Below are 44,459 nucleotides of genomic sequence, written 5' to 3'. Positions count from 1 at the left end.
GGGTTGTCAGGAAGTTGGCCATGAGAAAGGCCTGAACTGGCATATTCTGACATCAGAGCCCGTCCGGACGAAAGAAGATGCTGCACGCATATTGGATCACTACGAAAAGCGCTGGTTGATTGAGGAGTTTCACAAAGCATGGAAGAGCGGCGGAACTCAAGTCGAAGGCCTGCGGATGCAAAGTAAAGAAAACTTAGAGCGAATGGTCGTGATACTGGCTTTCATCGCGGTGCGGTTGCACCAACTGCGTTACCTCGGACTCAATAAAGAAGAGGCCGAAAGACAGAGTTGTGAAACGATATTAAGCCCGCTGGCTTGGAAGCTTCTGTGGTCTAAACAGGAAAAGAGTAAGCCGCCAAAGCATGCTCCCAGTCTGTATTGGGCGTACATTAAYCTCGGGAAGTTAGCCGGTTGGCATGACTCAAAACGTAATGGCCGAGTTGGCTGGGAAAGGTTATGGGAAGGATGGTTTATGTTACAAACCATCCTTGAAGGTTACCTACTAGCCCAGTCTCTTGACCTCTGAGATGTGATCAAGAGACAGNAGTAAGCCGCCAAAGCATGCTCCCAGTCTGTATTGGGCGTACATTAATCTCGGGAAGTTAGCCGGTTGGCATGACTCAAAACGTAATGGCCGAGTTGGCTGGGAAAGGTTATGGGAAGGATGGTTTATGTTACAAACCATCCTTGAAGGTTACCTACTAGCCCAGTCTCTTGACCTCTGAGATGTGATCAAGAGACAGGCATGCAGCGCCCTTTTTATTTGTTACCATGACACTTCTGTGCTGAATGAGTAGCAAACCATGAATGAACCTGGCTTTGATTTTCACGCCCTCACCCCTGAGCATCAACTGGATGCCATTGAGTCGGTAGGGATTTACCCACAATCGGGTTTACTTGCACTGAACAGCTACGAGAATCGGGTTTACCAATTTGTTGCCGATGATAGCAAGCGCTACGTGGTGAAGTTTTATCGCCCTGCCCGCTGGACAGACGAGCAAATTCTTGAAGAACATGCGTTTTGCCAAGAGTTAGTCGACGCGGAGGTTCCCGTCGTTGCCCCGCTTGTTCGCGACGGGACCTGCTTGTTTCATTTCAACGGCTACCGTTTTGCATTGTTTCCCAGCGTGGGTGGGCGCAACTTTGAAGTCGATAACTGGGACCAGCTCGAAGCGGTTGGCCGCTATCTTGGCCGTATTCACCAAGTCGGTGCCGCTCGACCTTTTCAGGCACGTGCGCGATTTGATCTCGACACCCACCTCTACCAACCTCGCCAAGCATTGACTCATGCGAGCCTGATCCCCGATGGAATTAAATCGACCTTTTTCTCCGATCTTGACCGATTGATCGATGCCATTAGCGAAAGATGGCACACCAACTGGCCGATTATCCGTTTGCACGGCGACTGCCATCCGAGCAATATTCTATGGCGCGATGGCCCGTTATTTGTCGACTTTGACGACACCCGCAATGGCCCCGCAATTCAAGATCTGTGGCTGTTTTTAAACGGCAGCCGTGCTGATCAGCTGGCCCAACTTGATACCCTTGCCGAAGGCTATCGTGAGTTTAGTGAATTTCCTGCTGACCAATTGCAACTGATCGAGCCCTTACGTGGTCTGAGAATGGTGCACTATATGGCGTGGTTAGCAAAACGCTGGCAAGACCCGGCATTTCCACGTGCATTCCCTTGGTTTGCTGAGGCAAAATACTGGGAAAGTCAGGTGCTTGCTTTTAAAGAGCAGCTTGCCGCCTTACAAGCGCCATCGCTTACCTTGTACCCGTAAGCGTTCAACCGATAACGGAGAGTCATTCAATGATGCTGAAAAAACTGCTTCCTATCTTGCTCGTACTCGGCCTTGCGGCCTGCTCTGAGCCTGAAACCGTCGAGTCGACAAGCCAACAGGCCACGACGCAAACCCAAACCCAAACTGAGCCAGCAGAAGCAATCGACGTCCCCGCCGCCAAACCCGGCCGCTTCAAGGCGGGCGAGGATTATCAAATCCTAGACACCGCAGCGACCGATACCCCAACGGTGACCGAGTTCTTCTCGTTTTACTGTCCGCACTGCTTCCAATTTGAGCCACTGGTGCAGCAGTTGAAGCAGCAAGTGACAGATAATGCCAAAGTAGTGAAAAATCACGTTTCTTTTATGGGCGGCAACATGGGTGAAGTGGTCACACGCGCCTATGCAACCGCCGTGGTCTTAAACGTTGAAGACACCATGATCCCGGTGATTTTTGACCGTATTCATGTGGCCCAAAATGCGCCCAAGTCGCTAGATGACGTTCGCCAGATGTTTGTCGACAACGGTGTCGACGGCAAAGAGTTCGATTCGGCTTACAACAGTTTTGCCGCCAACTCGATGGCCCAACGATTTGATCAATCTTTTGAAAAAGCCGGCCTACGCGGCGTGCCTGCGGTGATCGTGAACGGTAAATATCACGTGACACCGAAAACCGTCGAAACCCCTGAAGAGTACTTCCAACTGATTAACTTCCTGTTAAGCCAGAAGTAATCAACTGACTTGGGCGTTGAGATGGCGAAGTAAGCCATCCATCGCCCGATACCCTAAGGCCTCAGCAAGGTGAGGGCGGCTTATCACCTCCGCTTCGGCCAGATCGGCAATCGTCCTCGCCACTTTAATGATCCTATGGTATGCCCGCACAGACAGTCCTAATCGATGCAATGCCTGTTCGAGAAATGCGGCATCCGCCTGCGCAAGCTGACAATATTCCTCCATTTCGCGATTGCTGAGTAACGCATTCACTTTCCCTTGCCTCGCCAACATACGCGCACGGGCACACGCGACTCTTTCCCGTACCTTTGCGGTTGATTCACCGCGGTCGCCGCCGCTCGATAACATCCCGCGCGGCAATGCCGGGATCTCAATCGACATATCAAACCTATCCAGCAAAGGGCCAGATAAACGCGCCAAATAGCGCAACACTTGCTGTGGATTAGAGCGCGCCAACTCGCCTTCATGATGGCCTGTCGGGCTCGGGTTTAATGCGCCAATCAACTGAAAGCGGGCGGGAAAACGGGTTTTACCGTTAGCACGCGAGATAATAATTTCACCCGACTCCAGCGGTTCGCGAAGCGCATCGAGCACACGACGCTCAAATTCTGGCATTTCATCCAAAAACAGCACCCCTTGGTGCGCCAATGATATCTCCCCGGGACGCGGGACCGTTCCGCCCCCGACCAGCGCCGCCATAGAGCTGGAGTGATGAGGACTGCGAAACGGTCGCTGACGCCAGTTTCCCTCATGCAAAGGTTGCTGGGTTAATGACGTGACCGCGGCGGAGGCTAACGCTTCTTCGTCGTTCATGGGAGGAAGCAAATCGCACAAGCGCGACGCTAACATGGTTTTTCCTGTTCCCGGCGGTCCAACAAACAACAAGTTATGTGAACCACTGGCGGCGATTTCTAACGCGCGTTTGCCTTGCTGTTGGCCGATGATGTCACGTAAGCAGCGGGTTGGCGCCGGCGTCGTATCACTATGTGGTGTCGCGTTAAGCTGCAAACTCTGTTGACCAGCTAGGTGCTGACACACTGCGATTAAATCAGGCGCTGACACGTGGCGCTCGCTGTCCACCAACGCCACTTGGCTAGCGTTATCATCAGGAACCACGAGCGCACGCTGCGCTTTTTGGCTGGCAAGTGCAGCTGGTAATGCCCCTTTGACGGGGCGCAACTGCCCGGATAACGCCAGCTCACCGAGAAACTCAAATTCATGCAGCCGTTTCGCTGGAATTTGCCCAGAGGCGACCAAAATGCCAAGCGCGATAGGCAAATCAAAACGCCCACCTTCTTTCGGTAAATCCGCCGGTGCTAAATTGACAGTAATACGCCGTGATGGGAATTCAAAATTGGAGGTCACAATGGCACTTCTGACCCGATCGCGCGCTTCTTTGACCGTGGTTTCCGGTAACCCCACCAGGGCAAACCCTGGCAATCCATTGGAAATATGGACTTCAACCGTCACATTGGGAGCCTCTACCCCGACACACGCTCGGCTATGCACAATCGCTAGCGCCATGACTCTATCCTGCCATTACTATGAAACCTTGCGCTTATGGTGACGAGAGAATTTGTGATTCAGAGTAATTTTTTCTTGTCATGCGAGTGAGGTCTGTGATACCACTACAAATGCACAACAATTAAACATGAGACTCGGCGCTAGATCGAGTTCATGACTGACCTGTAACAAGCAGGCGCAAACAAAAACATAATTAACAAAACGCCCAAAAATGGGCGACTAACGACAAGAAAAGACAGACAAATGCCAAACTTCGCTACCGTCCTCATTATTCGCCTTATCGTGGTCATTCTACCGCGAGGGGTGTAGGTACGCGAAACACAGCAGCAAACATCGCAACCAAGCCCCCGCACCCAACTAGGTCCGGGGGCTTTTTTCATTCATGTGGCCAAGCCACACAAAAACGGAAGCAGCAAAAATGGAGAGCGCAGACACTGACTATTCGCACACCTGCCCTCCCCGTTCATTCGGGGAGGGGCGACGATGACAGGTGCACAATGGGTTGTGGAAGCCTTACGTAAGCAAGGCGTTGAAACGGTATTTGGTTATCCCGGTGGCGCCATCATGCCAGTCTATGATGCGCTATACGACGGCGGCGTCGAACACATTTTATGTCGCCATGAACAAGGCGCTGCCATGGCCGCCATCGGTTATGCCCGTGCTAGCGGGCGTCCCGGCGTCTGCCTAGCTACCTCTGGCCCCGGCGCGACGAATCTGATCACCGGATTGGCCGATGCCATGATGGACTCCGTCCCAGTGGTCGCCATCACAGGCCAAGTGGCCAGCCCATTAATCGGCACGGATGCTTTCCAAGAAATTGATGTCTTAGGTTTGTCTTTGGCCTGTACCAAACATAGCTTTTTGGTCACAGACCCCGCAGACCTCACCGCCACGCTCGAAAAGGCGTTCGTCGTGGCACAATCAGGCCGCCCGGGGCCTGTGTTAGTTGATATTGCTAAAGACGTACAGCAAGCGCTGATCCCTGCGCCTCGTGAGGCCTCAGTGCCTGCGCCCACCGGCGTCCCTCTGGATGCTGTCGCGCTCGAACATGCCAATGCGCTTATCCAAAAAAGCGAGCGCCCTATGCTGTATGTCGGTGGTGGGGTGGTGTTAGGCAAAGCAACGGCGGCGCTTCGTGACTATCTTACTCGCAGTCAAATGCCCGTTGTCAGCACCCTTAAAGGGCTAGGCACCGTCAACAAAGACTACCCGCACTATTTAGGCATGTTGGGTATGCACGGCACCAAAGCCGCCAACCTTGCGGTACAGCAATGTGATTTGTTGATTGCTGTCGGGGCCCGTTTTGATGATCGCGTCACCGGGAAGCTCGATACCTTTGCTCCTCACGCAAAGGTAGTGCATGTGGATATTGATGCCGCAGAATTAAACAAGCTGCGCCGCGCACAAGCGCCGGTTTGCGCAGAGCTGAATGCCGTCTTACCCAAGCTCGCCACGCCCCACACCTCACCGGCATGGCGAGAGCAAGTACACCACTGGCAACAGCAGCATGCATGGCGTTACGACCATCCCGGCGATGCCATTTATGCGCCCGCGCTACTGAAAACCTTATCAGACAGCATGCCGGAACAAACCGTGATCGCCACCGATGTCGGTCAGCATCAAATGTGGGTCGCCCAGCATGTGACGCCTAGCGAGCCCGAAAACCTCTTGACCTCGGCAGGGCTTGGCACCATGGGATTTGGTTTACCCGCCGCGATGGGTGCGAAGATCGCACGCCCCCACGATGAAGTGGTGCTGGTGACCGGTGATGGCTCATTTATGATGAATATCCAAGAGCTTGGCACCTTAAAACGCCGCGGCATCGGCGTGAAAATCATCCTGCTCGACAATCAACGCTTAGGCATGGTGCGCCAGTGGCAACAGCTCTTTTTTGATCAGCGCTACAGCGAGACCAATTTATCTGACAACCCTGATTTTCTCACCTTAGCGCGCGCCTTTGACATACCGGGACACCGTATCCGCTGCAAAGAAGAAATACATGCTGGGCTGACCATGATGATGGGCCATCCCGGTCCTTACTTGCTACACGTCGCTATCGATGAAATGGAAAATGTTTGGCCGCTGGTGCCACCCGGTGCGGCCAACCAACAAATGATGGAGCAAAGCTGATGACACAACACCAATTTTCGATTCACGCTACCCACAGTCCAGAATTATTGGAGCGCATCTTGCGCGTGATCCGTCACCGTGGTTTTACCGTGCGTCAGCTCAATGTCTCCATGCCCACAGCGGCGGGCGAGGTAATCTTTGACGTGACCGTCGAAAGCCAACGCGCGATCGAGACCTTGCGACCACAACTGACTAAGCTATGGGACGTGGTTGAGGTACTCACTCCCTCAACCCAATCACATTCCCTACGCGCATAAAAAAGGAAAATAACATGTCGACAAATACCGCTGATTACATTTGGTCTAACGGTGAAATGATCGCTTGGCAGGATGCCACTGTGCACGTACTGACTCACGCGATGCATTATGGTACTTCCGTCTTTGAGGGGATCCGTTGTTACGACACCCCAAACGGCCCGGTGGTCTTTCGCCATCGTGAGCATATGCAGCGCTTAAAAGACTCTGCCAAAATCTACCGCTTCCCGATCCCCTTTAGTGTCGATGCCCTAATGGAAGGGTGCCGTGAAACCCTGCGCGTTAACCAACTACGCTCAGCATATATCCGTCCATTAGGCTTTGTCGGTAACGTGGGTTTAGGCGTTTGTCCGCCTGTCGATACAGAAATGGATGTCATCATTGCCGCGTTCAGTTGGGGCAGCTACCTCGGTGAAGATGCGCTGGCCCAAGGCGTGGATGCGATGATCTCAAGCTGGAACCGCGCCGCCCCGAACACCATCCCTACCGCCGCTAAAGCTGGCGGAAACTATTTATCCTCCCTACTGGTAGGAGGTGAAGCTCGCCGCCATGGTTACGCCGAAGGGATTGCTCTGGACGTACGCGGCTTTTTATCCGAAGGCGCAGGAGAAAACCTCTTTGTGATCAAAAATGGCGTGATCAGTACCCCCCCCGCCACCAGCGCGATTTTGCCAGGGATTACCCGTGACTCGATCATCACCCTTGCAAAAGAGCAGGGCTACACCGTGCGCGAAGAGCCGATTGCACGCGAAGCGCTTTATCTGGCCGATGAGGTGTTTATGACTGGCACCGCAGCCGAGATTGTGCCCGTACGTAGCGTCGACCAGATCACGGTCGGCGAAGGCCAACGAGGCCCGATCACCGCCGCGTTACAACAAGCCTTTTTCGGCTTGTTTGATGGTACCACCGACGACAAATGGGGCTGGCTTGACCCCGTTAACCCTCAGCACAGCGAATAAAGGCAAAGGAGCCGTAATTATGCCAACCTATCGTTCCGCTACTACCACCCACGGTCGCAACATGGCAGGGGCGCGCGCGTTATGGCGCGCCACTGGCGTCAAAGATGACGACTTTGGCAAACCCATTATTGCCGTGGTGAACTCCTTTACCCAGTTTGTTCCCGGTCATGTCCATCTCAAAGACATGGGCCAGCTGGTGGCGAAAGAAATCGAGCAAGCCGGCGGTATCGCCAAAGAGTTCAATACCATCGCGGTCGATGACGGTATCGCTATGGGTCACGGCGGCATGCTCTACTCGTTGCCTTCGCGCGAGATCATTGCCGATTCCGTGGAGTACATGGTCAATGCGCACTGTGCCGACGCCATGGTGTGTATTTCCAACTGCGACAAGATCACTCCGGGCATGCTGATGGCGGCTATGCGCCTGAATATCCCGGTGATCTTTGTGTCGGGCGGCCCCATGGAAGCGGGCAAAACCAAACTGTCCGATCAAATCCTCAAGCTCGATTTGGTCGATGCCATGATGCAAGGCGCCAATCCGGACGTCTCCGATGAGCAAAGCGAGCAAATCGAACGCTCCGCCTGCCCAACCTGTGGCTCGTGCTCTGGCATGTTTACCGCCAACTCGATGAACTGTTTGACCGAAGCGCTGGGGCTGAGCCAGCCGGGTAATGGTTCCATGCTCGCCACCCATGCCGACCGTGAGCAATTGTTCATCAACGCCGGTAAACGCATTGTGGGCCTGACCAAGCGCTACTACGAACAGGACGATGACAGCATCCTACCGCGCAATATCGCCAATCGCGCCTCGTTTGAAAATGCCATGGCGCTGGATATTGCCATGGGTGGGTCCACCAATACGGTGTTGCACCTGCTGGCCGCTGCGCAAGAAGGCGATATTGATTTTGATATGGATGACATCGATCGCATGTCTCGCCAAGTACCTCACCTTTGCAAAGTCGCGCCGTCAACCCAGCAATATCATATGGAAGATGTACACCGCGCTGGGGGAGTGATGGGCATTCTTGGGGAGCTGCAGCGCGCGAACCTGCTCAATGTCAAACAACAAACCGTGCTGGGGATGAGCCTCGAGGAACAGCTCGCCCAGTATGACATCATGCAAACCGATGATGAGGACGTGAAGTCTTTTTATCGCGCCGGTCCCGCAGGCATCCGCACCACCCAAGCGTTCTCGCAACGTTGCCGTTGGGATACCCTGGATGATGATCGCCAATCCGGATGTATTCGTGCCCATGAATACGCTTTTAGTCAAGACGGCGGCCTTGCCGTGCTACAAGGCAACATCGCCTTGAACGGCTGCATCGTCAAAACCGCAGGGGTGGATGAAAGCATACTGACCTTTGAAGGTCCCGCGGTCGTGTTTGAAAGCCAAGACAGCGCGGTAGATGCCATTTTAGGTGGCAAAGTGAAAGCGGGTGATGTGGTGGTGATCCGCTATGAAGGCCCGAAAGGTGGCCCAGGTATGCAAGAAATGCTGTATCCGACCACCTACTTAAAATCGATGGGATTGGGTAAATCCTGTGCCCTGCTCACCGATGGCCGTTTCTCTGGGGGGACATCTGGGCTGTCCATCGGCCATGTTTCGCCCGAAGCAGCCAATGGCGGCACCATCGCCTTAGTCGAAGATGGCGATCGGATTCGTATCGATATTCCTACCCGCGAAATCAGCCTGCTGGTGGATGAAGCCACCCTCGCCACCCGCCGTGCTGAGGTGAACGCTCGCGGTTGGAAGCCTAAAGACCGCCAACGCCAAGTCTCCTATGCGCTAAAAGCGTATGCCAGTCTCGCCACCAGTGCCGATAAGGGTGCAGTGCGCGATCGCAGTAAGTTGGAGGAATAACCATGCAACAGGCGCAAACGTCACCCGAACAACCCATGGATGGCCCGGATTACTTAAGGAATATTTTACGTGCGCCTGTCTATGAAGTGGCGACTGTCTCGCCACTTCAGGCCATGAAGCGACTCTCTGAACGCTTAGGTAACCAGGTTCAGCTCAAACGTGAAGACCGTCAGCCCGTGCACTCATTTAAGCTACGCGGCGCGCATAACATGATGGCGCAGCTGACAGAGGCGCAGAAAAAAGCGGGCGTGATCGCTGCATCAGCGGGTAACCACGCCCAAGGTGTCGCCCTGTCCGGCAGTAAACKGGGTATCAAAGCCACCATTGTCATGCCCCGCACCACCCCCGCCATAAAAGTTGAGGCCGTTAAAGGCTTTGGGGGAAATGTAGTCCTACACGGCAATAACTTTGATGAAGCGAAAAGCAAAGCACAAGCGCTGGCCGACCAACACGGCTATACCTTTGTGCCCCCTTTTGATCATCCGCAGGTCATTGCCGGACAGGGCACGATCGGGCTGGAGCTGGTGCAACAAAACAGCCACCTTGATTATATTTTTGTCCCGGTCGGCGGCGGTGGTATTGCTGCCGGTGTGGCGGTGCTTATCAAGCAGCTTATGCCAAATATCAAGGTGATCGGAGTGGAAGCAGAAGACTCCGCATGTCTGCGTGCCGCCTTGGATGCAGGCTTTCCCGTCACCTTAGAGCGGGTGGGAACCTTTGCCGATGGTGTGGCGGTTAAACGGATTGGTGACGAATCATTTCGACTGTGTCAGCAATACTTGGACGACAGTATTACCGTCTCAAGTGATGCGATTTGTGCTGCCGTACAAGATATTTTCGAAGACACACGCGCGATCTCTGAACCGTCAGGTGCCTTGGCACTCGCCGGTCTCAAGCATTATGTAGATAAGCACCAACTACAAAACAAGCAATTGGGTGCGGTCCTGTCGGGTGCCAACACCAACTTCCACTCACTACGCTACGTGTCTGAGCGTGCTGAATTAGGGGAGAAACGTGAAGGCCTACTGGCGGTGACTATCCCCGAGCAAACCGGTGCATTTTTGCAGTTTTGCGATATTCTCGGTGGCCGCGCGGTTACCGAATTTAACTACCGCTATGGCGACGACCAGTTGGCCAATATTTTTGTTGGGGTACGTTTACTGGGCGGGCAAGAAGAGCTCGACAGTATTCTGCATGATTTGCGCCAAGCCGGTTATCCGGTCGAGGACTTATCTGACGATGAGATGGCCAAGGTACACGTACGCTACATGATTGGAGGGCGAACGTCGGTGCCGCTTAACGAGCGCCTTTATAGCTTTGAGTTTCCGGAATACCCCGGGGCATTACTGCACTTTTTGCAAACCTTGGGCACCCACTGGAACATTAGCTTATTCAACTACCGCAACCATGGTTCAGATTATGGCCGTGTGCTGTGTGGATTTGAACTTGGCGAGCAGGACTTACTCGCGTTTACCGCCCATTTGCGTGAACTGGGTTATGCGTGGAAGGACGAAACGGCTAATCCAGCCTATCGCTTCTTTCTCTCTCGCCGTTAAGCGAATAATACAAAAAGGCCCGACAGGGGATGTCGGGCCGATAACAGAGGTTAGACGCGCTTATCTGGCGAGAGTGATACCAGATACTCGGCAATCGATAAGGCATTATCCATCACCGTTTGGCGCGCCACTTGAGGCAACTGGCTTAACAGACTGGTCAGAGCCGCTAAATCATCGCGGTGAGAGAAGGCAATATCTCGCTCGTCTGTTTCACCGTAAATAAACCAATTAAATGGGCGACCAGTGATCTCTGCAATCGTGATGAGCGCGAGAATCTTAGGATCGGTCTTTCCCGACTCCACATCCAAGTAGGTTTGGCGCGCCACATTCAAACGCTTCGCCATGTCTACTTGGGTTATTTTACTGAATTCCCGTGCTTCACGGATCCGTTGCGCCATGCGCGCTGTCGAAATCACCATGGTCCATGCCTCATCTCTGTTACCCGGGCCGTTTAAACATCGGCTCCCGTCACATCACCGACCTTGCATTATGCATGGCTCGGCGGGCCTATCATGGGCGTTGTCATCGATAGTGTGATGCTACGCTGCTGATGCCTACCTCAGTAAGCAGGCACTTACCCGCATATCTAATCAGGCAGGCAGGCCTTTAGGCACGCTGTGCGGCCTTAGAATAGTTCACCAAGAATGAGGCCATGTTCACGCTCTGGTTCAAGATCGCCGTACGTGCTTCATGCGGTAAACGAGAGAAGTGCTCCAACAAGCGGTTCACATCTTGCTTGTACTGCACATCGTGCATCTCGACATCTTCATCGCCATACACAAACCACACTAATGGACGCTCAGTCAGCTCAGCGATGTTCGACAACATGCGCACACGCGGTTCGGTTTTACCGTTTTCGATATCCAAGTACGTTTGGCGTGCGACATTGAGTAGCTTAGCCATTTTTACTTGGGTGATCCCTTTCCACTCACGGGCTTCTTTGATGCGCTTCGCGACTTGGTTTTTAGAGTCAATCATTGCTTCCTCTCTACAACTTATCAATGTTGGTACTTGTCCATCGACTATGCACAATGCAGGCCAAGTTATTAGACAGGACTAAAAGCAATAAAAATCATAAACTTATGGTATAGAACAGCGTTCTGTTTGTATTTTCAGGCGGGATGCCTGAGATTGAGTGCAAAATGATTTGCATTTTGCAAAATGTATCACTGCAGATCGCATTTTTGTAGCAAAACGGCAGTAATTGATAAAAGATCAACCACGCTCCTAGTCAGAGCGTGGTGAATGTTAGGCAGGTTTACTCTACAGTAACAGCTTTAGCAAGGTTACGAGGTTGGTCGACGTCCGTGCCTTTAATCAAGGCCACATGATACGACAATTGCTGCATCGGGATGGTGTAGAACACCGGGGCGATGATATCGTCCACGTGTGGCATGGCGATAATGTTCATCCCCTCTTCCGGTGTAAAGCCGGCATCTTGATCGGCAAACACATACAGTTGACCACCACGAGCTCGGACTTCTTCGATATTGGATTTAAGCTTTTCCAACAGCTCATTATTCGGAGCAATCACAATCACTGGCATGTCGGCATCAATCAGCGCCAGTGGGCCGTGCTTTAGCTCACCAGCGGCATAAGCCTCAGCGTGAATGTAAGAGATTTCTTTTAGCTTTAGCGCCGCTTCTACAGCAATCGGATAAAACTCACCACGCCCTAAGAACAGTGAGTGATGCTTGTCGGCAAAGTCTTCCGCAAGTTGTTCAATGGCTTTATCAAAGGTCAGCGCTTGCTCGATGCTTGAAGGCAGATGATGCAAGGCATCGACAATCTCACGCTCTTTTTCGTATCCGATGGTACCCTGCATTTTACCCAGCGCGGTGACCAGCATCAGCAGGGCAGAAAGCTGGGTGGTGAACGCCTTGGTCGATGCAACACCGATTTCTGCGCCCGCGCGCGTCATAAAGGCCAGATCGGATTCACGTACCAACGAGGAGCCCGCCACGTTGCAGATGGTCATGGTGGCCATATAGCCACGCTCTTTGGCCAAACGCAGCGCTGCTAGCGTATCTGCGGTCTCACCAGACTGCGATAAGGTGATCAGTACACTGTTCGGACGGGTGACAAACTGGCGATAGCGAAACTCTGACGCGATTTCCACATCACAGCTTATCCCTGCCAGCGATTCAAACCAATAACGCGCCACCATGCCCGCATTATAGGAGGTGCCACAGGCAATGATTTGAATATGCTGCGCTTTAGTAAGAATGTCGCTAGCACCGTTACCAATCGCATCCACAATCACATGATCGTTGCCCAAACGCCCTTCCATGGTATTGGTAAGCGCAGTCGGTTGCTCGTAAATCTCTTTTTGCATGTAATGGCGATATTGGCCTTTGTCCGCCGCGTCGTACTGGGCGCTTGCTTCATGCACTTCACGCTCAACCGGCGTACCTTCTTGGTTGTAAATCACCACTTCACGACGACTAATATCCGCCACATCGCCCTCTTCAAGGTAGATAAAGCGACGAGTGACATTGAGCAGCGCTAGCTGATCAGAGGCGAGAAAGTTTTCTCCCACACCCAGTCCAATCACCAACGGGCTGCCTGAACGAGCCGCAATCAAACGCTCAGGTTGGTTTTTATCCATCACCACAGTGCCATACGCGCCTTCAAGCTGACTGACCGTGCGCTGGAAGGCGGCGAGGAGATCGCCACATTGACGACGCTCCCATTCAACGAGGTGAGCAATCACTTCGGTATCGGTTTGGGAGTGGAATTGATAACCACGCGCTTGCAATTGTTCGCGCAAGCTGTGGTGATTTTCGATAATGCCGTTATGCACAATGGCAATATCATCGCCAGACATGTGTGGGTGCGCATTGGCTTCGCTTGGCTCACCGTGCGTTGCCCAGCGCGTGTGCGCAATCCCTGTGCCTCCCGCAGGGTTGGCGTCAGCCACTGCGTCCGAGAGCGCCGCCACTTTACCCAGTCGGCGTAAACGCGTCATCTGCCCGCTCGTTGTATCGGTAATGGCGACCCCTGCTGAGTCGTATCCGCGATATTCTAAGCGACGTAAGCCTTCAACCAGAATTTCTGCCACATCACGCTGCGCCACAGCGCCTACAATTCCACACATAGTGAGTCCTTATACATTGTCTACACAGATAACGTCTGTGCCGGTTTGTTCTATCGCGCGCCGAGTGTCTTCATCCAACGCATTATCGGTGATCAAGGTGTCGATACTGGACCACGCAAGCTCCAAGTTAGGGATCCGACGGCCAATTTTTTCAGACTCGATCATCACCACCACCTCTCGCGCGACCTCCGCCATCACGCGAGTCAGGCCCGTCATCTCGTTAAAGGTGGTGGTACCGCGCGCCACATCAATGCCGTCAGCGCCCACAAAAAGCTGGTCAAAGTCGTACGCACGTAAGGTTTGTTCAGCCACTTGGCCTTGAAACGATTCAGAATGGGTATCCCAAGTGCCGCCCGTCATCAGCAGCGTTGGCTCGTGTTCGAGTTCACGAATGGCATTGGCCACCTGGAGTGAGTTAGTCATCACCACAAGGCCACGCTTTTTATCCAATAAAGGGATCAAAGCGGCGGTGGTAGTGCCACTGTCGACCACAATACGGTTGTGGTCCCGAATGCGCGCAGCGGCGGCATCGGCGATGCTTTGCTTTTGTTTCGAAACTTTGACGGCTTGCTCCGAGACCATTTCTTGCGGCACAGGCACCGCTCCACCATAACGGCGCAGCAACAGGCCATTTTTTTCTAGCTCGGCAAGATCCTTACGGATAGTCACTTCTGACGTTTCAAAGCGTTGAGAGAGTTCGTCAACGCTGACGCTGCCCTGCTCGGTAAGCAAGGTAACGATGGTATGACGACGCTGTTGCGTGTTTCGTTTCGACATGTAACCTACCAACTTTCGTTTCGAAACTTATGGTAGTGAAAACACATCAAAGATCAAGAAAAGAACACAAAAAGTGACGAGAAATAAGCGGATAAACAAGAAATAACAAAAAAAGCCCACCAGCAACAGCTGATGGGCTTCTAAGATGGTGCGGAAGGAGAGACTTGAACTCTCACACCTTGCGGCGCCAGAACCTAAATCTGGTGCGTCTACCAATTCCGCCACTTCCGCATATTTTTATGATAGCTCAGCGGGCGGGCTGAGTACCAATTGTCTTGGTGCGGGGGGAGGGACTTGAACCCTCACGTCCTTTCGGACACTAGCACCTGAAGCTAGCGCGTCTACCAATTCCGCCACCGCCGCAAACCGGTGTGATTTACCGCTTTTGGCGACAAATCGAAAAGAATGGTGGCTACGACGGGATTCGAACCTGTGACCCCATCATTATGAGTGATGTGCTCTAACCAACTGAGCTACGTAGCCAACCTAAAGTGGCTGGGGTACCAGGATTCGAACCTGGGAATGACGGGATCAAAACCCGTTGCCTTACCGCTTGGCGATACCCCAACTTAGTCATGCCGCTTTACGCCACATGCTTTCAAATAATGGTGCGGAAGGAGAGACTTGAACTCTCACACCTTGCGGCGCCAGAACCTAAATCTGGTGCGTCTACCAATTCCGCCACTTCCGCATTCCAAGTTGTTCATCTGACTTCATGGTAGTTGAAGAAAGATGGCGCGTCCGGGAGGATTCGAACCTCCGACCGCCTGGTTCGTAGCCAGGTACTCTATCCAGCTGAGCTACGGACGCGTTGGCTGGGGTACCAGGATTCGAACCTGGGAATGACGGGATCAAAACCCGTTGCCTTACCGCTTGGCGATACCCCAACTGAGGCGCGTATACTAGGCTGGTTTTTATCGGGAGTCAACACCTGATTTTACCAACCGCGCAAGTTTTAGCCGCTTGCGTGAAAAAGCCGTTGATACGCGCTCAACAGACAGTGATTTTACTGTTTTTTCGGCCGTTGCCAAGCCTCAATTGTCCTTGGTTTGGCGCGAGTGATGATAAGTTGACCATCGGAGACATCTTTGCTGATGGTACTACCCGCTCCAACGGTCACCCCTTCGCCAATCACCACAGGTGCCACCAGCTGAGAGTCCGAGCCGATAAAGGCATTGTCTTTAATTACGGTTTTATGTTTATTGGCGCCATCGTAATTGCAGGTGATCACCCCAGCACCAATATTCACGCCGCGCCCTACCTCTGTATCACCCAGATAAGTCAGGTGATTGGCTTTCGACCCTTCCCCTAAGCGAGACTTTTTCATTTCCACAAAGTTGCCGACATGCGCATCGCGAGCCAGCTCAGCCCCCGGACGCAACCGCGTAAACGGACCGACTGTGCACTCTTCCCCAACGCTGGCCCCTTCAATGACGCTGTACGGGCGCACTAATGTATTGTCATCAATCTCACAATCAATCAGCACACTGCCAGCACCGATGGTCACGTTATCCCCTAGGGTGACATTGCCTTCGATGATCACGTTGGCGTCAATGGTGACATCCAGCCCGCATTGCAGTTGGCCACGCAAATCAAAGCGCGTAGGGTCGATGAGCATCACGCCACTAAGCAATAACTGTTCAGCCTGCATTTTTTGATATTCCCGCTCAAGGCGTGAAAGTTGCAAACGATTATTCACCCCTTCCACTTCAATCGCATTCACAGGGTGCACAGCTTGAATCGTGCGGCCTTGTTGATGTGCAAGCGCAATCACATCGGTGAGATAAAACTCACCTTGCGCGTTATTGTTATCAAGCAGCGATAACCAGTGACGCAAGTCACGTCCAGTCGCCACCAGCACACCGGTATTGATTTCAGTGATGGCAAGCTGGCTATCAGTGGCATCTTTTTGCTCAACAATCGCGACCACTTCCCCGTTTTCACGCACAATACGGCCATAACCGGTCGGATCGTTTTGATGCACCGTTAATAGACCAATCCCGCCCTCAGGCTGTCCTTCAAGCAAACGGGTTAAGGTTTGCTCTGAAATCAAAGGCACGTCGCCATACAGCACCAAAACCTGCTCATCATCACGAAAATGCGGCGCCGCCTGCTGTACCGCATGACCAGTCCCCAATTGCTCTGCTTGCAAACACCAATTCACATCGCTATCAGCAAGCACCTGCTTCATGGTATCGCCACCATGACCATAAACCAGATGAATCGACGCGGCGCCTAGCCCTTGGCAAGTGTCAATCACATGTTTCACCATAGGTTTACCGGCGAGAGTATGAAGCACTTTGGGAGTATTAGAATACATACGCGTGCCTTTTCCGGCCGCAAGAATTACTGCACTGTATTGCATAGTCTTTCCGTGATAAGAGAGATGAGTTGTCTATGATATTGCGCTTAGTGTAACGCGTTTTGGCTTGCGAGCGAATCGCCGCCGAAAAAGTACACTTGTACAGGCAATAAAAAAGCGACGCCAATGCGTCGCTTTTATTTCACCGTGAGCGCCTGATTAACGCTTATGCTTGGTCAGCTCGATCACTCGAAGCTTCGCAATCGCCTTAGCCAGGTCACTGGCCGCCTGAGCAAAGTCGATGTCACCGTGCTGATTATGGATTCGCTCCTCAGCGCGGCGCTTCGCTTCTTCTGCCTTGGCTTGGTCTAGCTCTTCACCCCGAATTGCCGTATCAGCCAGCACAGTCACTGTGCCAGGCTGTACTTCAAGGGTACCGCCAGAAAGATAAATGATCTCTTCGCTACCGCCTTGTTTGACGATGCGAACCATACCAGGCGTGATAGCGGTCAGCAGCGGTGTGTGTCCTGCGTGAATACCCAGTTCACCTTCGCTACCGGTCACCTGAATGTGCTCGGCACGGCCAGAGAACAATTGTCGCTCTGCGCTGACCACATCCAGATGGAAGGTTATCGCTGCCATATCGCCTCCTACTCAAGCCTTACAGGTTTTTCGCTTTTTCGAGCACTTCGTCGATGTTACCGCAGTACAGGAATGCCTGTTCTGGGATATCGTCGTACTCACCACTGAGCAGGCCTTTGAAGCTTGCAATGGTATCTTTCAGCGAAACATAGACACCTGGTTGGCCGGTGAAGACTTCTGCAACGTGGTAAGGCTGAGTCAAGAAGCGCTCAATCTTACGTGCACGTGCAACGGTCAGTTTGTCGTCTTCAGACAACTCGTCCATACCCAGGATGGCAATGATGTCTTTCAGCTCTTTATAGCGCTGAAGCACAGACTGTACGCCACGTGCCACATCATAGTGGTCTTGACCAACAACCAGAGGATCCAACATACGCGATGTTGAGTCCAATGGGTCGATCGCTGGGTACATACCCATAGACGCGATGTTACGTGACAGAACAACGGTTGCATCCAAGTGAGCAAACGTGGTTGCTGGTGACGGGTCAGTCAAGTCATCCGCAGGCACGTAAACCGCCTGTACCGAGGTGATAGAACCGGTACGGGTTGAGGTAATACGCTCTTGCAGTACACCCATCTCTTCAGCCAGTGTTGGCTGGTAACCTACTGCCGATGGCATACGACCCAATAGGGCGGATACTTCAGTACCGGCAAGGGTATAACGATAGATGTTATCGATGAAAAGCAGTACGTCACGGCCGTCATCACGGAATTTTTCCGCCATGGTCAAACCGGTCAGTGCAACACGCAGGCGGTTACCTGGTGGCTCGTTCATCTGACCATATACCATGGCCACTTTTGACTCTTCGGGCTTATCAATGTTTACAACACCCGCTTCCTGCATCTCGTAGTAGAAGTCGTTACCCTCACGAGTACGCTCACCTACACCGGCGAATACAGACAGACCTGAGTGTTGCAGTGCGATGTTGTTGATAAGCTCCATCATGTTAACGGTCTTACCTACACCCGCACCACCAAACAGACCGATTTTACCGCCTTTCGCAAACGGACAGATAAGGTCGATAACCTTTACACCCGTTTCCAAAAGCTCAGTCGCGCTTGACTGTTCTTCGTAGCTTGGCGCTTCACGGTGGATAGAGTAACGCTCTTTCTCACCGAGATCGCCACGCTCATCAATCGCATCACCCAGCACGTTGACGATACGGCCGAGGGTTTCTTCACCCACAGGGACTTCGATTGATTTACCTGTATTTTCTACTTCGATTCCACGACGTAGACCATCAGATGAGCCCATAGCAATGGCACGGACTACGCCACCACCTAGCTGCTGCTGAACTTCCAGCACCAGACGCTCGCCTTCACGTTTCACATTCAACGCATCATATACCTTCGGCACTGCGTCTTGTGGAAACTCTACGTCGACTACCGCACCGATGATCTGAACGATCTTACCTGTAGCCATCGTTATTCCTCTAAACTAGTTCGTTAACCCTTGCCTTTACACCGCGCTTGCGCCAGAAACAATTTCTGACAGCTCTTGGGTGATCGCAGCCTGACGGGCTTTGTTGTAGACCAATTGCAGATCATCAATCAGATTCCCTGCATTATCAGTCGCAGCTTTCATCGCCACCATACGTGCCGCTTGCTCACTGGCGAGGTTCTCAACCACACCTTGATACACCTGTGATTCCGCATAACGGATCAATAGGGTATCGAGCAACGGCTTTGGCTCAGGCTCATAGATATAATCCCAAGCATGGCTGCGCTGCATTTCCTCGTCGTCTGACTTTGGCAAAGGCAGCAATTGATCGATCACTGGGGTCTGCACCATGGTGTTCTCAAACTTGTTGAAAACCAAGTACAAGCGGTCCAGCTCACCTTCATCATATTTTTTCAGCATCACCCCAACGGTACCGATGAGGTCTTCCAGTGCTGGGGTATCACCCAGACCAGACACTTGCGCCACTACATTACCGCCGTAGCTGTTGAAGAAAGCTGTCGCTTTAGCGCCCACTAAGGCTAAGTCAATCTCAGCCCCTTTTTGGGTCCAGCTTTCCATGTCACTGATAGCGCTTTTGAACATATTGATGTTCAAACCACCACACAGCCCACGGTCTGTAGAAATGATGATGTAACCAACGCGCTTGGCTTCCCGCTCTTCCAAATACGGATGGCGGTACTCCAAGTTACCCAGTGCAAGATGACCGATCACTTTGCGCATAGTGACAGCGTATGGACGTGACGACTCCATGGCTTCTTGCGTTTTACGCATTTTGGAGGCTGCCACCATTTCCATCGCTTTAGTGATCTTCTGTGTGTTTTTCACACTTCCGATCTTATTACGAATCTCTTTTGCGCCGGCCATAGTTACTCTCCGTTAGTGGGTGACCACCTAAGTGGTCACCTACGTTTTACCAAGTCTGGGTCGCTTTGAAATCTTCCAACAGCTTTTTCAGCTGTGCTTCAACTTCATCGTTATAAGCACCAGACTCATCGATCTGAGCCGCTAGGTCAGCGTACTGACTCTTGGCAAAGGCCAGCAGAGAGCGCTCAAAATCACCGATTTTGTTCAACTCAACGTCTGCTAGGAAGCCTTTTTCCGCAGCGAAAATCACCAGCGCCTGCTCAAACACAGACATAGGTGCATATTGCATCTGCTTCATCAGCTCGGTCACTTTCTGACCGTGGTCCAATTGCTTCTTAGTAGCATCATCCAGATCGGAAGAGAACTGAGCGAACGCCGCAAGTTCACGATACTGTGCAAGCGCAGTACGAATACCACCAGACAGTTTTTTCATGATCTTGGTTTGCGCAGAACCACCAACACGCGATACCGAAATACCTGGGTCAACCGCTGGACGGATACCTGCGTTAAATAGCTCAGTTTGCAGGAAGATCTGACCATCAGTGATCGAGATAACGTTGGTCGGTACGAATGCAGATACGTCACCCGCTTGGGTTTCAATGATAGGGAGTGCGGTCAACGAACCGGTCTTTCCTTTCACTTCACCCTTAGTGAACTGCTCAACATAGTGCGCATTAACACGTGCCGCACGTTCTAGAAGACGTGAGTGCAAGTAGAAAACGTCACCTGGGAAAGCTTCACGGCCTGGTGGACGACGTAGTAGCAGCGAGATCTGACGATATGCAACAGCCTGCTTAGACAGGTCATCGTAAACAATCAGGGCATCTTCACCGCGGTCACGGAAGTACTCACCCATTGCACAACCCGCGTAAGGCGCGAGGTATTGCAATGCTGCTGCTTCAGACGCTGAAGCCACCACCACAATGGTGTTTTTCAGTGCGTCATGCTCTTCCAGTTTGCGCACTACGTTCGCAATGGTCGACGCTTTTTGGCCGATCGCAACGTAGATAGAGTAAATACCAGAGTCTTTCTGGTTGATGATGGCATCGATCGCCAGCGCGGTTTTACCGGTTTGGCGGTCACCGATGATCAGCTCACGCTGACCACGGCCGATTGGGATCATCGAGTCAACCGCTTTATAGCCGGTTTGAACAGGTTGATCGACCGATTGACGTGCGATAACACCAGGAGCAATCACTTCGACTGGCGAAGTGGTTTTGGTTTCGATCGGACCTTTACCGTCGATCGGCTCACCCAGTGTATTCACAACGCGACCCAGAAGTTCAGGGCCAGTCGGGACTTCAAGAATGCGACCTGTACCGGTCACTTTCATGCCTTCTTGCAGGTCCGCATAAGGACCCATCACAACCGCACCCACTGAGTCACGCTCAAGGTTCAATGCAAGTGCATAGCGGTTGCCAGGCAGTTCAATCATTTCACCTTGCATAGCATCAGCAAGGCCGTGGATGCGAATGATACCGTCGCTGACTGACACGATGGTACCTTCGTTACGCGCTTCACTTACAACGTCGAATTTCTCGATACGCTGCTTGATCAGATCGCTTATTTCCGTGGAATTAAGTTGCATGCTCCAATTCCCCAAATCAAGACTGCAATGCATCGCTCAGACGGCGCATACGGCCGCTTACTGAGTTATCGATGACCAAGTCTCCAGCTCGAATCACAACCCCGGCAACCAGGGCTTCGTCTACACTACAGTTCAGCTTTACTTTGCGCTCAAGACGCGCGGCGAGCTTGTCACTGATGGCTTGTTGTTGCTCTTCGGAAAGAGCCGTCGCTGAAATCACTTGGACTTCCGCTTCTTTTTCCAGATCGCGGCGCATGGCCAGGAACTGTTCACAAACCTCAGGCAGGGCTTTTAAGCGCTGGTTCTCTGCCATTACCTTAATCAGGTTCTGGCCGAACGTGTTGAGCTGATCGCCACCAACTGCGATAAATAATTCCGCTAACTTGTCAGCGGAATAGGAGGCGTCCAGCATATGTTGGACGCGCTCATCACGGGCAATCTCAGCAGTAAAGGCGAGCATTTCTGCCCATTGGGACAGCTCGCCTTTTTCTACCGCAAAATCAAAGGCTGCTTTCGCGTAGGGGCGAGCGATTGTTGTCAGTTCAGACATTGCTGCCCCTCCTTATTACAGTTCTGCAGTGATTTTATCGAGAAGATCTTTATGAGCATTCTCATCAATAGAACGCTCAATAATTTTCTCGGCACCAATAACAGCGAGCGATGCAACTTGCTTACGCAGCTCATCGCGAGCACGGTTACGCTCTGCTTCCAACTCGGCTTTACCCTGATTCAGGATATTGTCGCGCTCAGCAGCCGCTTCAGCACGCGCCTCGTCGAGGATTTGTGCTTTGCGTTTGTTCGCCTGCTCGATGATGTCAGTTGCAGCGCGCTTCGCTTCTTTCATTTGCTCAGAAGCATTTGCCTGGGCCAAATCCAGGTCTTTGGCAGCACGATCTGCCGCCGCGAGTCCGTCAGCAATTTTCTTCTGACGCTCCTCAATCGCTTGCATCAGTGGTGGCCATACATATTTCATGCAGAACCACACAAAGATTGTGAATGCGATTGCCTGGCCTAGCAGAGTTGCGTTGATATTCACAACAGCGCCTCCTTAATCATTAGCTAAAGGGTCTGTTCAGCTACTAGCCAGATTACAGTTGACCTACAAATGGGTTCGCGAAAGTGAACAGCAGTGCGATTACGATACCGATCATTGGTACGGCGTCCAGAAGACCCGCGATGATGAACATCTTCACTTGCAGCATAGGAGCCATCTCAGGTTGACGTGCTGCACCTTCAAGGAATTTACCACCCAGCAGGGCGAAACCAATCGCGGTACCTAGGGAAGCAAGACCTACAATGATGCCCACGGCAATTGCAGAAAAGCTCAATAAAGTTTCCATCACTATCTCCAGTTTTCGTTGTCGGCGTAAACGCCAATAATGACTAACAAATTGCTTACTAACTAAAAAATGTCATCAATGATCTGAGTCTTCGTGTGCCTGCGAGAGATACACGATGGTCAACATCATAAAGACAAAGGCTTGAATTGTAATGACTAGAATGTGGAAGATTGCCCACGGCACAGAACCCAGCCATTGCGCCCACCACGGCAGCAATGCCGCGATAAGAATAAATACCACCTCACCGGCAAACATGTTACCGAACAGACGCATCCCAAGAGAAATCGGCTTCGCCAGCAGCGAGACGACTTCCAACAGGAGGTTGAACGGGATCATGATAGGGTGATTGAACGGGTGCAGAGCCAGCTCTTTTGCAAAGCCGCCTAGGCCCTTAATCTTGATGCTGTAGAAAATCATCAAGAAGAACACGCCCAGCGCCATTGCAAGGGTGATATTTACGTCTGCAGTTGGCACTACTTTCAAGTAAGGAATGCCTAACCAATGTTCCGCCGGATACGGTAGAAAATCGATGGGGATTAAGTCCATCGTATTCATCAGGAATATCCAAACGAAGATAGTCAGGGCCAAAGGTGCAATCAGTGGATTTCGTCCGTGGAAGGTTTCGCGAACGTTATCATCAACGAACTCAACCAAGATTTCGACGAAACACTGAAGCTTACCTGGGACACCTGTCGATGCTTTCTTTGCCACCGATCGGAAGATGCCTAGGAAGACGATACCGATGAGGACAGAGAAAAACAGGCTATCAATGTGAACCGCCCAAAATCCTTCACCCACTGACAAATTAGTCAGGTGGTGAGAGATGTAGCTAGACGGTGTAAGCGCATCACCTGACGCAGCCATAACTCATCCTATTTGTTGTTGTTAATGAATAAAACTGGCGCGAGGATGTTAATCCCTAATGCCAGCAAATAGGCCAGTTTGAGGGGAACGAGTTCCACCTCGATATACAGGTAAGCAAGGACAAACAGGACGACGGTCAGTGAAATTTTTAACACTTCACCGCTGAAGAAGGACGCGACTACAAATTTTGCAGCTCTTGCCCCACTAAAAAGGAAAGCACACGACGCAAATGCAGCATTGGCAATCACAAAGATGCCGCCGCCGATCAGCGCGGATTTTCCCCAGTCGACATTGATAGCGAGTGCCATCACGCTTGCCGTTGCTAATACGACGCCAGCTTGCAAAAGCACCAATTTTGTCGCGATAACACGACCCGGCCGCGCGAGCGTCGATACCATGTATTTGTTCCTCGATTCCGTTCCACTTAGCACTGTTGCCGTGCTGGGAAAACAGCGAAAATTATACGTTTCACCCCAGCTAATGCAATCGCATCGATGTAAAAAAGCGGGGAAAATTTTACAACAGAGTAACCTGATCACAGTAAGCGCTTTTATGTAACAAAAAGCGAATGGCACGGGTCACACTTCTTCGTCGAAAATTGCAAGAATTTGCGCTAACTTGTCAGATTCTTCGAAATTGATCACCAATTTACCACTACCATTTTTCTGTTGTGTTAATGCCACTTTCACCCCAAGCTTGTCGCCAAGGCGCTGCTGCAGTGCCTCTACTTCAGGTGATAATTCTGGCCTTTTCGCTTCAACTTGCGGTGAAAGCATTTTTTTCACCAGTTTTTCTATCTGGCGGACGGTCATTTTTTTGTTGACGGCAGTCAGTGCCGCATCAATTTGCGCGTCTCCTTCCAACGCCAGCAGGGCACGTGCGTGGCCCATCTCGAGTTGTTTGTTAAGCAGCAGTTGTTTTACCCCAGACTCTAACCCATTCAAGCGCAATAAGTTGCTGATGGTAGTGCGAGATTTACCAAGCGATTCAGCCAGTTGCTGGTGGGTGAGTGAGAAGTCATTGACCAAGCGTTCAAGCGCTTGAGCTTCTTCCATCGCGTTCAAATTTTCGCGTTGGATATTTTCAATCAACGCCACCGCACTGGCGACTTTGTCACTCATCTCACGGACCAAGCAGGGCACTTTGGCCAAACCGGCTTGCTTTGCTGCTCGCCAGCGACGTTCGCCAGCAATAATTTCGTACTGCCCGTTTTCAGCGTGGCGAACCACGAGGGGCTGAATAATACCTTGAGCGCGAATGGATTCGGTTAACTCTTCCAGCGCCTCTTCTGCCATATCTTGGCGTGGCTGGTAAAGACCCGGCACCAACGCCGATACCGACAATTGCTGCAATTCGCTATTGCTCGCATCGGTGGATTCAGGTTCGGATGTATAACGAGACTGAGCTTGTGCACTGGTCGCCAACAAGGCATCCAGGCCCTTTCCAAGACCGCGTTTCGCTGAATTCATTGTGTTCCTCAGGCATTGACAGCGTCGGCAGAAGCGCGTGATTGCTCTTCTCGACGCAGAATTTCACCCGCAAGGGCTAGGTAGGCTTTGGCACCACTGGATAACTTGTCATAGTACATGGCGGGTCGGCCATGACTTGGCGCTTCCGCGAGCCGCACATTGCGGGGAATCACAGTACGATACACCTTATCACCGAAGTGTTTTTTGATCTGATCCGATACTTCGGTCGCTAATCGGTTTCTTGGGTCGTACATGGTGCGCAATACACCTTCAACATGAAGGTCGGCGTTCACGACGCTAGCCAGTTTACTGATGGTATCCATCAATGCAGTGAGCCCTTCCAACGCAAAATATTCACATTGCATGGGGACGAGTACCGAGTTTGCCGCGGTCATCGCATTGATGGTAAGGAGGTTCAAAGACGGGGGACAGTCGATAAAAATGTAATCGTAGCGTGCAACTACAGGCTCAAGCATGGTGCGTAGGCGCACTTCACGGGCAAATACTTCCATCAGCTTGATTTCTGCTGCGGTGACATCACCGTTCGCCGCAATCAGGTCATAGCCGCCGGACGTATCGCTAACCACCACTTGTTCAAACGGGGCTTCTTCAACCAGTAGATCGTAGGCGGTGGCATGGACATCGTATTTATCCACACCACTGGCCATGGTCGCGTTCCCTTGTGGGTCAAGGTCGATAAGTAGCACCTTGCGATTAGTGGCTGCCAGCGATGCCGCTAAGTTGACACTCGTGGTGGTTTTACCCACACCGCCTTTTTGGTTTGCTACCGCGATAACTTTACCCACGTGCCTATGACCTCTACTCGTTAGTCTTTGCTCTCAAGATTACTAGATGACGCGCCCCTTCCAATCCCGGCACCTTCAAAGCTTTGATATCGGTCACAGAACAATCAGTCGGCAGGGCATCTAGCTCCTGTTGGTCCACCTGTCCTTTCAAGGCGTAAAACAGCCCACGCGCATGAGGGAGGTGATGACACCAACTCACCATGTCATTCATCGACGCAAACGCGCGACTTAGCACACCATCAAACCCGGTTTCAGGGACAAACGCTTCGACACGGCTTTGTACCGGCGTCACATTGTCGATACCAAGTTCGTGCAGTACTTGGCGAATAAAACGAATCCGCTTACCTAAGCTGTCGAGCAAGGTGAACTGTTTATCTGGATTGGCGATGGCCAGAGGGATCCCAGGTAAACCCGGTCCTGTTCCGACATCGATAAAGCGTTCACCCTCCAAGTGTGGTGATACCACCAAACTATCAAGGATATGTTTCACCACCATGTCTTCTGGGCGACGAACCGAGGTTAAGTTATAGGCTTTGTTCCACTTGTCGAGCAAGCCTACATAATCAAGCAGCTGCTGTTGTTGCGACGGAGAAAGCGCAAGGCCGGCTTTCGCCAGCCCTTGTTGAAGTTGCTGTTGCATTTAGGCTCCTTTTTTGAGCATGCCGTGCTTTTTCAAATGCACCAGCAAAATCGAAATGGCCGCCGGCGTGACACCTGAGATACGCGATGCTTTACCGATCGTTTCCGGACGCGCGTCTTGTAGCTTGCCACGTACTTCGTTTGAAAGGCCTTTGATCTGCATGTAATCAAGATCAAATGGGATCACGGTATTTTCATGGCGCTGAGACTTTTCGATCTCGTCTTGCTGACGTTCGATATAGCCGGCGTATTTCACTTGGATCTCGACTTGCTCGCTAGCTTGAACGTCGTCATGCGCCGGACCAAAGGTCGGCAACGAGACGATATTTTCATAACGTAGCTCTGGGCGACGAAGTAAATCTTCTCCGTTTGCTTCACGCGTCAGCGGTGTTTTCAGCATGGCATTGAGCGCATGGACATCGTCTGAGTGAGGATGAATCCAAGTACCACGCAGACGCTGACGTTCTTGCTCCATGTTTTCCATTTTTTGGTTGAAGCGAGCCCAGCGCACATCGTCTACCAATCCCAGCTCTCGCCCTTTTTCGGTTAAGCGCATATCGGCGTTATCTTCACGCAACAGCAAACGGTACTCGGCGCGCGAGGTAAACATCCGGTAAGGCTCTTGGGTGCCCATGGTGGACAAGTCGTCAATCAACACGCCCATGTAAGCTTGATCGCGACGTGGGCTCCATCCTTCTTTGCCTTGAGCTTGTAACGCGGCATTACAACCGGCCAACAACCCTTGTGCTGCGGCTTCTTCATAGCCGGTAGTACCATTGATTTGTCCCGCAAAGAACAAACCGTGGATAAATTTGGTTTCCAAGGTGTGCTTGAGATCGCGCGGATCGAAAAAGTCATACTCAATCGCGTAGCCTGGGCGGATCACGCGCGCATTCTCAAACCCTTTGATCGAGTGGATGATCCCCATTTGCACATCAAACGGTAAGCTGGTGGATATCCCATTTGGATACAGCTCAGTGCTGGTTAACCCTTCCGGCTCGACGAAAATTTGGTGTTTGTCTTTGTCCGCAAAACGCATCACCTTGTCTTCGATCGACGGGCAATAACGTGGGCCAATACCTTCAATCACCCCAGCATACATCGGGCTGCGATCAAGATTAGCGCGAATGACATCGTGGGTTTTTTCATTGGTGTAGGTGATGTAGCACGGAACTTGCTGTGGGTGCTCAGACACATCGCCTAAAAATGAAAACACCGGACAAGGAGTATCCCCGTGTTGGGTTTGCATCACACTAAAATCAACCGAGCGGGCATCGATACGTGGGGGAGTACCGGTTTTTAGGCGATCCACCCGAAATGGCAAGGCACGTAAGCGATCCGCGAGTTTATTTGACGGTGGATCCCCAGCACGACCACCGGCATAGTTATCCAGTCCAATATGTATTTTACCGCCAAGGAAGGTTCCCACGGTCAAAACCACGGTAGTGGCACTGAATTTGAGCCCCATTTCGGTCTCGACGCCAGTGACACGATCTTGGTCGACGATCAAATCCACCACGGCTTGTTGGAACAGTGACAAATTTGGCGTGTTTTCAAGGGTATGACGAATGGCTGCCTTGTACAGTGCACGGTCTGCTTGAGCACGTGTCGCGCGTACCGCTGGGCCTTTCGACGCATTGAGGGTTCGAAATTGGATCCCGCCTTTATCAATGGCTTGCGCCATCGCACCGCCTAACGCATCGATTTCTTTTACCAGGTGTCCTTTCCCGATCCCACCGATCGCTGGGTTGCACGACATCTGACCCAACGTATCAATGTTATGGGTCAATAACAGCGTTTTTTGGTTCATCCGTGCTGCGGCTAGTGCCGCTTCGGTACCAGCATGGCCACCACCAACAACGATGACGTCAAAGTGATCCTGGTAAAACATGATTAAAGCCTCAACCTGGGTAAGTGTGTGAGCATGAACTAAGCAAAAGGGGCGACATTCTAGCGCTTTTTCCGCCAACAGTGAACCAAACCTTGATCAAGATCGTCTCTGGGCGTTAGCTATATATAAATAAGATCTTTATATAGATCTTTTGTTAGATCTTTTATTAGGGAAGACGATCTTTGTGGGTAACTGGAAAAAGATCATAGAGATCAAGGATCTTAAAACGATCACTTGTTGTGGGCGGCCTTGGATCCGATCCTGTATCACCTGGGATCAAAATGGCATGTTATCCACAATGGTAGGGAAGGGGTAAAACTATTAAATGGATAACTAAAGGAAGATCACTGGGTTATTCCTTAGTTATCCACAGATTAAATGGTTAAATAATGCTCACTTGATTTTGTGGATCAAGGGTTCCCACTCGGTAAACCAACGTTCCGCTTCATCCTCAGGGACCGGATGCGCTTGAATATCAATATCGACTCGTTCTCCGACTTTGACAGCGCCAAGGTCTTGTAACAAGGCATCGGCCTTCATGCCGGCCTCGCAGAAGGTGTCATAGCTTGAGTCTCCAATGCCGACCACACCGTAATGGAGATCGCGCAGCAGTGGCCGTTCGCTCATTAACTGCTCCATCAGAGGCGCGATGCTATCTGGAAAGTCGCCAGCCCCATGGGTGGACGTGACGATCAACAATGTACTGGCGCTTAGTACATCATCGAGGATCCCTTCATTGACGACGTGGGCCTGATGGCCTTTTGCTTGCAGGAGATCGGCAAGGTGATCACCGACATATTCTGCACCGCCGAGCGTACTGCCGGTGATGATGGTTACATTTGCCATACTGTCCTCATTATTCACGGGTTATCGCGACTAGTATTTCGGCAGTTGGGTTCAGAGTCAATCGATGAAGGTGTAGCAAAATCAGGGGCGTTGCTGGGATGGCAAACAATTTGATTGCCCCCTGCGAATTTGGCGTCTGTCATCGCCCGAGTGGCTTGATCAATCAAGGGAATAGCGTAGATTTTTCCTTCCATTTGTTGCACAAAGCCAATCGATACGGTGAGCGCACAAGCGCCGCCAGCAAAGGTAAAAGGCGTTTCCGCAATGGCTTGTCGGCACTGAGCGGCCCAATGGGGAGCAGCTAAGCAAGCTTGTCCCGCCAACATAACCAAAAACTGATCGGCATGGGTGCGGCTGATGATGGCGTCATGCGGTAGGTGGCGAGTAAGAAGTTGGGCGGTAAATTGAAGGAGCTGATCACCCGTATCGCGGCCATATCGCCAATTAAGAGATTGAAAACCATCGAGATTGATGCACAGAACGGCCAGCGGATTGTCTGAGGTCGTGCGACCGTGCTGCGCGACACATTGGTAGAAATAGCTGGCGCTCCACGTTTGGGTAAGGGCATCACGTTGAATCTGCTGACGGGCTTGGCGATTAATGGCATATAAATCAAATAAATAAAAATCCATGAGTACTACGGACAGTGCGACAAACACTAATACCACACTTAAATAGAGGGTCTGTGCGTGGAGGCTAGAGATATAAACTAACGGCGTGGGGGCGGGAAGCACTTGCGCGGCGAACATCAACGCGATGGCGCCCAATGCGAGTCCGTAGCGAGCAAAGCGCTCTGTGGGCTCAAAGACTAAAACTACCACAGTCGGTACCACCAGCAGTAACAGCTCGTTTTGGCTGTTCGCATCCAGTACCCAGTAAGACATCACAAACTGTTGGGCAAAGAACACCCCAAAGAGCCAATAGCGCGCAATCGACCAACGACCCGCTGCCATTATCCCCCATACGCCCACATACAAGCCTGCATAGAGGAGGTTGTGCCACGCGGCGATGAGGCTTTGAAAGGCAAACCAGTAGAGCGCGGAGAAGATAAGTGTGCCGAGCACACAAATAAGCCCTAACAGATTGGTCATTCGAATCTGATGGCGCATGAGTTGGTTCTGACGGGTTAAACCGATCGATAAGATAGGATTTAAGGACGAGAGCATTTCACCTCCAGCTAGACGCTCTATTAACGTAGCAGATCATGGTGAAAACTGTGGGGATAAGTCAGGATCTTAGTTTGAGGATAACCGCGATCAGCGCCGCCAGAATAAGGGATCCTCGCGATAAGGATCCCTGGAAGGAGCTGGGGATAATTATTTTCCGATACAGAACGAGGAGAAAATTTTGCCCAGCAAATCGTCAGCCGTGAACTCACCGGTAATGGTGTTGAGGTGTTGTTGAGTTAAGCGCAATTCCTCGGCAAGGATTTCGCCTGCCATATAGCCTTCTAGCTGCGCTTGGCCGATGTCGAGGTGGTGTGCGGCGTTGGCGAGTGCATCCAGATGACGACGACGTGCCATAAAACTGCCTTCGCTGCCTCCAGCATAGCCCATACAGGCTTTTAGATGCTGGCGTAAAGCATCAACGCCTTCTCCGGTTTTGGCACTCAAGCGGATTAGTGCAGGCTCACTGACTGCACACAAACCGAGTGGCTCTTCAGTGATATCGGCTTTGTTGCGGATCACCGTCATCCCCATGCCTTCGGGTAAGCGAGAGACAAATTCTGGCCAAATTTGGGCCGGGTCGGTCGCTGTGGTTGTGGTGCCATCGACCATAAACAATACCCGATCGGCGTGTTCGATTTCACTCCAGGCGCGTTCAATCCCAATTCGCTCCACTTCATCCGAGGCATCCCGTAAGCCGGCGGTATCGATGATATGCAGTGGCATACCGTCAATGTGAATATGCTCACGGAGCACATCGCGGGTGGTGCCTGCGATTTCGGTGACAATCGCGCTCTCTTTACCGGAAAGGGCATTGAGCAAGCTGGATTTACCGGCATTCGGGCGTCCGGCAATGACCACCTTCATCCCGTCGCGCATAATCGCCCCTTGATTGGCTTCTTTACGCAACAGGGCGAGACGCTCAATGATATGCCCAAGATCGCTGGCCACTTTACCGTCAGAGAGAAAATCAATCTCTTCATCAGGAAAGTCGATGGCCGCTTCCACATACATGCGCAGATGAATCACTTTTTCGACCAGTTGGTTGACCTGCTTGGAAAAGGCCCCTTGCAGGGACTGCAACGCAGAGCGAGCCGCTTGTTCTGAACTGGCATCGATTAAATCGGCGATTGCTTCGGCCTGGGCTAAATCCAGTTTATCGTTTAAGAAGGCGCGCTCGGAAAATTCACCGGGTCGGGCTGCTCGTACGCCGTCAAAGGCGCTGATTCGTTGAATAAGCATGTCCATGATCACCGGGCCACCGTGACCTTGCAGCTCTAGAACATCTTCACCTGTGAATGAATTGGGGCCTTTAAAGAATAGGGCAATGCCTTGATCGATAGGTTGACCTTCCTGATCGAGAAAAGGCAAATAATCCGCACGACGAGGCACTAACTCGCGTCCCGTCATTTTTGTACCAATCTCATGAGCGAGAGGGCCGGACACGCGGACAATCCCTACGCCGCCGCGGCCTGTTGCTGTGGCTTGTGCCACGATAGTGTCGGTTTGAGCCATATTGCGCACTCTTGATGTCGGTGACAGGCCTAAAGGCCGTAAACGTGAAAAAGGCGACCGCGTGGTCGCCTTTTTATTATTGCTTGACGCGGCCTAACTTACGAGCGGGAATGAAGGCCTTTTTTCTCCAGCGATTTATAAATCAAGGTTTGCTGGATAAGCGTCACGATGTTCGATACCAACCAGTATAGAACCAGACCGGATGGGAAGAACAAGAAGAAGAAGGTAAAGACCACAGGCATAAAGGTCATGATCTTCTGCTGCATAGGATCAGTGACTGTGGTTGGGCTCATCTTCTGGATTAGGAACATAGAGGCGCCCATCAGAATTGGCAACACGTAGTAAGGGTCTTGTGCCGACAAGTCTTGAATCCAGCCAAAGAAAGGCGCATGGCGCAGTTCAACTGACTCCATCAGTGCCCAATAAAGCGCAATGAAAATAGGCATTTGCAGTACCAGCGGTAAACAGCCACCCAAGGGGTTCACTTTTTCACGCTTGTAAAGCTCCATCATTTCTTGGCTCATGCGCTGACGATCGTCACCGATACGCTCTTTCATTTCTTGCAGCTTAGGCTGCAGCATGCGCATTTTCGCCATCGAGGTGTACTGCGCTTTGGTCAGTGGGTACATGGCACCACGGACAATGAAAGTCAGCATGATAATTGCGATACCCCAGTTGCTGACGAAGGTTTGAATCGTCGAGAGCAACCAGTGTAGTGGCTTAGCGATAAACCACAGCCAGCCATAGTCGACTACCAAGTCTAGGCTTGGCGCCACCGCGGCCATTTGCTCTTGCAGTTTCGGACCAACCCACAAGGTTGCGGTGAGCGTTTTACTGGTGCCTGCTGCAATGGTATCGCTGGTTTTGGTTTGGATATAACCATACTTGGCGGTAGTACGGGTGCTCAGCACATTATTGTCTGCACGTGGGATCCACGCGGTAGCAAAGTAGTGCTGGATCATCGCTGCCCAACCTTGGTTAAACGTCACATTCAAGTTTTTGCTTTGCATGTCATCAAAGCTGTATTTTTCGTAACGTTTATCGTCGGTAGAGTACGCGCCACCACGGTAGGTTGGCATGGTTAAGCTACCGCCGTCGTCCAGCAGGTTTTGTTTTAGCTGGGTGTACATGGTGACACTGGCGTTGGCATCGGTTTGGTTATCGATGGTGTGCTCCACATCCACCGCATAGCTGCCACGCTTAAACACAAAGGTTTTGGTGTACGTGATCCCGTCTTTTTCAACCGTCATCGGCACACGCAGGGTGTCTTGGTCGTCAGAGAGGGTAAAGGTGTTTTGCGCCACCTGATACTGGGCACGGCCTTGCGCGGTATCAATACCATTGGCACCAATTAAACCGCTTTGCGCCACAAAGGTGTGATCGGGCTTGGTGTGCAGCAGCGTGAAGGCATTGTCAGAGTTGAGCTCAGCATCGTACTGAGGCAGCTCGGCGTGCACAACATCACCGCCTTGTGTATCCACTTTAAGTGTTAATACATCGGTTTTGATGGTGACGAGCTTGTCAGAGACAGGCTGTGCATCGAGAGACGTGGTATCGCCATTGTCGCTGCTAGGCACGTCACTGTGAGTGGTTTGCTGCTGCTCAACGCCCTGTCCCTGCGGCTGCGGGGATTCTGGTTTGTTCCATTCCATGTACAGCATGAAAGAAACGAACAATAGGGCAATCAACAGGATATTACGTTGGGAATCCATTGTTAATTGTCTCTGTTATGGTGGTCGCAAGGCGGCACGGGATCGTAACCGCCATCATTCAAAGGGTGGCATTTTAATAGACGTTTGCCTGCCAACCAACACCCTTTTATCACACCATGGGATTGAATCGCCATGATGGCATAGTGGGAACAGGTTGGTGTAAACCGGCATCGTGGCCCAATCAATGGGCTGATCACCAGTTGATATCCCCGAATCAGCGCGATGAGCGCTTTTTGCGCGGCGGTCGCGACAAACGTTGCCATAACTTGTCCAATTCGTCTCGCAGCGCTTGATTGCTTAGGTCGTTGGCACTTTTTTTCGCGATCACCACAAAATCTTTCGCCGGTAGTTGATGCTGACGTAAACGAAAGCTCTCGCGAACCACACGTTTAAAGCGGTTGCGATCAACGGCAAGTTTGATTTGCTTTTTCGGAACAGCTTGACCGAGACGTGGGTGGTCGAGCGAGTTAGATCGGGCGAGTATGGTTAAGTGCGGCGAACCTGCGCGATGCGGTTGCTGGAAGACGGCACTGAAATGTTCGGGAGTTAGCAGACGTAACTCCCGAGGATAAGCGAGCTTATTCACAAATCACTGCGGATTATTTAGAAAGCTGCTTGCGGCCTTTCGCACGGCGAGCGGCAATGACCTTACGGCCGTTCTTAGTCGCCATGCGCGCACGGAAACCGTGAGTGCGCTTACGCTTTAGAACTGAAGGTTGAAAAGTGCGTTTCATGGTTTCTACCTTTATTACTGATCAGTGTTAGGTTTGTTAACCCGACGTGGGAGGTTAGCAACAGGCAATACCTTAGCCAATGTCTCCGACGCCTCTCAACAAAGAGGGCGGATTGTAGCCATTGACTAACGATTAGTCAATCACTAAACCGATGCCACTCCGGGCCGGGAATTATAAGCGCTCAGTCAGAGATCGCAAGGATCCTTCGTTTACGATCGCCAGTTAAGACGCGATCCCGACTTGATTCAAAAACTTATGCAAGCGTGGATCGGCGCAGTGATTAAACAGCCAATCCGGTGTGCCTTGGGCTATGATGTGGCCGTCGTTCATAAACACCACGCGGTCAGCAACATCGCGAGCAAACTGCATCTCGTGAGTGACCACCAGCATGGTTTGGTGGCGTGTGGCGAGCTTTTTCATCAACGCCAATACTTCGCCAACCCACTCTGGGTCTAATGCAGAGGTAGGCTCATCGAAAAGCAGTAATTCGGCCTCAAGTGCCATCGCTCGGCCAATGCCAACCCGTTGTTGCTGTCCACCCGATAAGGAAGCGGGGTAATGGTCTCCTTTATCACCCAAGCCTATGTCGTCGAGAATTTGTTGCGCGCGCTGACGTGCTGCCTCTTTAGACCAGCCTTTTACCGTTCTCAGCCCTTCGGCGATATTGTCTCGTGCCGTGAGGTGAGCAAATAAGGCATAATTTTGAAACACAAAGCCTGTCTGGCGCCGCAACGCCAAAATCGCCTGTTTACGGGTGCTTGCATCGCCACTATCAACACGCTGATCGCCGATACTGATCACCCCTTGCTCCGCGCGTTCTAGGAAGTTAATACAACGCAATAGGGTAGATTTTCCCGTACCGCTCGGACCAATAATACACACGATTTCGCCACGCTCGATGGACAAATCGATGCCATCAAGTACCGCGACGCCTTGGTAGACTTTTTTAAGCTTTTCTATCTTAATCATCGTTGGTACGCCTTATTAAGATGGCTTTCTGCCCAAAGTTGCACTCGGGTCAAAGCGACCACGACCGCCCAGTAGATCAGTGCGACCGCCAAATAGGCTTCGAAGAATTTAAAGCTCGACGATGCTTCCATCTGCGCCTTCGCCATGATTTCTGCCACCCCGAGCGTGAAGGCGAGTGATGTGGCTTTGATCATATCGATGAAGTAATTCATCAGAGAGGGAAGTGCGATCCGTGCTGCCTGTGGTAACACAATGCGCTGCATGGCTTGGCGAGTCGTCATGCCAATGGCCAGACTGGCTTCCATTTGGCTGCGATCCACGCTGGTAATGGCGGCACGAATTGACTCGGCCATATAAGCAGAAAAGTGTAAGCTGATCCCGATTACCGCGGCTGTGAAAGCATCCATTCCGACTAACGCGGGGATGACCTGAGGCAGACCGTAATACAGTAAAAATAGCTGAACCAGAAGTGGTGTACCGCGAAAGAAACTAATAAACAGTTGCGCGAGGCCATTGAAAACCGGTAGGCGAAACACGCGGATCAGTGCAATCGTCACTGCCAAAATCAGTGCAAACACTAATCCCCACACCGCCATCTCTAACGTGATCCCCAGATACTTCAGCAGTAACGGGAACAGAGAGGCCATATAGTCAAAATCAAACGCCATGTCTGTCCTTTAGATACACAGACCCGCCAAAGCGGGCCTATTTATGTGAGTAAATACTTACTTTTTAGTAACGTCGCCGCCAAACCACTTAACAGAAATCTGTGCCAAGGTACCATCTTCTCGCATGGCTGAGAGGGCGGTGTTCACTTCATCACGTAGGCGCTGACCGCGTGCTGAGTCGACAAATGGCCAAGCATTGGCAATGGTTTCAAACGGTTGTCCGGCCAGTTGAAGTGGCAAGCCCGATTCTTTAATCAGCTGCATGGCTGACAGGCGATCCATCACAAACGCATCGGCCCGACCGAGGGCGACATCGTGTTCAATCCCGGTCTCGTAGGTTTTAATGTCGATATCCTCGGCTGCCGAGTGTTCGCGCAACAATTGCTCGAAGTTCGAGCCAAGGTTTACTGCAACGGTTTTGCCTTTCAAATCAGCCACGGACTGAATCGTGTCATTGCCTTTACGAACCGTGATCTGTGCGCCGTCGACCACATACGGGTCGGTGAACAAATAGGTTGTCTGACGCTCGTCGGTGATGGTGATTTGGTTAGAAATGGTGTCGATGCGCCCGGTTTGTAACAGACCAAACAGGCCAGAGAAGTTAGCGGTCACATACTCGACTTGGTAGTCATTGCGGCGGCTAATCTCATCCCAAAGGTCAACTTCAAACCCTTGCAGCTGGTCTTGCTTCACAAAGGTGAAAGGGAAATAGCGCCCAGACATCCCCACTTTCACGGTTTCTTTGGCGAACGCGGGCACTGAAATCACCATGCTCACACTTAGCAAGGTGCTCAAGATCCATTTACTCATGACAATAATCCGTAATGACAACTTCAATAATAGGACGCGTATCATAGAAGTGAACGATCACTGGCGAGAAATACCGTCTGGTTATGAGCCATAACTTTATTCTCCGCGCGCGTCTCATTAAGGAGATGTGTGCAATCTTGTGAGTAAAAAGCGGGTACCTTGTGGCGATCCATGGTATATCTGTGGGATCTATGTGAATAACTCCGATCTTATTCACTGGTTTCGGGATCTTGTGGGTGGCGATCTTCGCCTGACAGGAGTACCATTGTGACCTTTTCTTTTTCGGTATAACTGCGTGGAGTCAAACGTGTCATCATCGCTTTGGTTGCAGTGTCTTGAGCGCCTTCAGGAAGACCTACCTGCAACAGAATTCAGTATGTGGGTGCGGCCGTTACAAGCCGAGCTCAATGACAATACGTTGACCCTGTTCGCCCCAAACCGCTTTGTGCTTGATTGGGTGCGAGACAAATACTTGCATCAAATTAACCAGCTGTTGAACGAGTTTTGTGGCGTCGACGTGCCCATGCTGCGGTTTGAAGTGGGCAGCAAACCTGTGTCTGCAGCGCCCGCGGCGGCGCCAGCCGGACCGGCAGCGGCGCCCGCACCACAGCAAGCCCAGCCGGCTCCGAGCCGAGGTCGAGTGTGGGAACCGGCGCCGTCACCCGTTCAGTCGGATGTCAATCATCGCTCTAACGTGAACCCCAAGCACAAGTTCAATAACTTTGTTGAGGGTAAGTCTAACCAGTTAGCGTTAGCGGCGGCGCGTCAGGTGTCGGATAACCCAGGGGCGGCCTATAATCCGCTTTTTCTTTATGGCGGCACGGGCTTAGGTAAAACTCACTTGTTGCATGCGGTGGGTAATGCGATTTCCGATCGTAAAGCGGATGCGCGCGTGGTGTACATGCACTCAGAGCGTTTCGTGCAAGACATGGTGAAGGCGCTACAAAATAATGCGATTGAAGAATTTAAGCGTTATTACCGCAGTGTCGATGCACTGTTGATCGATGACATTCAATTTTTTGCCAACAAGGAACGCTCGCAAGAAGAATTCTTCCATACCTTTAATGCGTTGCTTGAGGGTAACCAGCAGATCATTCTTACCTCTGACCGCTATCCTAAAGAGATCAACGGGGTTGAGGATCGCTTAAAGTCGCGATTCGGATGGGGCCTGACAGTCGCCATTGAGCCGCCAGAGCTGGAAACGCGAGTGGCGATTTTGATGAAAAAAGCCGAAGATCATGCGATTCGTTTACCGGATGAGGTGGCGTTCTTTATCGCCAAGCGCTTACGCTCCAACGTCCGAGAGCTTGAAGGGGCCCTCAACCGCGTGATTGCCAACGCGAACTTTACCGGGCGTGCGATCACCATCGATTTTGTCCGAGAAGCGTTGCGAGATCTGCTCGCCTTGCAAGAAAAACTGGTCACCATTGATAATATTCAGAAAACAGTCGCTGAGTATTATAAAATCAAGATGGCGGATTTATTGTCGAAGCGTCGTTCACGGTCGGTCGCGCGCCCTCGTCAAATGGCGATGGCCTTGTCCAAAGAGCTAACCAACCACAGTTTGCCAGAAATTGGTGATGCCTTTGGTGGCCGTGACCATACCACCGTGCTGCATGCGTGTCGTAAAATCGAGCAGCTCCGTGAAGAAAGCCACGACATTAAAGAAGATTACTCTAACCTGATTCGAACATTGTCCTCTTAATTATGAAATTTACTCTTACGCGAGAGCAGCTGCTACAGCCGCTGCAACAAGTATCAGGCGCACTGGGTGGGCGAAGCACGCTGCCTATTCTCAGTAACTTACTCATCCAAGTGGCTGATCAGGCATTGACGTTGACAGCAACGGACATGGAAGTGGAGCTGAATGCCACCGCGCCGTTGGAAGGCGATCACCTCGACGGTGCGATTACAGTGCCTTCGCGCAAGTTTATGGACATCATTAAAGGGTTACACAGTGAAGCCCAAATTACGGTTGCGCAAGAAGGCGATCGTGTGGTGGTACGCGCGGGACGTAGCCGCTTTACGCTGTCGACATTGCCGGCTAATGATTATCCCAACATCGAGCAGTGGCAGGCAGATGTAAGTTTGCAGCTGCCACAAGATAAGTTGCGTCACCTAATTGACGCGACCCAGTTTTCGATGGCAAACCAAGACGTACGCTATTACCTCAACGGACTGTTGTTTGAAACAGAGGGGCAGACATTACGTACGGTCGGAACCGACGGGCACCGGATGGCGGTTTGTCAGCTCTCGACGGATGATACCTTACCCGCGCAGCAGGTGATTGTGCCGCGTAAAGGGGTGAGTGAGCTTGCGCGCTTGTTGGATGACAGTGAGCACCTCGTTAATATCCAAATCGGCGCATCGAACATTCGAGCGGTGGTTGGCAATGTCACCTTCACCTCGAAGTTGGTGGATGGCCGTTTCCCAGACTATCGTCGCGTGCTGCCGCAATCCACCTCTCGCACACTTGAGGTCGACTGTGCGGAGCTCAAGCAAGCGCTGTCGTTAGCTGCGGTGCTGTCTAACGAGAAATTTCGTGGCGTTCGGATGAATATTGAAGGCAGCGAGTTACGTATTTCCGCCAATAACCCTGAGCAGGAAGAAGCCGAAGAATTTCTCGACGTCACCTTTCAAGGCGAGCCGATCGAAATTGGCTTTAACGTCAGCTACGTGTTGGATGTACTCAACACCTTACGTTGTGACAAAGTGCGCTTTTCGATGACAGATGCGGTGGGCAGTACCCTGATTGAAGACTGTGCCCGTGATGACGCCATGTATGTTGTGATGCCAATCCGCCTCTAGGTTATGGCGCTTACTCGATTGGTCGTTCACGACTTTAGAAATATTGAAGCCTGCGATATCGAACTGTCGTCAGGCTTTAACTTTTTAATTGGCCCCAACGGTAGCGGTAAAACCAGTGTGCTTGAGGCCATCCACTTTCTTGGCCACGGACGCTCATTCCGCAGCGCGCTGAATAGCCGAGTGATCCGTCATCAGCAGCCCAGTTTAACCGTGCATGGACGGGTTAAAACCCAAGATGCGATCTTGCTTCCTGTCGGCATTCAAAAGCGCCGCGATGGCAGTGCGGATGTTAAAATAGGTCAAGAGAAAGGGCAGAAGCTGGTGGCCTTAGCGAAAGTGTTGCCTTTACAGCTGATCACCCCTGAAGGATTTGAGCTGCTGACGGATGGTCCCAAATTTCGCCGTGCGTTTATCGATTGGGGTGTGTTTCATTCTCAAGCTGGCTTTTTCGAAGCCTGGACGCGGGTCAAACGACTCACCAAACAACGCAACGCGGCGCTAAAAACGGCGCGGCGCTACCGAGACATCCGGATGTGGGATGCGGAATTGGCGGTGTTGGCTGAGCAAATAAGCCAGTGGCGAGCCGATTATGTGGATGCGGTGGCTGAGCGCGCTGCCGCACTATGCGAGGCTTTTTTACCCGAGTTTTCGATACAATTTAGTTTCTCTCGAGGGTGGGAGAAAGACACGGATTACCAAACCTTGTTGGCAGCCAATTTTGAGCGCGACCAACAAATGGGATACACCGTCTCCGGACCGCACAAGGCGGATTTGCGCATCAAGGTGCAAGGGACGCCAGTGGATGATGTGTTGTCCCGAGGTCAGTTAAAATTAATGGTTTGTGCGCTACGACTTGCACAAGGCCAGCTCTATAGTGAACAACAGGGAATTGCCTGTATTTACTTGATTGATGATTTTGCATCGGAGCTTGATAGTCGCCGCCGAGCCCTATTGGCAAGCGAACTCAAGCGCACCGGCGCACAGGTTTTTGTCAGCGCCATTAGTGCCGATCAAGTCGCGGAAATGTGCGACGAAAATAGTAAGATGTTTCATGTGGAACATGGCAAAATAAACGCAGGATAAATAAGCGAGAGTAACTCAATGTCCAACGAATACGATTCATCGAGTATCAAGGTACTGAAGGGCTTGGACGCCGTCCGCAAGCGTCCGGGAATGTATATCGGCGACACAGACGACGGTACCGGCCTCCACCACATGGTGTTCGAAGTGGTCGATAACTCGATCGATGAAGCACTAGCCGGACATTGTAACGATATCGTGGCGACCATCCACGAAGACGGCTCTGTCTCGGTGAAAGATGATGGTCGTGGTATTCCTGTTGATATCCACGAAGAAGAAGGGGTCTCCGCCGCTGAAGTTATCATGACGGTATTGCATGCCGGCGGTAAGTTTGACGACAACTCCTACAAAGTTTCCGGTGGTTTGCACGGCGTGGGTGTGTCCGTGGTGAACGCACTCTCTGAGAAGCTAGAGTTGACCATTTGGCGTGATGGCCATATTCACCAGCTCAACTTTTCCCACGGTGAGCCACAAGGCCCATTGGCGGTGATTGGTGATACCGAACAAACCGGTACCCGTATCCGTTTTTGGCCCAGTGAAGAAACTTTCTCTGACATCCATTTCAACTATGACATCTTAGCCAAGCGTCTACGTGAGCTGTCGTTCCTGAACTCAGGCGTATCGATCAAGCTGGTGGATGAGCGCGAAGAAGATAAAGCGGATCACTTCAAATACGAAGGGGGCATCCGCGCCTTTGTTGAACACCTCAACAATAAGAAAACCGCGATTCACCCGTCGGTATTCCATTTTGAACACACGCGTGAAGATGGTGTGAGCGTTGAAGTGGCGATGCAATGGAATGACGGCTACCAAGAAAACATCTATTGCTTTACCAACAATATTCCACAGCGCGATGGTGGTACCCATCTTGCCGGATTCCGCGCCGCGCTGACGCGTACGCTGAACAGCTTTATGGATAAAGAAGGCTACTCGAAGAAAGCTAAGGCGGCGACCTCGGGCGATGATGCTCGTGAGGGTTTGACCGCTGTGGTGTCGGTGAAAGTGCCTGATCCTAAGTTCTCAAGCCAAACCAAAGATAAGCTGGTGTCGTCAGAAGTGAAGTCTGCCGTTGAGTCGGCCATGGGTGAACACCTGTCTGACTTTTTGATTGAACATCCAGCGGACGCCAAAGTGGTGTGCACCAAGATTATCGATGCGGCGCGCGCGCGTGATGCGGCACGTAAAGCACGAGAGATGACTCGCCGTAAAGGTGCGTTAGATTTAGCGGGTCTTCCCGGCAAGCTAGCTGACTGCCAAGAAAAAGATCCAGCACTGTCAGAACTCTACATTGTGGAGGGTGACTCGGCAGGTGGCTCGGCCAAACAAGGGCGTAACCGTAAGAACCAAGCGATTTTGCCGCTCAAAGGTAAGATCCTTAACGTGGAAAAAGCCCGTTTTGACAAAATGCTCTCGTCGCAAGAAGTCGCGACCCTAATCACTGCGATGGGGTGTGGTATCGGTCGAGAAGAGTATGATCCGGACAAGCTACGTTATCACAGCATCATCATCATGACCGATGCGGATGTCGACGGCTCGCACATCCGTACCTTGTTGTTGACCTTCTTCTATCGCCAAATGCCAGAGCTGATTGAGCGTGGTTATATCTACATTGCTCAACCTCCTTTGTACAAAGTGAAGAAAGGAAAACAAGAGCAATACATCAAAGATGACGAAGCAATGGAGCAATACCAAGTCGCGTTGGCGTTGGAAAATGCTTCCTTGTTTGTGAATCCAGAAGCACCGGCGATGCACGGTGAATCACTCGAGAAGTTGGTCAAAGAATACAATGGTGTGATCAAGCTGATTAAGCGCATGAACCGCCGTTATCCGGCTTCGCTACTCAATGAATTGTTGTACCAGCCTCGCTTGTCGGTCGACGACTTGCGTGATGAGTGGGCGGCGAAGAAGTGGGTTGAAAACATCGTTGCGATTCTAAACCGTAAGTCAACGGGTGAAAGTCAATACAAAGCATCTTGCCGCTTAGACGAAGAGCATCAAGTGTGGGTGCCGGAGCTGGTGGTAAGGACGCACGGTGTTGATCACAAGTATCTGGTGAGTTACGACTTCTTAAACTCGAAAGAGTATGGACGTATTGCCAGCTTGTCTGAAACGCTTAATGAGCTGCTAGATGAAGGCGCTTATGTGCAGCGAGGCGAGCGTAAACAAGAAGTGGAAAGCTTCGAGCAAGCGCTGAACTGGCTGATTAAAGAGTCGACGCGTGGTGTATCGCGTCAGCGTTACAAAGGTCTAGGTGAAATGAACCCAGAACAGCTTTGGGAAACCACCATGGATCCTGAAGGTCGCCGTATGATGCAGGTGACCATTCAAGATGCGGTCGCTGCAGACGAGCTGTTTACCACCTTGATGGGTGATCAAGTTGAGCCACGCCGTGCCTTTATCGAAAATAACGCACTCAAAGTGGAAAATCTTGACGTTTAAACGGTAAATCAATGGTTTAACCACTATTAAGGCCAGCTTTGCTGGCCTTTTTATTTTTATGCGAGGCAGCACACAATAAGATACTGTTTTTATATGGCTCTTCATCGTTCATGGTGGAAAGTCATATCAAGCCCCCCAAAATAGAACAGTATCGCTGTCTTGAACCGTTGTTTGTTTCTAAAGCCTTTRGCTCTAAGCTTCATRTATTGGATTTTGGCATTTATAGCCTCCGCCAAGCCATTCGATGCCTTAAGCCGCATTGCATTAAGGATTGCTGGTAAGTGCTTTTTCACTGTCGCTGCTGCTGTCATCAATGGTTTAATTCCACTTGCTTTAACTAAAGCAAGCCACTCTAGCCATTGATTCCTTGCGCTTCTGATCGAACTTCCGTACCAGATTATTCTTGCTTGCTCTTTGAGCAACCAGCTAAGGCTTGTATCTATCATGAGTTTGGCCAATCTGTTTATACGCTCTCTCAGGCGACCGGTGAGGTTTCTATTTCTTTTGAGCCAGCCATAACGCGTTCTGTAGCACTCTCGTTTAAGGTATGGCGGTAGACGGTTAACCTCTTGCTTGCGAACATCGTCAACAGCTTTGGTGAGCACTTTTGCTACGTGGAAATGATCAACTGCAATCAGSCGTTTAGATCGTGAGCCAAAGAAGGACTCGGTTGCATTCATAAAAGCTTGGCTCATATCCATCGAGACTGAGYGGACCTGTTGTTTAGMGATGTTAGGCAGCACTCGATAGCAGTTTGCTAAGCTTTGTTCACTTTTACCGTCGGCAACAGCGAGAACTTGGCCCGTTCGGCTCGACATCACAGTGACATAATCATGCCCTCGGCAAAAGGCAGTTTCGTCTACCAACAGATCTTCTACCTTATTTAAATTTCTCCGGGCGAGCCCTCGTGAAACAGCCYTTTTCATTATCCGATCAATGGCTCCCCAACTCAGTCGAAAGGCTTTAGATACAGAGTGAAGAGAAGTGAACTGAAGTGTTTCAATAATCTTTGTCTCGAAGAGTTCGGTATAGCGACTACYAGGAGATGCCCAAGGAACAGAAATGGTCTGAACCCCGTGCTTTGGACAGTCAGCACGTGGAACTTGGGCCTCAAGATATGTTTCGTATTGGCATGTATCCAAATGACGCCATATCCGCTTTCGAGAGTCATG

General features: G+C 51.5%; 41 protein-coding genes, 7 tRNA genes and 2 pseudogenes. 13 read left to right on the top strand and 37 right to left on the bottom strand.

The genetic code is table 11. The annotated features are described in order from the left end of the window. From BZJ18_RS10885 to BZJ18_RS10870, 4 genes and pseudogenes are all read left to right on the top strand, one after another. Positions 1-526 (top strand): IS4 family transposase (locus tag BZJ18_RS10885; protein WP_108743146.1); only part of this gene is annotated, 526 nt, incomplete at its 5' end. Between the two features lie 22 nt (positions 527-548). Then, positions 549-725: pseudogene (locus BZJ18_RS10880) on the top strand (IS4 family transposase); the annotation flags it as partial. A 78-nt stretch (positions 726-803) separates the two neighbouring features. Further along, positions 804-1,784 (top strand): serine/threonine protein kinase, encoded by a 981-nt coding sequence (locus BZJ18_RS10875; protein ID WP_077456664.1) that lies wholly within the window; start codon positions 804-806, stop codon positions 1,782-1,784. A 29-nt stretch (positions 1,785-1,813) separates the two neighbouring features. After that, positions 1,814-2,515: a thiol:disulfide interchange protein DsbA/DsbL gene (locus tag BZJ18_RS10870; protein WP_241824950.1), complete on the top strand. Its 702-nt coding sequence runs from the start codon at positions 1,814-1,816 to the stop codon at positions 2,513-2,515. Here the strand turns inward: BZJ18_RS10870 and BZJ18_RS10865 are convergent, their stop codons facing one another. Further along, entirely contained in the window at positions 2,516-4,039 is a 1,524-nt protein-coding gene (locus BZJ18_RS10865; protein WP_077456662.1) for a YifB family Mg chelatase-like AAA ATPase, read from the bottom strand. Between the two features lie 483 nt (positions 4,040-4,522). Between BZJ18_RS10865 and ilvG the strand changes: the two genes are divergently transcribed. The 5 genes from ilvG to ilvA are packed head-to-tail and all read left to right on the top strand — an operon-like array spanning position 4,523 to position 10,799. After that, entirely contained in the window at positions 4,523-6,169 is a 1,647-nt protein-coding gene (ilvG, locus tag BZJ18_RS10860) for an acetolactate synthase 2 catalytic subunit (RefSeq protein ID WP_077456660.1), read from the top strand. Continuing rightward, complete coding sequence (gene ilvM / locus BZJ18_RS10855; RefSeq protein ID WP_069588069.1) at positions 6,169-6,426, top strand: acetolactate synthase 2 small subunit; 258 nt, start codon at positions 6,169-6,171, stop codon at positions 6,424-6,426. Before ilvG ends, ilvM begins: the two co-directional genes overlap by 1 nt. A gap of 14 nt (positions 6,427-6,440) precedes the next feature. Next, positions 6,441-7,382 (top strand): branched-chain-amino-acid transaminase, encoded by a 942-nt coding sequence (gene ilvE / locus BZJ18_RS10850; protein WP_069588071.1) that lies wholly within the window; start codon positions 6,441-6,443, stop codon positions 7,380-7,382. Between the two features lie 19 nt (positions 7,383-7,401). Then, on the top strand, positions 7,402-9,243 hold the full coding sequence (gene ilvD, locus BZJ18_RS10845) for a dihydroxy-acid dehydratase (RefSeq protein WP_077456658.1): 1,842 nt from the start codon (positions 7,402-7,404) through the stop codon (positions 9,241-9,243). A gap of 2 nt (positions 9,244-9,245) precedes the next feature. Further along, positions 9,246-10,799: a threonine ammonia-lyase, biosynthetic gene (gene ilvA / locus BZJ18_RS10840; RefSeq protein WP_077456656.1), complete on the top strand. Its 1,554-nt coding sequence runs from the start codon at positions 9,246-9,248 to the stop codon at positions 10,797-10,799. Positions 10,800-10,849: 50 nt separating this feature from the next. Here the strand turns inward: ilvA and BZJ18_RS10835 are convergent, their stop codons facing one another. From BZJ18_RS10835 to BZJ18_RS10665, 35 genes and pseudogenes are all read right to left on the bottom strand, one after another. Continuing rightward, positions 10,850-11,218: a helix-turn-helix domain-containing protein gene (locus tag BZJ18_RS10835; RefSeq protein WP_077456654.1), complete on the bottom strand. Its 369-nt coding sequence runs from the start codon at positions 11,216-11,218 to the stop codon at positions 10,850-10,852. A gap of 187 nt (positions 11,219-11,405) precedes the next feature. Then, positions 11,406-11,777: a helix-turn-helix transcriptional regulator gene (locus tag BZJ18_RS10830; protein WP_069588077.1), complete on the bottom strand. Its 372-nt coding sequence runs from the start codon at positions 11,775-11,777 to the stop codon at positions 11,406-11,408. Between the two features lie 280 nt (positions 11,778-12,057). Beyond that, positions 12,058-13,896 carry a glutamine--fructose-6-phosphate transaminase (isomerizing) gene (gene glmS, locus BZJ18_RS10825; RefSeq protein WP_077456652.1) on the bottom strand — a complete coding sequence of 613 codons (1,839 nt, stop codon included), beginning with the start codon at positions 13,894-13,896 and terminating at the stop codon, positions 12,058-12,060. A gap of 9 nt (positions 13,897-13,905) precedes the next feature. Further along, a complete protein-coding gene (locus BZJ18_RS10820; RefSeq protein ID WP_069590699.1) occupies positions 13,906-14,673 on the bottom strand; it encodes a DeoR/GlpR family DNA-binding transcription regulator in 768 nt (255 codons plus the stop codon). A gap of 146 nt (positions 14,674-14,819) precedes the next feature. After that, positions 14,820-14,904 (bottom strand) — tRNA-Leu (locus BZJ18_RS10815). 45 nt (positions 14,905-14,949) lie between these two features. After that, positions 14,950-15,036 (bottom strand) — tRNA-Leu (locus BZJ18_RS10810). Positions 15,037-15,079: 43 nt separating this feature from the next. Beyond that, positions 15,080-15,156 (bottom strand) — tRNA-Met (locus tag BZJ18_RS10805). 9 nt (positions 15,157-15,165) lie between these two features. After that, a tRNA-Gln gene (locus BZJ18_RS10800) sits at positions 15,166-15,240 on the bottom strand. Positions 15,241-15,279: 39 nt separating this feature from the next. Beyond that, positions 15,280-15,364, bottom strand: a tRNA-Leu gene (locus tag BZJ18_RS10795). Positions 15,365-15,406: 42 nt separating this feature from the next. Beyond that, positions 15,407-15,483: transfer RNA gene (locus BZJ18_RS10790), tRNA-Arg, on the bottom strand. 2 nt (positions 15,484-15,485) lie between these two features. Next, positions 15,486-15,560, bottom strand: a tRNA-Gln gene (locus tag BZJ18_RS10785). Positions 15,561-15,679: 119 nt separating this feature from the next. Then, the gene (glmU, locus tag BZJ18_RS10780; protein WP_077456650.1) at positions 15,680-17,038 is read right to left on the bottom strand and encodes a bifunctional UDP-N-acetylglucosamine diphosphorylase/glucosamine-1-phosphate N-acetyltransferase GlmU; all 1,359 of its coding nucleotides are present in this window, start codon (positions 17,036-17,038) and stop codon (positions 15,680-15,682) included. A 156-nt stretch (positions 17,039-17,194) separates the two neighbouring features. Beyond that, positions 17,195-17,617 (bottom strand): F0F1 ATP synthase subunit epsilon, encoded by a 423-nt coding sequence (locus BZJ18_RS10775; RefSeq protein ID WP_069590703.1) that lies wholly within the window; start codon positions 17,615-17,617, stop codon positions 17,195-17,197. A gap of 19 nt (positions 17,618-17,636) precedes the next feature. Beyond that, the gene (gene atpD / locus BZJ18_RS10770; protein WP_077456648.1) at positions 17,637-19,040 is read right to left on the bottom strand and encodes a F0F1 ATP synthase subunit beta; all 1,404 of its coding nucleotides are present in this window, start codon (positions 19,038-19,040) and stop codon (positions 17,637-17,639) included. A 36-nt stretch (positions 19,041-19,076) separates the two neighbouring features. After that, positions 19,077-19,943: a F0F1 ATP synthase subunit gamma gene (atpG, locus tag BZJ18_RS10765; RefSeq protein ID WP_069590707.1), complete on the bottom strand. Its 867-nt coding sequence runs from the start codon at positions 19,941-19,943 to the stop codon at positions 19,077-19,079. A 46-nt stretch (positions 19,944-19,989) separates the two neighbouring features. Further along, positions 19,990-21,531: a F0F1 ATP synthase subunit alpha gene (atpA, locus tag BZJ18_RS10760; RefSeq protein ID WP_069590709.1), complete on the bottom strand. Its 1,542-nt coding sequence runs from the start codon at positions 21,529-21,531 to the stop codon at positions 19,990-19,992. 16 nt (positions 21,532-21,547) lie between these two features. Beyond that, on the bottom strand, positions 21,548-22,081 hold the full coding sequence (atpH, locus tag BZJ18_RS10755) for a F0F1 ATP synthase subunit delta (protein WP_069590710.1): 534 nt from the start codon (positions 22,079-22,081) through the stop codon (positions 21,548-21,550). A 15-nt stretch (positions 22,082-22,096) separates the two neighbouring features. Beyond that, complete coding sequence (atpF, locus tag BZJ18_RS10750; protein ID WP_069590712.1) at positions 22,097-22,567, bottom strand: F0F1 ATP synthase subunit B; 471 nt, start codon at positions 22,565-22,567, stop codon at positions 22,097-22,099. A 52-nt stretch (positions 22,568-22,619) separates the two neighbouring features. After that, positions 22,620-22,871, bottom strand: coding sequence for a F0F1 ATP synthase subunit C (gene atpE, locus BZJ18_RS10745; RefSeq protein WP_025672872.1), 252 nt, complete (start codon positions 22,869-22,871; stop codon positions 22,620-22,622). 75 nt (positions 22,872-22,946) lie between these two features. Next, the gene (atpB, locus tag BZJ18_RS10740; protein WP_069590714.1) at positions 22,947-23,735 is read right to left on the bottom strand and encodes a F0F1 ATP synthase subunit A; all 789 of its coding nucleotides are present in this window, start codon (positions 23,733-23,735) and stop codon (positions 22,947-22,949) included. A gap of 8 nt (positions 23,736-23,743) precedes the next feature. Next, positions 23,744-24,133 (bottom strand): F0F1 ATP synthase subunit I, encoded by a 390-nt coding sequence (locus tag BZJ18_RS10735; protein ID WP_069590716.1) that lies wholly within the window; start codon positions 24,131-24,133, stop codon positions 23,744-23,746. Positions 24,134-24,313: 180 nt separating this feature from the next. Then, positions 24,314-25,204, bottom strand: coding sequence for a ParB/RepB/Spo0J family partition protein (locus BZJ18_RS10730; RefSeq protein ID WP_069590718.1), 891 nt, complete (start codon positions 25,202-25,204; stop codon positions 24,314-24,316). Between the two features lie 8 nt (positions 25,205-25,212). Beyond that, complete coding sequence (locus BZJ18_RS10725) at positions 25,213-26,010, bottom strand: ParA family protein (protein ID WP_069590720.1); 798 nt, start codon at positions 26,008-26,010, stop codon at positions 25,213-25,215. 13 nt (positions 26,011-26,023) lie between these two features. Then, positions 26,024-26,650, bottom strand: a complete 627-nt coding sequence (gene rsmG / locus BZJ18_RS10720) for a 16S rRNA (guanine(527)-N(7))-methyltransferase RsmG (protein WP_069590722.1) — start codon at positions 26,648-26,650, stop codon at positions 26,024-26,026. Continuing rightward, a complete protein-coding gene (mnmG, locus tag BZJ18_RS10715; protein ID WP_077456646.1) occupies positions 26,651-28,540 on the bottom strand; it encodes a tRNA uridine-5-carboxymethylaminomethyl(34) synthesis enzyme MnmG in 1,890 nt (629 codons plus the stop codon). Positions 28,541-28,933: 393 nt separating this feature from the next. Beyond that, positions 28,934-29,386, bottom strand: coding sequence for an FMN-binding protein MioC (gene mioC / locus BZJ18_RS10710; RefSeq protein WP_077456644.1), 453 nt, complete (start codon positions 29,384-29,386; stop codon positions 28,934-28,936). Between the two features lie 14 nt (positions 29,387-29,400). Next, complete coding sequence (locus tag BZJ18_RS10705) at positions 29,401-30,552, bottom strand: GGDEF domain-containing protein (RefSeq protein WP_077456642.1); 1,152 nt, start codon at positions 30,550-30,552, stop codon at positions 29,401-29,403. 150 nt (positions 30,553-30,702) lie between these two features. Next, positions 30,703-32,067, bottom strand: coding sequence for a tRNA uridine-5-carboxymethylaminomethyl(34) synthesis GTPase MnmE (gene mnmE / locus BZJ18_RS10700; protein ID WP_077456640.1), 1,365 nt, complete (start codon positions 32,065-32,067; stop codon positions 30,703-30,705). A 98-nt stretch (positions 32,068-32,165) separates the two neighbouring features. Continuing rightward, positions 32,166-33,779 (bottom strand): membrane protein insertase YidC, encoded by a 1,614-nt coding sequence (gene yidC, locus BZJ18_RS10695; RefSeq protein WP_077456638.1) that lies wholly within the window; start codon positions 33,777-33,779, stop codon positions 32,166-32,168. 2 nt (positions 33,780-33,781) lie between these two features. Then, positions 33,782-34,042 carry a membrane protein insertion efficiency factor YidD gene (gene yidD / locus BZJ18_RS10690; protein ID WP_077456636.1) on the bottom strand — a complete coding sequence of 87 codons (261 nt, stop codon included), beginning with the start codon at positions 34,040-34,042 and terminating at the stop codon, positions 33,782-33,784. Then, the gene (gene rnpA, locus BZJ18_RS10685; protein WP_069590733.1) at positions 33,994-34,365 is read right to left on the bottom strand and encodes a ribonuclease P protein component; all 372 of its coding nucleotides are present in this window, start codon (positions 34,363-34,365) and stop codon (positions 33,994-33,996) included. Before rnpA ends, yidD begins: the two co-directional genes overlap by 49 nt. Positions 34,366-34,378: 13 nt before the next feature. Next, positions 34,379-34,513 (bottom strand): 50S ribosomal protein L34, encoded by a 135-nt coding sequence (gene rpmH / locus BZJ18_RS10680; RefSeq protein ID WP_025672864.1) that lies wholly within the window; start codon positions 34,511-34,513, stop codon positions 34,379-34,381. A 222-nt stretch (positions 34,514-34,735) separates the two neighbouring features. Next, positions 34,736-35,482: an amino acid ABC transporter ATP-binding protein gene (locus tag BZJ18_RS10675; RefSeq protein WP_069590735.1), complete on the bottom strand. Its 747-nt coding sequence runs from the start codon at positions 35,480-35,482 to the stop codon at positions 34,736-34,738. Further along, the gene (locus BZJ18_RS10670; protein WP_069590737.1) at positions 35,479-36,150 is read right to left on the bottom strand and encodes an amino acid ABC transporter permease; all 672 of its coding nucleotides are present in this window, start codon (positions 36,148-36,150) and stop codon (positions 35,479-35,481) included. The genes BZJ18_RS10675 and BZJ18_RS10670 overlap by 4 nt, the downstream gene beginning before the upstream one ends. 57 nt (positions 36,151-36,207) lie before the next feature. Continuing rightward, positions 36,208-36,897, bottom strand: a pseudogene (locus BZJ18_RS10665) (amino acid ABC transporter substrate-binding protein); the annotation flags it as partial. 370 nt (positions 36,898-37,267) lie between these two features. Between BZJ18_RS10665 and dnaA the strand changes: the two are divergent. Genes dnaA through gyrB form a run of 4 tightly spaced genes read left to right on the top strand, consistent with a single transcriptional unit; the run spans position 37,268 to position 43,287 of the window. Continuing rightward, positions 37,268-38,665, top strand: a complete 1,398-nt coding sequence (gene dnaA / locus BZJ18_RS10660; protein WP_069590741.1) for a chromosomal replication initiator protein DnaA — start codon at positions 37,268-37,270, stop codon at positions 38,663-38,665. A 2-nt stretch (positions 38,666-38,667) separates the two neighbouring features. Next, the gene (gene dnaN / locus BZJ18_RS10655; RefSeq protein WP_077456632.1) at positions 38,668-39,768 is read left to right on the top strand and encodes a DNA polymerase III subunit beta; all 1,101 of its coding nucleotides are present in this window, start codon (positions 38,668-38,670) and stop codon (positions 39,766-39,768) included. A gap of 3 nt (positions 39,769-39,771) precedes the next feature. Beyond that, positions 39,772-40,851 (top strand): DNA replication/repair protein RecF, encoded by a 1,080-nt coding sequence (gene recF / locus BZJ18_RS10650; RefSeq protein ID WP_077456630.1) that lies wholly within the window; start codon positions 39,772-39,774, stop codon positions 40,849-40,851. Positions 40,852-40,869: 18 nt separating this feature from the next. Continuing rightward, positions 40,870-43,287, top strand: coding sequence for a DNA topoisomerase (ATP-hydrolyzing) subunit B (gene gyrB, locus BZJ18_RS10645; RefSeq protein WP_077456628.1), 2,418 nt, complete (start codon positions 40,870-40,872; stop codon positions 43,285-43,287). Positions 43,288-43,388: 101 nt separating this feature from the next. On the opposite strand, the gene BZJ18_RS10640 is transcribed toward gyrB, so the two are convergent. Beyond that, on the bottom strand, positions 43,389-44,459 hold a 1,071-nt coding region (locus tag BZJ18_RS10640), incomplete at its 5' end, for an ISL3 family transposase (protein WP_077456626.1).

It is taken from the genome of Salinivibrio sp. IB872 (assembly GCF_001995345.1).
GTDB classification, from domain to species: domain Bacteria; phylum Pseudomonadota; class Gammaproteobacteria; order Enterobacterales; family Vibrionaceae; genus Salinivibrio; species Salinivibrio proteolyticus.
Note: the sequence above shows the minus strand (reverse complement) of the source record. Positions and strands in the feature narration are given on the sequence as shown.

What these genes read in the sequence shown, in the direction of transcription:
- BZJ18_RS10875 (WP_077456664.1), top strand. Translation starts at nt 804, where the DNA reads ATGAATGAACCTGGCTTTGATTTTCACGCCCTCACCCCTGAGCATCAA.
- BZJ18_RS10870 (WP_241824950.1), top strand. Translation starts at nt 1,814, where the DNA reads ATGATGCTGAAAAAACTGCTTCCTATCTTGCTCGTACTCGGCCTTGCG.
- BZJ18_RS10865 (WP_077456662.1), bottom strand. Translation starts at nt 4,039, where the DNA reads ATGGCGCTAGCGATTGTGCATAGCCGAGCGTGTGTCGGGGTAGAGGCT.
- ilvG (WP_077456660.1), top strand. Translation starts at nt 4,523, where the DNA reads ATGACAGGTGCACAATGGGTTGTGGAAGCCTTACGTAAGCAAGGCGTT.
- ilvM (WP_069588069.1), top strand. Translation starts at nt 6,169, where the DNA reads ATGACACAACACCAATTTTCGATTCACGCTACCCACAGTCCAGAATTA.
- ilvE (WP_069588071.1), top strand. Translation starts at nt 6,441, where the DNA reads ATGTCGACAAATACCGCTGATTACATTTGGTCTAACGGTGAAATGATC.
- ilvD (WP_077456658.1), top strand. Translation starts at nt 7,402, where the DNA reads ATGCCAACCTATCGTTCCGCTACTACCACCCACGGTCGCAACATGGCA.
- BZJ18_RS10835 (WP_077456654.1), bottom strand. Translation starts at nt 11,218, where the DNA reads ATGGTGATTTCGACAGCGCGCATGGCGCAACGGATCCGTGAAGCACGG.
- BZJ18_RS10830 (WP_069588077.1), bottom strand. Translation starts at nt 11,777, where the DNA reads ATGATTGACTCTAAAAACCAAGTCGCGAAGCGCATCAAAGAAGCCCGT.
- glmS (WP_077456652.1), bottom strand. Translation starts at nt 13,896, where the DNA reads ATGTGTGGAATTGTAGGCGCTGTGGCGCAGCGTGATGTGGCAGAAATT.
- BZJ18_RS10820 (WP_069590699.1), bottom strand. Translation starts at nt 14,673, where the DNA reads ATGTCGAAACGAAACACGCAACAGCGTCGTCATACCATCGTTACCTTG.
- glmU (WP_077456650.1), bottom strand. Translation starts at nt 17,038, where the DNA reads ATGCAATACAGTGCAGTAATTCTTGCGGCCGGAAAAGGCACGCGTATG.
- BZJ18_RS10775 (WP_069590703.1), bottom strand. Translation starts at nt 17,617, where the DNA reads ATGGCAGCGATAACCTTCCATCTGGATGTGGTCAGCGCAGAGCGACAA.
- atpD (WP_077456648.1), bottom strand. Translation starts at nt 19,040, where the DNA reads ATGGCTACAGGTAAGATCGTTCAGATCATCGGTGCGGTAGTCGACGTA.
- atpG (WP_069590707.1), bottom strand. Translation starts at nt 19,943, where the DNA reads ATGGCCGGCGCAAAAGAGATTCGTAATAAGATCGGAAGTGTGAAAAAC.
- atpA (WP_069590709.1), bottom strand. Translation starts at nt 21,531, where the DNA reads ATGCAACTTAATTCCACGGAAATAAGCGATCTGATCAAGCAGCGTATC.
- atpH (WP_069590710.1), bottom strand. Translation starts at nt 22,081, where the DNA reads ATGTCTGAACTGACAACAATCGCTCGCCCCTACGCGAAAGCAGCCTTT.
- atpE (WP_025672872.1), bottom strand. Translation starts at nt 22,871, where the DNA reads ATGGAAACTTTATTGAGCTTTTCTGCAATTGCCGTGGGCATCATTGTA.
- atpB (WP_069590714.1), bottom strand. Translation starts at nt 23,735, where the DNA reads ATGGCTGCGTCAGGTGATGCGCTTACACCGTCTAGCTACATCTCTCAC.
- BZJ18_RS10735 (WP_069590716.1), bottom strand. Translation starts at nt 24,133, where the DNA reads ATGGTATCGACGCTCGCGCGGCCGGGTCGTGTTATCGCGACAAAATTG.
- BZJ18_RS10730 (WP_069590718.1), bottom strand. Translation starts at nt 25,204, where the DNA reads ATGAATTCAGCGAAACGCGGTCTTGGAAAGGGCCTGGATGCCTTGTTG.
- rsmG (WP_069590722.1), bottom strand. Translation starts at nt 26,650, where the DNA reads ATGCAACAGCAACTTCAACAAGGGCTGGCGAAAGCCGGCCTTGCGCTT.
- mnmG (WP_077456646.1), bottom strand. Translation starts at nt 28,540, where the DNA reads ATGTTTTACCAGGATCACTTTGACGTCATCGTTGTTGGTGGTGGCCAT.
- mioC (WP_077456644.1), bottom strand. Translation starts at nt 29,386, where the DNA reads ATGGCAAATGTAACCATCATCACCGGCAGTACGCTCGGCGGTGCAGAA.
- BZJ18_RS10705 (WP_077456642.1), bottom strand. Translation starts at nt 30,552, where the DNA reads ATGCTCTCGTCCTTAAATCCTATCTTATCGATCGGTTTAACCCGTCAG.
- mnmE (WP_077456640.1), bottom strand. Translation starts at nt 32,067, where the DNA reads ATGGCTCAAACCGACACTATCGTGGCACAAGCCACAGCAACAGGCCGC.
- yidC (WP_077456638.1), bottom strand. Translation starts at nt 33,779, where the DNA reads ATGGATTCCCAACGTAATATCCTGTTGATTGCCCTATTGTTCGTTTCT.
- yidD (WP_077456636.1), bottom strand. Translation starts at nt 34,042, where the DNA reads ATGGCAACGTTTGTCGCGACCGCCGCGCAAAAAGCGCTCATCGCGCTG.
- rpmH (WP_025672864.1), bottom strand. Translation starts at nt 34,513, where the DNA reads ATGAAACGCACTTTTCAACCTTCAGTTCTAAAGCGTAAGCGCACTCAC.
- BZJ18_RS10675 (WP_069590735.1), bottom strand. Translation starts at nt 35,482, where the DNA reads ATGATTAAGATAGAAAAGCTTAAAAAAGTCTACCAAGGCGTCGCGGTA.
- BZJ18_RS10670 (WP_069590737.1), bottom strand. Translation starts at nt 36,150, where the DNA reads ATGGCGTTTGATTTTGACTATATGGCCTCTCTGTTCCCGTTACTGCTG.
- dnaN (WP_077456632.1), top strand. Translation starts at nt 38,668, where the DNA reads ATGAAATTTACTCTTACGCGAGAGCAGCTGCTACAGCCGCTGCAACAA.
- recF (WP_077456630.1), top strand. Translation starts at nt 39,772, where the DNA reads ATGGCGCTTACTCGATTGGTCGTTCACGACTTTAGAAATATTGAAGCC.
- gyrB (WP_077456628.1), top strand. Translation starts at nt 40,870, where the DNA reads ATGTCCAACGAATACGATTCATCGAGTATCAAGGTACTGAAGGGCTTG.